At 70.7% G+C, this 56,208-nt stretch carries 54 protein-coding genes (1 of these 54 only partly in view); 22 read left to right on the forward strand and 32 right to left on the reverse strand.

Going from position 1 to position 56,208, the window contains the following annotated elements; all coding sequences use genetic code 11:
• A partial coding sequence (locus P0084_RS15645; RefSeq protein ID WP_308917812.1) for an ester cyclase occupies positions 1–416 on the forward strand: 416 nt, incomplete at its 5' end.
• Positions 417–572: 156 nt separating this feature from the next.
• On the opposite strand, the gene P0084_RS15650 is transcribed toward P0084_RS15645, so the two are convergent.
• From P0084_RS15650 to P0084_RS15680, 7 genes are read right to left on the reverse strand one after another with little or no spacing between them, the layout of a single operon-like run.
• Complete coding sequence (locus P0084_RS15650; RefSeq protein ID WP_308917813.1) at positions 573–1,328, reverse strand: SDR family NAD(P)-dependent oxidoreductase; 756 nt, start codon at positions 1,326–1,328, stop codon at positions 573–575.
• On the reverse strand, positions 1,325–2,221 hold the full coding sequence (locus tag P0084_RS15655; protein WP_308917814.1) for an aldose 1-epimerase: 897 nt from the start codon (positions 2,219–2,221) through the stop codon (positions 1,325–1,327). The genes P0084_RS15650 and P0084_RS15655 overlap by 4 nt, the downstream gene beginning before the upstream one ends.
• A complete protein-coding gene (locus P0084_RS15660; RefSeq protein ID WP_308917815.1) occupies positions 2,218–2,973 on the reverse strand; it encodes an ATP-binding cassette domain-containing protein in 756 nt (251 codons plus the stop codon). Before P0084_RS15660 ends, P0084_RS15655 begins: the two co-directional genes overlap by 4 nt.
• Positions 2,970–3,992 carry an ABC transporter permease gene (locus tag P0084_RS15665; protein ID WP_308917816.1) on the reverse strand — a complete coding sequence of 341 codons (1,023 nt, stop codon included), beginning with the start codon at positions 3,990–3,992 and terminating at the stop codon, positions 2,970–2,972. The genes P0084_RS15660 and P0084_RS15665 overlap by 4 nt, the downstream gene beginning before the upstream one ends.
• Positions 3,993–4,024: 32 nt before the next feature.
• Positions 4,025–4,999 carry a substrate-binding domain-containing protein gene (locus P0084_RS15670; RefSeq protein WP_308917817.1) on the reverse strand — a complete coding sequence of 325 codons (975 nt, stop codon included), beginning with the start codon at positions 4,997–4,999 and terminating at the stop codon, positions 4,025–4,027.
• 35 nt (positions 5,000–5,034) lie between these two features.
• On the reverse strand, positions 5,035–6,255 hold the full coding sequence (locus P0084_RS15675) for a mandelate racemase/muconate lactonizing enzyme family protein (protein ID WP_308917818.1): 1,221 nt from the start codon (positions 6,253–6,255) through the stop codon (positions 5,035–5,037).
• Positions 6,255–6,980 carry a FadR/GntR family transcriptional regulator gene (locus P0084_RS15680; RefSeq protein WP_308917868.1) on the reverse strand — a complete coding sequence of 242 codons (726 nt, stop codon included), beginning with the start codon at positions 6,978–6,980 and terminating at the stop codon, positions 6,255–6,257. The genes P0084_RS15675 and P0084_RS15680 overlap by 1 nt, the downstream gene beginning before the upstream one ends.
• Before the next feature lie 119 nt (positions 6,981–7,099).
• Here P0084_RS15680 and P0084_RS15685 point away from each other — a divergent pair, with 119 nt between their 5' ends.
• The 8 genes from P0084_RS15685 to P0084_RS15720 all read left to right on the forward strand — a co-directional run bounded on the left by P0084_RS15685 (position 7,100) and on the right by P0084_RS15720 (position 16,201).
• Positions 7,100–7,963 (forward strand): SMP-30/gluconolactonase/LRE family protein, encoded by an 864-nt coding sequence (locus P0084_RS15685; RefSeq protein WP_308917819.1) that lies wholly within the window; start codon positions 7,100–7,102, stop codon positions 7,961–7,963.
• A gap of 281 nt (positions 7,964–8,244) precedes the next feature.
• Positions 8,245–9,876 carry a mechanosensitive ion channel family protein gene (locus tag P0084_RS15690; RefSeq protein ID WP_308917820.1) on the forward strand — a complete coding sequence of 544 codons (1,632 nt, stop codon included), beginning with the start codon at positions 8,245–8,247 and terminating at the stop codon, positions 9,874–9,876.
• Positions 9,877–9,972: 96 nt separating this feature from the next.
• On the forward strand, positions 9,973–12,240 hold the full coding sequence (gene glgX, locus P0084_RS15695; protein WP_308917821.1) for a glycogen debranching protein GlgX: 2,268 nt from the start codon (positions 9,973–9,975) through the stop codon (positions 12,238–12,240).
• Positions 12,241–12,483: 243 nt separating this feature from the next.
• On the forward strand, positions 12,484–13,305 hold the full coding sequence (locus tag P0084_RS15700) for a DUF481 domain-containing protein (RefSeq protein WP_308917822.1): 822 nt from the start codon (positions 12,484–12,486) through the stop codon (positions 13,303–13,305).
• Between the two features lie 121 nt (positions 13,306–13,426).
• On the forward strand, positions 13,427–13,807 hold the full coding sequence (locus P0084_RS15705; protein ID WP_308917823.1) for a hypothetical protein: 381 nt from the start codon (positions 13,427–13,429) through the stop codon (positions 13,805–13,807).
• A complete protein-coding gene (locus P0084_RS15710) occupies positions 13,804–14,256 on the forward strand; it encodes an ATP-dependent zinc protease family protein (RefSeq protein WP_308917824.1) in 453 nt (150 codons plus the stop codon). The genes P0084_RS15705 and P0084_RS15710 overlap by 4 nt, the downstream gene beginning before the upstream one ends.
• Positions 14,253–15,158, forward strand: a complete 906-nt coding sequence (rimK, locus tag P0084_RS15715; RefSeq protein ID WP_308917825.1) for a 30S ribosomal protein S6--L-glutamate ligase — start codon at positions 14,253–14,255, stop codon at positions 15,156–15,158. Before P0084_RS15710 ends, rimK begins: the two co-directional genes overlap by 4 nt.
• The gene (locus P0084_RS15720) at positions 15,158–16,201 is read left to right on the forward strand and encodes a succinylglutamate desuccinylase/aspartoacylase family protein (protein WP_308917826.1); all 1,044 of its coding nucleotides are present in this window, start codon (positions 15,158–15,160) and stop codon (positions 16,199–16,201) included. The genes rimK and P0084_RS15720 overlap by 1 nt, the downstream gene beginning before the upstream one ends.
• A 13-nt stretch (positions 16,202–16,214) precedes the next feature.
• Here the strand turns inward: P0084_RS15720 and P0084_RS15725 are convergent, their stop codons facing one another.
• Positions 16,215–17,195, reverse strand: a complete 981-nt coding sequence (locus P0084_RS15725) for a GlxA family transcriptional regulator (RefSeq protein WP_308917827.1) — start codon at positions 17,193–17,195, stop codon at positions 16,215–16,217.
• Positions 17,192–18,730 carry a trimethylamine methyltransferase family protein gene (locus P0084_RS15730; RefSeq protein WP_308917828.1) on the reverse strand — a complete coding sequence of 513 codons (1,539 nt, stop codon included), beginning with the start codon at positions 18,728–18,730 and terminating at the stop codon, positions 17,192–17,194. Before P0084_RS15730 ends, P0084_RS15725 begins: the two co-directional genes overlap by 4 nt.
• A 149-nt stretch (positions 18,731–18,879) precedes the next feature.
• On the opposite strand from P0084_RS15730, the gene P0084_RS15735 reads away from it, so the two are divergent.
• Positions 18,880–19,752, forward strand: coding sequence for a LysR family transcriptional regulator (locus tag P0084_RS15735; RefSeq protein WP_308917829.1), 873 nt, complete (start codon positions 18,880–18,882; stop codon positions 19,750–19,752).
• Positions 19,753–19,783: 31 nt separating this feature from the next.
• On the opposite strand, the gene P0084_RS15740 is transcribed toward P0084_RS15735, so the two are convergent.
• The 5 genes from P0084_RS15740 to P0084_RS15760 all read right to left on the reverse strand — a co-directional run bounded on the left by P0084_RS15740 (position 19,784) and on the right by P0084_RS15760 (position 26,138).
• On the reverse strand, positions 19,784–22,201 hold the full coding sequence (locus P0084_RS15740) for a GcvT family protein (protein WP_308917830.1): 2,418 nt from the start codon (positions 22,199–22,201) through the stop codon (positions 19,784–19,786).
• A 435-nt stretch (positions 22,202–22,636) separates the two neighbouring features.
• Complete coding sequence (locus tag P0084_RS15745) at positions 22,637–23,494, reverse strand: ABC transporter permease (RefSeq protein ID WP_308917831.1); 858 nt, start codon at positions 23,492–23,494, stop codon at positions 22,637–22,639.
• 4 nt (positions 23,495–23,498) lie between these two features.
• Positions 23,499–24,617 carry an ABC transporter ATP-binding protein gene (locus tag P0084_RS15750; protein ID WP_308917832.1) on the reverse strand — a complete coding sequence of 373 codons (1,119 nt, stop codon included), beginning with the start codon at positions 24,615–24,617 and terminating at the stop codon, positions 23,499–23,501.
• Positions 24,618–24,630: 13 nt separating this feature from the next.
• Entirely contained in the window at positions 24,631–25,287 is a 657-nt protein-coding gene (locus tag P0084_RS15755; protein ID WP_308917833.1) for an ABC transporter permease, read from the reverse strand.
• Between the two features lie 254 nt (positions 25,288–25,541).
• Positions 25,542–26,138, reverse strand: coding sequence for a TetR/AcrR family transcriptional regulator (locus P0084_RS15760; protein ID WP_308917834.1), 597 nt, complete (start codon positions 26,136–26,138; stop codon positions 25,542–25,544).
• Between the two features lie 92 nt (positions 26,139–26,230).
• Between P0084_RS15760 and P0084_RS15765 the strand changes: the two genes are divergently transcribed.
• The gene (locus tag P0084_RS15765) at positions 26,231–26,815 is read left to right on the forward strand and encodes a hypothetical protein (RefSeq protein WP_308917835.1); all 585 of its coding nucleotides are present in this window, start codon (positions 26,231–26,233) and stop codon (positions 26,813–26,815) included.
• Between the two features lie 116 nt (positions 26,816–26,931).
• On the opposite strand, the gene P0084_RS15770 is transcribed toward P0084_RS15765, so the two are convergent.
• Both P0084_RS15770 and P0084_RS15775 read right to left on the reverse strand, forming a co-directional pair.
• Positions 26,932–27,837 (reverse strand): nitrilase-related carbon-nitrogen hydrolase, encoded by a 906-nt coding sequence (locus tag P0084_RS15770; protein WP_308917836.1) that lies wholly within the window; start codon positions 27,835–27,837, stop codon positions 26,932–26,934.
• A 79-nt stretch (positions 27,838–27,916) separates the two neighbouring features.
• Entirely contained in the window at positions 27,917–28,801 is an 885-nt protein-coding gene (locus P0084_RS15775) for a glycine betaine ABC transporter substrate-binding protein (RefSeq protein WP_308917837.1), read from the reverse strand.
• A 189-nt stretch (positions 28,802–28,990) separates the two neighbouring features.
• Here P0084_RS15775 and P0084_RS15780 point away from each other — a divergent pair, with 189 nt between their 5' ends.
• The gene (locus tag P0084_RS15780; protein WP_308917838.1) at positions 28,991–29,953 is read left to right on the forward strand and encodes a Gfo/Idh/MocA family protein; all 963 of its coding nucleotides are present in this window, start codon (positions 28,991–28,993) and stop codon (positions 29,951–29,953) included.
• Between the two features lie 6 nt (positions 29,954–29,959).
• Here the strand turns inward: P0084_RS15780 and P0084_RS15785 are convergent, their stop codons facing one another.
• The 8 genes from P0084_RS15785 to P0084_RS15820 all read right to left on the reverse strand — a co-directional run bounded on the left by P0084_RS15785 (position 29,960) and on the right by P0084_RS15820 (position 38,824).
• On the reverse strand, positions 29,960–31,123 hold the full coding sequence (locus P0084_RS15785; protein WP_308917839.1) for a mandelate racemase/muconate lactonizing enzyme family protein: 1,164 nt from the start codon (positions 31,121–31,123) through the stop codon (positions 29,960–29,962).
• Positions 31,120–32,136 carry a LacI family DNA-binding transcriptional regulator gene (locus P0084_RS15790; protein WP_308917840.1) on the reverse strand — a complete coding sequence of 339 codons (1,017 nt, stop codon included), beginning with the start codon at positions 32,134–32,136 and terminating at the stop codon, positions 31,120–31,122. The genes P0084_RS15785 and P0084_RS15790 overlap by 4 nt, the downstream gene beginning before the upstream one ends.
• The gene (locus P0084_RS15795; RefSeq protein WP_308917841.1) at positions 32,136–33,620 is read right to left on the reverse strand and encodes a tripartite tricarboxylate transporter permease; all 1,485 of its coding nucleotides are present in this window, start codon (positions 33,618–33,620) and stop codon (positions 32,136–32,138) included. Before P0084_RS15795 ends, P0084_RS15790 begins: the two co-directional genes overlap by 1 nt.
• Before the next feature lie 13 nt (positions 33,621–33,633).
• Complete coding sequence (locus tag P0084_RS15800) at positions 33,634–34,119, reverse strand: tripartite tricarboxylate transporter TctB family protein (protein ID WP_308917842.1); 486 nt, start codon at positions 34,117–34,119, stop codon at positions 33,634–33,636.
• Between the two features lie 6 nt (positions 34,120–34,125).
• Positions 34,126–35,082, reverse strand: coding sequence for a Bug family tripartite tricarboxylate transporter substrate binding protein (locus P0084_RS15805; protein WP_308917843.1), 957 nt, complete (start codon positions 35,080–35,082; stop codon positions 34,126–34,128).
• Between the two features lie 46 nt (positions 35,083–35,128).
• Positions 35,129–35,869, reverse strand: a complete 741-nt coding sequence (locus tag P0084_RS15810) for an HpcH/HpaI aldolase family protein (protein WP_308917844.1) — start codon at positions 35,867–35,869, stop codon at positions 35,129–35,131.
• A 50-nt stretch (positions 35,870–35,919) separates the two neighbouring features.
• A complete protein-coding gene (locus P0084_RS15815; RefSeq protein WP_308917845.1) occupies positions 35,920–37,641 on the reverse strand; it encodes a dihydroxy-acid dehydratase in 1,722 nt (573 codons plus the stop codon).
• Between the two features lie 148 nt (positions 37,642–37,789).
• Complete coding sequence (locus P0084_RS15820; protein WP_308917846.1) at positions 37,790–38,824, reverse strand: RepB family plasmid replication initiator protein; 1,035 nt, start codon at positions 38,822–38,824, stop codon at positions 37,790–37,792.
• A 575-nt stretch (positions 38,825–39,399) separates the two neighbouring features.
• On the opposite strand from P0084_RS15820, the gene P0084_RS15825 reads away from it, so the two are divergent.
• From P0084_RS15825 to P0084_RS15850, 6 genes are all read left to right on the forward strand, one after another.
• Positions 39,400–40,602, forward strand: a complete 1,203-nt coding sequence (locus P0084_RS15825) for an AAA family ATPase (protein ID WP_308917847.1) — start codon at positions 39,400–39,402, stop codon at positions 40,600–40,602.
• 25 nt (positions 40,603–40,627) lie between these two features.
• Complete coding sequence (locus P0084_RS15830) at positions 40,628–41,575, forward strand: ParB/RepB/Spo0J family partition protein (protein ID WP_308917848.1); 948 nt, start codon at positions 40,628–40,630, stop codon at positions 41,573–41,575.
• Positions 41,576–41,710: 135 nt separating this feature from the next.
• Positions 41,711–42,676: a sugar phosphate isomerase/epimerase family protein gene (locus P0084_RS15835; protein WP_308917849.1), complete on the forward strand. Its 966-nt coding sequence runs from the start codon at positions 41,711–41,713 to the stop codon at positions 42,674–42,676.
• Positions 42,669–43,490 carry a PfkB family carbohydrate kinase gene (locus P0084_RS15840; RefSeq protein WP_308917850.1) on the forward strand — a complete coding sequence of 274 codons (822 nt, stop codon included), beginning with the start codon at positions 42,669–42,671 and terminating at the stop codon, positions 43,488–43,490. The genes P0084_RS15835 and P0084_RS15840 overlap by 8 nt, the downstream gene beginning before the upstream one ends.
• Before the next feature lie 28 nt (positions 43,491–43,518).
• The gene (locus P0084_RS15845) at positions 43,519–43,761 is read left to right on the forward strand and encodes a type II toxin-antitoxin system Phd/YefM family antitoxin (protein ID WP_308917851.1); all 243 of its coding nucleotides are present in this window, start codon (positions 43,519–43,521) and stop codon (positions 43,759–43,761) included.
• Positions 43,758–44,150, forward strand: coding sequence for a type II toxin-antitoxin system VapC family toxin (locus P0084_RS15850; protein WP_308917852.1), 393 nt, complete (start codon positions 43,758–43,760; stop codon positions 44,148–44,150). The genes P0084_RS15845 and P0084_RS15850 overlap by 4 nt, the downstream gene beginning before the upstream one ends.
• 55 nt (positions 44,151–44,205) lie before the next feature.
• Here P0084_RS15850 and P0084_RS15855 read toward each other — a convergent pair whose 3' ends face one another.
• A complete protein-coding gene (locus P0084_RS15855) occupies positions 44,206–45,030 on the reverse strand; it encodes an amidohydrolase family protein (protein ID WP_308917853.1) in 825 nt (274 codons plus the stop codon).
• On the reverse strand, positions 45,027–46,052 hold the full coding sequence (locus P0084_RS15860; protein WP_308917854.1) for an aldo/keto reductase: 1,026 nt from the start codon (positions 46,050–46,052) through the stop codon (positions 45,027–45,029). Before P0084_RS15860 ends, P0084_RS15855 begins: the two co-directional genes overlap by 4 nt.
• 80 nt (positions 46,053–46,132) lie before the next feature.
• Between P0084_RS15860 and P0084_RS15865 the strand changes: the two genes are divergently transcribed.
• Positions 46,133–47,608, forward strand: a complete 1,476-nt coding sequence (locus tag P0084_RS15865; protein ID WP_308917855.1) for an FGGY-family carbohydrate kinase — start codon at positions 46,133–46,135, stop codon at positions 47,606–47,608.
• A 262-nt stretch (positions 47,609–47,870) separates the two neighbouring features.
• Entirely contained in the window at positions 47,871–48,842 is a 972-nt protein-coding gene (locus P0084_RS15870; RefSeq protein ID WP_308917856.1) for a glycine betaine ABC transporter substrate-binding protein, read from the forward strand.
• A 62-nt stretch (positions 48,843–48,904) separates the two neighbouring features.
• On the opposite strand, the gene P0084_RS15875 is transcribed toward P0084_RS15870, so the two are convergent.
• The 5 genes from P0084_RS15875 to P0084_RS15895 are packed head-to-tail and all read right to left on the reverse strand — an operon-like array spanning position 48,905 to position 52,579.
• Complete coding sequence (locus P0084_RS15875) at positions 48,905–49,231, reverse strand: hypothetical protein (RefSeq protein WP_308917857.1); 327 nt, start codon at positions 49,229–49,231, stop codon at positions 48,905–48,907.
• Positions 49,228–50,223, reverse strand: coding sequence for a S8 family serine peptidase (locus tag P0084_RS15880; protein WP_308917858.1), 996 nt, complete (start codon positions 50,221–50,223; stop codon positions 49,228–49,230). The genes P0084_RS15875 and P0084_RS15880 overlap by 4 nt, the downstream gene beginning before the upstream one ends.
• Positions 50,220–51,152, reverse strand: a complete 933-nt coding sequence (locus tag P0084_RS15885; protein ID WP_308917859.1) for a carbohydrate ABC transporter permease — start codon at positions 51,150–51,152, stop codon at positions 50,220–50,222. Before P0084_RS15885 ends, P0084_RS15880 begins: the two co-directional genes overlap by 4 nt.
• Positions 51,149–52,240: a carbohydrate ABC transporter permease gene (locus P0084_RS15890; protein ID WP_308917860.1), complete on the reverse strand. Its 1,092-nt coding sequence runs from the start codon at positions 52,238–52,240 to the stop codon at positions 51,149–51,151. The genes P0084_RS15885 and P0084_RS15890 overlap by 4 nt, the downstream gene beginning before the upstream one ends.
• Before the next feature lie 33 nt (positions 52,241–52,273).
• Positions 52,274–52,579, reverse strand: coding sequence for a Uma2 family endonuclease (locus P0084_RS15895; protein ID WP_308917861.1), 306 nt, complete (start codon positions 52,577–52,579; stop codon positions 52,274–52,276).
• A gap of 364 nt (positions 52,580–52,943) precedes the next feature.
• Between P0084_RS15895 and P0084_RS15900 the strand changes: the two genes are divergently transcribed.
• Positions 52,944–54,146, forward strand: coding sequence for an MFS transporter (locus P0084_RS15900; RefSeq protein ID WP_308917862.1), 1,203 nt, complete (start codon positions 52,944–52,946; stop codon positions 54,144–54,146).
• A 61-nt stretch (positions 54,147–54,207) separates the two neighbouring features.
• On the opposite strand, the gene P0084_RS15905 is transcribed toward P0084_RS15900, so the two are convergent.
• Positions 54,208–55,872: a type 2 periplasmic-binding domain-containing protein gene (locus P0084_RS15905; protein ID WP_308917863.1), complete on the reverse strand. Its 1,665-nt coding sequence runs from the start codon at positions 55,870–55,872 to the stop codon at positions 54,208–54,210.
• Positions 55,873–55,972: 100 nt separating this feature from the next.
• Here P0084_RS15905 and P0084_RS15910 point away from each other — a divergent pair, with 100 nt between their 5' ends.
• On the forward strand, positions 55,973–56,208 hold the 5' portion of the coding sequence (locus tag P0084_RS15910) for an OB-fold-containig protein (RefSeq protein ID WP_308917864.1). Its footprint extends 496 nt past the window's final position; 236 of the gene's 732 nt are visible here — the first part of the coding sequence; its start codon is at positions 55,973–55,975; the stop codon falls past the right edge of the window.

The following is a 56,208-nucleotide window of genomic DNA, read 5'->3' on the forward strand; positions in this document are numbered from 1 at the left end:
CCCCGCTGCTGGGCGAACGCCAAGCCTTCGACATGGTCGAGCGATACTACGACGCGCTCAACGCACGCGACGACGCCGGGATGTCGGACTTGCTGGCGGAGGAATGGGTCGGCTACGGCTTGGCGGCGGGCCCGGACGGTATGGATGCGGCGCAGCTGTTCGACGTGATCGACCGCAACCGTGCGGGCATGAGCGACCTGACCTTCGCGGTCGACGACGTCCACGTGTCGGACGACGTGGTCACCGTGATCGGGCGAGTGACCGGCACCCATACCGGCGAGCTTCTCGACGTTCCCGCCACGGGGCGGCAGGTCGCGTTCGAGTCCATCGCCGTGCACCGCATCGAAGACGGGCGGATCGCGGAATCATGGATAACGTCCGATCGGCTCGGTCTGCTCCAGCAGATCGAGGAGTGACGGAACCCCGCGGGCACGCGACCTGCGCATCGACGATGCGACAGGATCGGCACCGGCGCAGAAGCCGCGGAGCGCCCTGACCCGCCGCAGCGACCATGCCCGACGATCTGCGATCGGACCATGGGGGCATCTGGGCGCGCAGTCATGCGATGGGCTCTAATGCATCCACCAGCCCCCATCGATGGACAGGTTCTGTCCGGTCACGAACTTCGCGCGGTCGGACACCATGAACAGGATCGCCTCGGCGACGTCGTCCACGGACCCGCGGACCTTCAGGGCCTGACGGTCGAGCAGCATCGCCTCGTAGCTCTCGATCTGGTCGCCCCAGACCTCGGTCTCGAGCGCGGTGGGGATCGCGCCGGGCGAGATCGTGTTGACGCGGATGTTCCACCGTCCGAGTTCGCGCGCCATGGACCGGGTCAAGCCCAGGAGCGTACCCTTGCTGGCGACATAGGCGGTGAAGTCGCCCCACCCGCCGTTCAACGTGATCGAGGTCAAGTGCACGATCGCGCCGCGCCCGGCGGCCTTCATGCCCGGCAGCACCGCCTGACTCAGCGCGAAGGCCGCGGTGGCGTTGACCGTCTGTGTGCGCTCGTACTCGTCCACGTCGTAGGCATCCATCGCCTTGAGCGGGTTCACGGCGGCGTTGTTGACCAGGATGTCCACGGGCGCGTCGGCGGCGTGGTCCGCGACGGCGCGCTGCGCGGTGCGCACGTTCGACAGGTCCACGCCCAGCCAATCGATCCGCGCACCGGGCACGGCGGCGCGCGCGTCGGCCACGGCGGCGTCCTTGCCGGGCAGGTCCAGCATCGTCACGCGCGCGCCGGCGCGGGCCAGGGCGATGCTCTCGCCCAGGCCCAGACCGCCGGACGCGCCGGTCACGAGGGCATGGCGCCCTTCCAGTTCGCTCATGTCGGGTCCTCCTCGAACGGGTGGATGCGGCAGGCCAGCCGGGTGGTGTCGCCCGGCGCCAGCGCCACCATGCCGTTCGCCGCGGCGCCCCCCGGCAGGGCCGGGGCATCGATGGCGTGGGTGACGGGTTCGACGCAGACGAAGGCCGCATCCGCGGCGGGGGAATAGAGGACGTAGCGGTCGACCGGCGGGTCGGCCCCGGTGACGTCCATCCGCACGCCGCCCGCATCGGGCCAACGCAGGGTCGCGGCGCCGGTCCATCCCTCGAAGCCCGCATTGATCCAAGCGTCGGGCAGGGGCACGGGCTGCCCCGCGTCGAACGCGCGGGGATCGGTGACGGGGACGCATTCGGTCGGCAGGTGGCCACGCCCTTCCAGCCATTGCGACCGCGCGGGCGCTTGCAGCGTCGTGCCCGGCCGGCGCACGAACCAGGGATGCACGCCCAAACCCATGGGCAGCGCGGCCTCCCCGGTGTTCGTGGCCTCCAGAACGACCGTCAGCGCGCCCGCGGCGACCGTGTAGGCGAGCGTTGCATCGTAGCGCCACGGACCGATCGCGCCGCGATGCGACAACGACGCGCTATCCTCGCCCGCCGCGTCCACGTCCCAGGCCGACAGCCAGCCGTCGCCGTGGATCGGATAGGCCTCCCCCGCGACGTTGGGCGGCACGGGGTGGCCGTCCACGCCGGCCGACAGGCGGTTGGAGAACGGGACCAGCACGTTCAGCGCCATTGCGAAGGCGGCGTCGGGAAGGGTCTCGGGGCCGTCCAGGGGCCGCAGCACGGAGTCCCAGCCGTCCCCCCGCCGGCGGTCCAGGCGCGCCAGCCCGCCGCCCAGGTCGGGGCGGACCACGGCGCGCAGGCGCGCGTCGCCTATGGTCAGGGCGGCGGTCACAGGACGGCGTGCAGCTCGTCGATGCCCACGTCGGCCACGCGACGGTCGAGCACGATCTCGCCCCGGGCCATGGCGACGACGCGGTCGCAGGTCTCCAGCACGTGGTGCATGTTGTGGGAGATGAAGATCCCGGTCACCCCCTGCGCGGGCAGGCCGCGGGTGAAGCCGAGGACCTTCTCCGTTTCCTTGACGGACAGGTGGTTCGTGGGCTCGTCCAGGATCAGCAGGCGGGACCGGAAGTGCATCGCGCGCGCGATGGCGACGCCCTGGCGCTGGCCGCCCGACAATTCGCCCACCAGGGCGTCGGCGGATCGCAGGTGCAGGTCCACGTCGCGCAGCGCCGCCACCGCCTCGCGCCGCATGCGGCGCTGATCCATCAGGCCCACGCCCCCCAGGCCGAAGCGCACGGGCTCGCGCCCGATGAACAGGTTGCGGGCGATCGACATGGTGGGGACCATGGAGTTGTACTGGTGGATCGTCTCGATCCCCAGGCGCATGGCGCGCTTGGGCGTGCCGATGCGCACGGTCCGCCCCTCCACGGCGATCGTGCCGTCGTCGGGGGTCTCCACCCCCGACAGGCACTTGATCAGCGTCGACTTGCCCGCGCCGTTGTCGCCGACCAGGCCCAGCACCTCGCCCGCGCGGATGTCGAGGTCGATGCCCTTCAGCGCGTGGACGCCGGAATACCACTTGTGCAGGCCACGGCAGGCGATCAGCGCGTCCGCGGCGGCGGTCGGGGTGACGGCGTTCATGTCTCCACCTTGAGCCTGCGAGCGGTCTTGCGTAGCCAGGCGTTCGACACGACCGCCAGGATCAGGAGCGTGCCGACCGCGAACTTGAACCAGTTGGCGTCCACCCGCGTCAGCACCAGGCCGTTGTCGATGACCCGCAGCAGCACGGCCCCGATCACGCCGCCTAGGACGGTCCCGATGCCACCTGCCAGGGCCGTGCCTCCGATGACGGCCGCCGCGACAGCCTGCAACTCCAACCCTTCGCCCAAGGACGGCAGGGGGGAACCCAGGCGGAACACCTGGATCGTGCCCGCCAGCCCCGCCAGCATAGAGCACAGGACGAAGCAGAACAGCTTCACCCGCTGCACGGGGATGCCCATGGACTTCGCGGCCTCCAGGTTGCCGCCGGTGGCGCGGATCCAGTTGCCCAGGTTCGTGCGCGTCAGCATCAGCCCCAGCAGGACCGCGATGCCCACGAACCACAGCATCGACAGCCGGACGGGCCCGACGAACTGGGTGAACAGCCACGACGGAATGTCGAGCGGCAGGAGCGGCGGGAACCCGCCTGAGATCACGACCGTCAGCGAGCGCGCCACGAACAGCATCCCCAGGGTGGTTATGAAGGAGGGGATGGCGAAGCGCATCGTCACCACCCCGTTCACCACGCCCACGCAGGCGCAGACCCCCAGCCCCAGCAGCATCGCGCCCGCGAAGGGCACGCCCTCGTTCAGCAGCAGCGTCACCGACATCGGCATCAGGGCGAAGACCGAGCCCACCGAGAGGTCGAACTCGCCCGCGATCATCAGGATCGTGACGCCGACGGCGACGAGGCCGACCTCCGGCAGGATTCCCAGGATGCCGCGGAGGTTCGCCTCCGACAGGAACACCCCGTCCGAGCGCAGCTGGAAGAACGCGACCAGTGCCACGAGGAGCACGAGGCCCGCCAGCTCCGGCTTCTCGAGATAGACCTTCAGCAGGCGGCGCCCCCTGTCGGGGCGCCGCGTGGCCGGCGGGGCCGTGGTGTCGGTCGTGTCGCTCATCGCGGTCCTCCCCTCCCTTCCGTCCGCGGCGGTCAGCGGATCCCCTGGCGCGATCCGTCCATGATGGTCGCCACGTCGTCCGGCCCCATCACGCCCGTTCCGGTGTTCACGTCGGAGGGCGACAGGCCGATGGCGTCGGCCAGATAGACCTGCATCACGGGCAGGAAGCCCTGGGCGTAGGGCTGCTGGTCCACCAGGGCCTGGACGTACCCGCCCTCCATCTCGCGCAGCACCTCCGGCACGAGGTCGAAGGCGCCCATGAGGACGGCGCCCGGCTCGACGCCCCGGTCCCGCAGCACGCGCGCGACGCCCGCGGCCCAGAAGCCCGTATCGAAATAGGCGTTCGTTTCGGGATTGGCGGCGAGGTACGCGCCGACCCGGTCGGACGTCACGGCGAGGTCGGTGCCGCTGTCGATCCGCTCGACCTCGACGGTGCGGCCCGTCTCCTCCGCATAGGCCGCGAGCCCTTCCTCGATCCCCTGCGCGCGCTGCTCGGACCAGTTCTGGCCCGGCGCGGACACACCCAGAAGGACGCTCAGATCGCCCTCCGCCGGGAACTGTTCGGCCACGGCGGCGGCGAGCGCCTGGCCGGCGGCGACGAAGCCCTGGCCGATGAAGGCCTGGCGCGGGCTGCCCGCCGCCCCCTCGCTGTCGTCCACGTTCACGGCGATCACGATGGTGCCGGCGTCGCGCGCGTCCTGCAGGATGCCGTCCAGCGCCTGGTCGTCCACGATCGAGGTCAGGATGGCATCGGGCTGACGGGCCAGCGCGGCCTGCATGTTGGCAGCCTGCTGCTCCACCGAGCCTTCGGTCTGGGTAAAGATCATCTGGCACGACGCGCCGACCTTCTCGCAGGCATCGTCGAAGCCCTTCTGGACGGCCTGCCAGAACGTGTTCGACGACGAGGAATGGTGCGTGAACACGATCTCCAACGGGTCGTCCTGCGCGGTGGCGGGCCAGGCCAGCGTGGCGGCCAGGATCGCGGCGGTGGCTGTGGTGGTCTTCATGGCGTCTTCCTCCCTTTGGATGTCGTCGGGTCGGTTCACTCCGCGCGGCTGACGCGGCGCGTCACCGTGCGGCGTCGGTCGAGGTCGGGGTGCAGGTCCAGCCCCAGGCCGGGGCCCGGGGGCACGGTGATGCGGCCTTCGGTCACGGGGGGCAGTCGTGTGACCAGATCGCCGTACCAGGTCCGCAGATAGGCGCGGACGGATTCCTGGATCAGCGCGTTGGGCGCGTTCAGCGACAGATGCGTGCTGGCTGCCAGGACGACGGGTCCGGTGCAGTCGTGGGGAGCCACGGGCAGGTGCCAGGCCTCGGCCATCGCGGCGATCTTGCGGGCCTCCGACAGGCCACCGCACCAGGACAGGTCCAGCATGACGATGCCCGCGGCGTCGGTTTCCAGAAGATCCCGGAAGGCCCAGCGTGTTCCCAGCGTTTCGGACGCGCAGACCGGCGCCCGCGAGGCCGCGGCGTAGCGGCGCAGCGAGGACAGGCTGTCCATCCGGATCGGGTCCTCGTGCCAATAGGTGTCGAACGGCTCGAGCGCGCGGGCGATGCGGATGGCGGGGGTCAGCTGCCACATCGAGTGGAACTCGACCATCACGTCCATGCGGTCGCCGACGCGGGCGCGGATTTTCTCGAACGGCGCGAGCGCGGCGCGGAGGTCCGCGGCGGAGATGTCCCAGCCGCCTGACTTCTCGGCCGCGGCGTCGAAGGGCCATATCTTCATGGCGGTGATGCCCTCGGACAGGAGCTCCTCCGACAAGTCGTCGGCGCGGTGGAGGAACGCGTCGAGGTCGTCGAGGCCACCCCCCTGCCCCAGCCCGTAGTTCGCCGTCCGCTGGCCCCCGTCCTCGCGCATGTAGGACGTGCCCGCGCAGGTATTGTAGGTGCGGATGTCGGTCCGGGTGAAACCGCCGAGCAGTTGCGCCACGGGTTGGCCGAGGGCCTTCCCCCACAGGTCCCACAGCGCGATGTCCACCGCCGAGTTGGCGCGCGCCTCCACCCCGGTGGAGCGGTGGCCGAGATAGCCCACCAGGTTTCGCGCCGCCGCGTCCACCGCCAGGGGATCGCGTCCCGCCACTAGCGGCCACACGCGGTCGTGCAGGTCCGCCTCCACCGCGCCGGCGCCGAAGAACGTCTCGCCCAGGCCGACCGTGCCGTCGTCGGCGGTCACCCGGACCCAGATCAGGTTGGGATGCTCCGCCGCGCGCACCGTTTCCAGGGACGCGATCCGCAAGCCTGATGCGGTCGGATGCGCCATCAGCGGACCCCCGCGCGGTCCAGCGCCCGCACCGAATGATCGAAATGCAGGTCCATCGCCGCGCTGGCCGATCCCGGGTCGCCGTCGCGCACCGCGCGCGCGATGGCCTGGTGGACGCGGACGCTGTCTAATCGCTCCGCGTCGTCGGCGCGCGCGTCCCACGCGATCCGCCACGTCCGGCGCGTGACCTCCATGAACCCTTCCACGGACAGGGCGAACATCGGGTTGCGCGTGGCCCGGGCCAGCGTCGTGTGGAACGCGAGGTCGTGGTCGCGGACCGCGTCCGCGTCGCCCGCCCCGTTCGCCTGATCCATGGCGTCCGCATGCTCCACCAGGGCCGCGCGTTCGGCGGGATGCGCCAGGCGCGCGGCCAGTGCCGCGATGCGATGCTCCAACGTGCGGCGGACATCGTAGATCTGCGGCAAGGTGATCTGGTCGGTCGTCACCGCGTGTCCGATCAGCCGGGCCTGCACGGCCGAATCGATGGGTCCGACACGCGCCCGGCGACCGTTGCCGACGTCCAGGATGCCCAGGGCGGCCAGCGACCGGAACGCTTCGCGGGCGACGGGACGGGACACGCCGCACGCGACCGCGAACTCGGCCTCGCCCGCGACCTGGTCGCCGGGTCGCAGGCCGTCCGCCCGGATGCGTGCCTGGACGGCGTCGACCACACGTTCCACGCGGGACATGCCGTCGATCTGCGCGACCGGCTGCTTCGATGGCATCACCTATGCACCCTCCCATCTAACCTGTTTGACAGGTTATAGGCGATCGATAGGATAGCATCGGATCGATCGTCAAGGAGGTCGTGATGCCCCCACACGGGACACCGGATGTCGCAAGCGTGACGCGGTCGCGTTCCGGCGTGGGCGAGAGCCCCGTCTGGTCAGTGGAGGAGGCCGCCCTCTACTGGGTCGACATCACCGGGCATGCAGTCCGCCGGCTCCACCCCGCGACCGGGACCGAGGACGTCTGGTCGATGCCCGAGATGGTCACCTCCCTCGGCCTGCGTCGCAGCGGCGGCTTCGTCCTCGGCCTGCGCAAGCGCATCTGCCTGTGGACCCCGGACGGGGACCTGGACGACCTCGCCGTGATCGAGCCCGACCGCCCCGGCAACCGCCTGAACGAGGGGGCCGTGGCGCCCGACGGCTCGTTCTGGGTGGGGACGATGCAGGACAACATCCTGCCCGATGGCGGCGCGCGCGACGTGGACGAGGCGACGGGGGCGTTGTGGCGCGTCGCACCCGACGGATCGGTGGCCCGGCTGTGCGGCGACCTGTTCGGCATCACCAACATGATGATCTGGCGCGACGGGTCCTTCGTGACGGCCGACACCGTGGCGGGGGCGTTCTATGCCTATGCGTGGGACGGAAGCGCGCTCCGGGACCGCGAGCCCTTCGGGTCGGCCGCGCCGGGCGCCCCCGACGGCGGGGCCGCCGATGCCGACGGCACGATCTGGAACGCGCGCTTCGGCGGCGGGTGCCTGATCGGATTCGGCCCGGCGGGCGACGTCGTGACCCGGCTGGACGTCCCGTGCACCAACCCCACGAGCGCGGCCTTCGGCGGATCGGACCTGCGCGACCTGTACGTGACGTCGGCCACCTTCGGCCTGGCTGACGCGGCAATGGCGGACAACCCGGCGGAGGGGCGCGTCCACGTCGTCCGCATGGAGCGCCCCGGCCACCCGCCGAACCTGTTCGAGGGATAGCGTCGCCCGGAGCGTTCTGAGGTCGGGGGCGACGGAATGCGGACGGGCAGGTTCCGTCGGACCGATCGTCCGGCACACCATGCGAGGGTCCGTCCCCGCAAAATCGGTTCCTCGAAATTGCATGACGACTCCGTCGTGCGGGCGATCGTCGATGCTGGGAAGGGGCTCGGGCGACGCGCCGCGGGAAGCGCCCATCCACGCGTCGCCTCGCGGGGTTGCGGGCGTTCGGGCGGGGTCCCACCTCTGCCCCGTCGGTCGGGTGGATAAACGGGGGAACGACGATGCTTCGGGGAACGATCGTCCGGCTGCTGGCCTGCCTGGTGCTGCTGACGGCCTGGGCCCCGCCCGTCGCGGCACAGGACGATTCCGTGGAGGTGACGACCCCCGCCGATCCCTTCGGCCGGGACACCCCGCGCGGCACGGTCGATGGCCTGATCGCGGCCTTCGCGTCCGGCGACCGGGGCGATGTCATCCCCTATCTCGACCTGTCCGACCTGCCCCCCGAGCGTCATCGCTTCGAGGGGCGCCGCATCGGCGACCGCCTGCAGACGGTGCTGGACGCGACGGGGGGCATCCTGCCCGCCTTCCGGCTGTCGGACGAACCGCAGGGCACCACCGGCGACGGCCTGGCCCCCGATCTGGATCGGTTCGCGCTGCTCCGCGCGGAGGACGGACCGGTGGACCTGACCCTCATCCGGTCGGAGGTGGACGGCGTCCCGGTCTGGCGCGTGTCGCCCGCTGCCCTGGCGCTGGTGTCGGCGACCGAGTTCCGCATCCCCCTTTACCAGCGCTTGGCCCCAGACTGGCTGGACGGAACGCTGGGCGGGGTGCCGCAGGCGGCCTGGGTGGCCCTTGCGGCGACGGGCTTCGTGGCCCTCGCCGTGGCGTATGTGGTGGTCTGGTTGGCGATGACGGTCCTGCGTCTGACGTTCCGGCGGCTGGGATGGTCCGGCGCATGGAAGGTGATCCGCCCCCTCCGCGTGCCGCTGACGCTGGCGATGGGGGCGCCGATGTTCACGGCGCTGAACCTCGTGACGGGGGTGCCGATCGTCGCGCGCGCCGCCGTCGGCCCGGTGGTCGAGACCGGCTCCTGGCTGGCCCTGGCCTGGACGGGCCTGCGCCTGGTCCACGCCATCGGGGACGAGGTGCTGGCCAGCATGACGCGCCGGTCGCGGGTCGGCGCCATATCGGTCGTATCGATGGCCCGGCGCATCGCCTATGCGGTGGTGGCCGTGGTCGCGGCCCTGATGATCGCCAGTTCGTTCGGCCTGGACCTGACGGGCTGGTTCGCGGCCCTGGGCATCGGCGGCATCGCGGTCGCCCTGGGCGCGCAGAAGACCATCGAACACATCGTCGGCGGCCTCAGCCTGATCGCGGACCAGCCGGTGCGGGTGGGCGACTTCTGCTCCGTCGGCGGACTGATGGGCACGGTGGAGGACATCGGCCTGCGCTCGACCCGGCTGCGGACGCTCGACAACACGTTGCTGACCATCCCCAACGGCGACATGGCCGCCGCCCGGATCGAGAACTTCGCCGGGCGCCGGCGCTTCAACTGGACCACGATCCTGGGCCTGCGCTACGAGACGACGCCGGACCAGATGCGCGCGGTGCTGTGGCGGCTGGAGCAGCTGCTCGCGGGCGACGAGCGGGTGGACGAGGGCTTCCGCGCCCGCTTCGTGGGGTTCGGTCCGTCGTCGCTCGACATCGAGATCTTCGCCTATCTGCTGGCGGACAGCCAGCCCGCGCAGCTGGCGGTGCGCCAGGACCTGAACCTCGCCATCATGGACATCGTGGGCGAATGCGGGACCGGGTTCGCCTTTCCGTCGCAGACGGTCTACCTGGCACGCGACGACAAGCCCGCGGCGGGGGACGAGGCCGGCTTCGGGGCGCCCGTGCGTGATGCTGCGGAATAGCGTCCGGGGAAGGGTCCGGGTGGAACCGCCCGACCCGGCCCGCGTTCGACTGCGAAAGGGTCGCGTGGGGCGGCCTATCCATACATCGAGAGTACAATGAACGACCAATCGTTCCCGTCCGGGGCCGCGGCCGCCGTCGTCCAATCAGACCGCGCGCGCCGCCCCGGGGGGCTGCGCGAAGGGCGGCCCTTCCCGCTCGGCGCGACCTGGGACGGCCGGGGCGTGAACTTCGCGCTGTTCTCCGCGAATGCCACGCGCGTCGAACTGTGCCTGTTCGACGCGACCGGCGAAACGGAGCTGGAGCGGATCGCCCTGCCGGAATACACCGACGAGGTGTTCCACGGCTATCTGCCCGACGCGCAGCCGGGCACCGTCTATGGCTATCGCGTCCACGGGCGGTACGCGCCCGAGGAAGGGCATCGCTTCAACCCCAACAAGCTGCTGCTGGATCCGTATGCCAAGCAGTATGTCGGCGCCCTGACCTGGGACGAGGCACTGTTCGGATACGAGGTCGGGCACCCGGACGGGGACCTGTCCTTCGACGCGCGCGACAGCGCGCCCTTCGTGCCGAAATGCGTCGTGGTGGACCCAGCCTTCACCTGGGGCGTGGACGTGCGTCCGATGACGCCGTGGGACCGCACGGTGATCTACGAGACACACGTGAAGGGCTTCACCAAGCTGCATCCCGGCGTGGCGGAGCATCTGCGCGGCACCTATGCCGGGTTGGCGTCGCCCGTCGCGCGGGACCACATCCGCGGCCTCGGCGTCACCGCGGTCGAGCTTCTGCCCGTGCACGCCATGGTGGACGGCGACTTCCTGACTCAGAAGGGGCTGGTCAACTACTGGGGCTACGACTCGATCGGCTTCTTCGCGCCCGACCCCCGCTACGCCGCCGCGCGGGAAAGCGCGGTGCAGGAGTTCAAGTCCATGGTCGCCCACCTGCACGCCGACGGGCTGGAGGTGCTGATGGACGTCGTGTACAACCACACGCCCGAAGGCAACGAGATGGGTCCGACCCTGTCGTTCAAGGGCATCGACAACGCGTCCTACTACCGCCTGATGCCGGACCGGCCGCGCTACTACGTCAACGACACGGGCACCGGGAATACGGTGAACCTGAGCCATCCGCGGGTTATGCAGATGGTTACCGATTCCCTGCGCTATTGGGTGGAGGAATGCCATGTCGACGGGTTCCGCTTCGATCTGGCCACCATCCTGGCGCGCGAGCCCTGGGGCTTCGCGGAGAACGGCGGCTTCCTGCAGGCCTGCCGTCAGGACCCCGTGCTGTCGTCGGTCAAACTGATCGCCGAGCCGTGGGACATCGGGCCCGGCGGATACCAGGTGGGTCAGTTCCCGCCGGGCTGGTCGGAATGGAACGACAAGTACCGCGACACGGTCCGCGCCTTCTGGAAGGGCGACGGCGGCCAGGTCCCGGAGCTCGCCAAGCGCCTGACCGGGTCGGGCGACCTGTTCGACCATCGGGGCCGCAAGCCCTTCGCGTCGGTGAACTTCATCACCGCGCATGACGGGTTCTGCCTGCGCGACCTCGTCAGCTACGACCGCAAGCACAACGACGCCAACGGGGAAGGCAACCGCGACGGCCATTCCCACAACCTGTCGTGGAACCACGGGGCGGAAGGGCCGACCGACGACCCGGACATCCGCGAACTGCGCATGCGGTCGATGCGCAACATGATGGCCACCCTGATCTTCAGCCAGGGCACGCCGATGATCCTGGCGGGTGACGAGTTGGGCCGCAGCCAGAACGGCAACAACAACGCGTATTGCCAGGACAACGAGATCTCGTGGCTCGATTGGGACGGGCTGGGGGACGAGGCCGCCGGCCTCGCCCGCTTCGCGCGCCGCTGCATCGCGTTGCGTCAGGCGTTCCCGATGATGCGGCGCGCGCGGTTCCTGACCGGTGCCTACAACGAGGATCTGGACGTCCGGGACGTGACATGGCTGCGCTGCTGCGGCGCGGAGATGGACGAAGGGGCGTGGAACGACCCGGAAACGCTCTGTCTGGGACTGGTCCTGGACGGACGCGCGCAACCGACGGGCATTCCGAAGCGCGGCGAGGACGCGACCTTGCTGATGATGCTGAACGCCCATCACGACGACGTCGACTTCACGCTGCCCACCGTGCCCGGCGGATCCGCCTGGTCGCTGTTGGTGGACACGACGGAAGCGGAGACGGAGCCGGCGTCCCATCCCGCGGGGTTGGCGACCGCCCTGCCGGGACGGAGCCTGCGCCTCTATGTCCTCGAACCCGATGGGCCGTCGAACCGTGCGACGCGCGTGGGCGAGGGCCGCGTCCGCGACACGCTGGAGGAAAGCTGGCCGTCCCTGCCCTTGGGGGCCTGATACAGGCTTCGGTCCCCCGGGATCGGACCACCCCGCGCCCGGCCGTTCGGCCGGGCGCGTTTCGTTCCGTCACAACATGTGACAGCAGACGTACCCTCCGTGATCCATATGCGCGGAACTCAGCGCAACGGCGATTATTTTGAATTTCACTTGTGGCTGTGTGTTCCCTACATGCCCCTCAACGGAGACGGCGCGTGAGATCGTTCAACGGCCTTCCCCTCCGAACCATGAGGATTGCCTCCGATGAAGAAGTACTTCGTAACGACCGCCCTGGCCCTCCTGCTTGCCGGTCAGGCGCATGCGCAAGCTACTGGACTGACGGGCGTCGAGCGCCTCGACGACCGCATCGACGACATCACCGATGACGTGAACGACGAGTTCGACCGCGGCGTCGACGACGAGCGGTTCAGCACCAATGGCGTGCCGCAGGGCTTCCGCGGCTCCGCCGCGCTGCAGTTCTCGGGCGTCGACGGCAACACGGACACGTCCGACCTGTCCGCCGCCGCGCGCATCACCTACGGCATCGGCGAATGGTCGCACAGCTTCGGCTTGGCCGCCGAGTTCGGCGAAGGCAACGGCGTCCGCAACGAGGAGAAGTTCTTCGGCATCTACGAAGGCTCCCGCTCGTTCACCCCGCAGCTCTATGCCTTCGGCACGGGCCGGTTCGAGTACGACGACTTCGCCACGGTCGAGCGCGACGCGTTCCTCGGTGCGGGTCTGGGCTACCGGATCGTCAACACGCCCGACGTGGCGTGGCGCGTGCAGGCCGGTCCCGGCGTCCGCTACACCGACCTCCAGAACGGTGACGACGAGACCGAATTCGCGGGCATCCTGTCGTCGCGCTTCTTCTATGGGTTCAGCGACACGGTCAGCCTGACCAACGACACCGACGTCCTGTCGTCGGACGAGAACACGCTGGTGACGAACGATTTCGGCGTCAACTTCAAGGTGTCCGACACGCTGTCCACGCGCCTGTCCTACCGGACGGACTACAACAGCGACCCGCTTGACGGGTTCGAGAGCACGGACAACCGGCTGGGCGTGGCCCTGGTCGTGGGCTTCTGAAGCCCGTTCCGAAGGACCGCACCGGGGGCCGCGGCCCCCGGTGACCGCGCGACGCCGCCCGGCCCCGCCCTTCGGGGACCGGGTGGATCGCCGCTCCGGCCACGTTACGGAAGACCACCCGATGAACGCCGATCACCGCGTCCCCGGCCCCTTCGTCGAGGTGCTGACCGTCGCCGCCCCGGGCCTTGTCGCGGGCTATCGCTTTCCCGGCGGCCGACCGGGTCCGACCTTGCTGGTGGCACTGTCCGACGCGCTGCTCGACCCCGTCAGCGATCGCATGGCCGCTCTGCCGACCCTTCCGTGGATGCGCGGCGTGCTCGACCTCGTGCGGCTGGACGCCGTGGGGTGGGGCGACTGGACGCCGCCCGGCCCCACCGACGCGACCCTGTCCCTGCCCGTTCACGACGCCACCGCGGCCGCCGTTCGCGAAGGGTACTGGTCGATCCTGCGGATGTGCACCAGGATGGGCATGATCGACGGCAGGGGGGTCGCGCTGAGATGACGGAGGACGGGCCGGCGGTGATCGGCTGGATCGAGACGGTCGACCTGCCCGACCTGGGGCTGCGGGACTTGAAGGCGAAGATCGACACCGGCGCCCGCACCTCGGCGCTGCACGCCCACGACATCCGCCGCTTCCGGCGGGGCGACGCGTCCTGGGTCGCCTTTCGCGCCGATACCGGGCACGGCCTGTCCGACGACCCGATCGAGGCCCGGCTGATCGGCCGCCGCGCGATCAAGAACACCTCCGGCGTGCCGGAGACGCGGCTGATCGTGCGCACGCGGCTGCGGCTGGGCGATCGGCTCTGGCGGATCGACCTGTCGCTGAGCGACCGGACCAACATGACGTTTCCCATAATCGTGGGGCGTGCCGCATTGAAGCGGCACGACATCGCGGTCCACACGCGGCGCGCCTACGTGGCGACGCCAAACCCGGAAAGGACCGCCCCATGAAGATCGTGATGCTGGCCCGCAACGCCACCCTCTACAGCCACAAGCGCCTGAAGGAGGCGGCGGAGGCGCGCGGTCACACGCTCGACGTCGTGGACACGCTGCGCTGCTACATGAACATCGCCTCGCGGCGGCCCGAGATCTACTACAACGGCGAGAAGCTGGAAGGCTACGACGCCGTGATCCCCCGCATCGGCGCGTCCGTCACGTTCTACGGCACGGCGGTCCTGCGGCAGTTCGAGATGATGGGCGTCTATCCGCTGAACGAGAGCGTGGGCATCGGCCGGTCCCGCGACAAGCTGCGCTCCATGCAGCTGCTCGCGCGCGACGGCATCGGGCTGCCGGTGACCACCTTCGCCCACGATCCGAAGGTCGCCGACGAGGTGGTGGAGCTGGCCGGCGGCACGCCCGTCGTCATCAAGCTGCTGGAGGGGACGCAAGGTTTGGGCGTCGTGCTGGCCGACACCAAGCGGTCCGCGAAGTCCGTGATCGAGGCGTTCCGCGCGTCAAACACGAACATCCTGATCCAGGAGTTCATCAAGGAGGCGGGCGGCACGGACATTCGCGCGTTGGTCGTCGGCGGCCGCGTGATCGCCGCCATGAAGCGGTCGGGCGCGGAGGGCGAGTTCCGCTCGAACCTGCACCGCGGCGGATCGGCCCAGGTCGTCAAGCTGTCGCCGGAGGAACGCTCGACCGCGGTGCGCGCTGCCAAGGCGATGGGCCTGAACGCCTGCGGCGTGGACATGCTGCGCGCCAATCACGGCCCCGTGGTGATGGAGGTCAACTCCTCCCCCGGGCTCGAGGGGATCGAGAAGGCCACCGGCCTCGACATCGCGGGCACGATGATCGAGTACCTCGAGAAGAACGTGAAGTCCGGCAAGACGAAGACCAAGGGCAAGGGCTGATGGCGAAGCGCCCCGGCTTCGCCCTGGGGGGCGAGGTCGTGGCCCCCGGCGACCGGCGGACGGTCGCCCTGCCGGTCAGCGTCCTGTCGGACCACACCGCGGTGGCGATGTCCGTGCACGTCGTCCACGGACGCAGGCCCGGCCCCACCTTGTTCGTGTCGGGCTGCATCCACGGCGACGAGGTCATCGGAACCGAGATCGTGCGCCGGATCCTCGCGTCGAAGGTCCTCGGCCGCCTGCGCGGCACGCTGCTGGCTGTGCCCGTGGTCAACGCCTACGGGCTGATCAACCAGTCCCGGTACCTGCCCGACCGGCGCGACCTGAACCGCTGCTTCCCGGGTTCGGAAGGGGGGTCGCTGGCCGCGCGGCTGGCGCATCGCTTCCTGCATGAGATCGTGGCGCGCTCCGATCTGGGCATCGACCTCCATTCGGCGGCGATCCACCGCATCAACTATCCCCAGATCCGCGTGTCGCCCGACGATCCCGCGATGGCGGATCTGGCTACGAGCTTCGGCGCGCCCGTCGTGATCCATTCCCCCCTGCGTCCCGGATCCCTGCGCGAAGCCGCGCGCCGGGTCGGCACGCCGGTCCTGCTGTACGAGGCGGGCGAGGGCCTGCGCTTCGACGAGACCTGCGTGCGGGCGGGCGTGGCGGGCGTCCTGCGGGTGATGCAGGCCCAGGGAATGCTGCCCGCGCGCACCGTGTCGGTTCCGCGCGCCGCGCCGCAGACCTGCCTGTCCAGCAAGTGGCTGCGCGCGCCGATGGGGGGTCTGCTGCGAACATACGCGGCGGACGGGACGGCGGTCGAACGCGGTCAATTACTAGCCGTCGTGGCCGACCCGTTCGGCGAAACCGAAGCCGAGATCCGCGCCCCGGCCGACGGCCTGATCGTGGGCCGCGCGGTCATGCCCATCGTCAACGAGGGCGACGCGATCTTCCATCTGGGGCGCATGGCCGCGCCCGCCGGCACCGAGGGCGCAGTCGAACGGTTCGAGGCGCAGATGGAATCAGACCCCCTGTTCGACGAGGACGAGATCCTCTGAGACCCGCGCCCGTCTAGCGCCGATAGGCCGAAGGCGTGCGCCCGAAGCGGGGGCCGAACTTGCGCCCCAGCCCGCTGGGCGATGCGAAGCCGGTCGCCAGGGCGATGTCGCCGAGGGGCAGATCGGTCTGGATCAGGAGGCGGCGGGCCCGGTCGAGGCGCAGGTTCATGTAGTACTGCATCGGGGTCGCCCCCAGATGCTTGCGGAACAGCCGTTCCAGCTGCCGGGGCGACACCCCGCCCAAACCCGCGAAGTAGCTGATGGGCCGCACGTCCTCGACCATCGCCTCCATCCGCGTGGCGACCTTGGCGACGATCGGATTGCGCACCGGCAGGCGCGAGGACAGGCCGATATCCGCGTCCTCCTGCAGGTGATGGATGTCGACGTACATCAGTTGCGCGGCCACGTCGTCCGCCAACCGCCCCCGACCCCGCCGGCGCAACAGCGCCAGGATCAGGTCGATCCCCGCGATCCCCCCGGCGGAGGTCAGCACGTCGCCGTCCAGCGCGAAGGGCGCATCGCTCAGCGGGATGTCGGGGAACTCCTCCGCGAAGGCCTCCCGCTGCTCCCAGTGGATGGTGACCGCCGTGTCGCGCAGCACCCCCGCCCGCCCCAGCGCATAGGCGCCGGTGCACAGCCCGCCCAGATGCGCGCCGTGCGACGCGCAACGCCGCAGCCAGGCCAGGAGCTTGGCATCCACCGCCGCATGGATGTCGACGCCGCCGCAGACTAGCAGATAGGTTCCCGACCGCACGGGTCGCCATGGCCCGTCCACCGGCAGCGCCACCCCGAGCGAGGACGCGACCGCCTCGCCGCCTTCGGATTGCAGCGACCAGGCGAAGACCGGCGCGTCGTTCAGACGGTTGGCGATCCGCATCGCCTCCAGCACGGTGACGGCCGACAGCATCGAGAAGCCGGGCACCAGGAGGATCGCGACCTCCATCTCCGCGGCGCGGTGGGGGGTCGGGGCGGCGCGGCCGTCGCGGACGGTCACGGCTCCGCGCTCCCGATCGCCTCCTTGCGACGGGCGACATAGGCTTCGAGCGCCTCGCGCACGGCCGGGTCCATGCTCGGCGCCTCGTAATCCTGCAGCGCTTGCTTCCACAATGCCGTGGCGCGGGTCAGCGCGTCCTTCGCGCCCGCCGCCTCCCAGGCGCCGTGGTTGGTCCAGTCCGACAGCATCGGCCTGTAGAACGCGCTCTCGTAGCGTTCCATCGTGTGGGGGCTGTCGAAGAAGTGTCCCCCCGTCGGCACGGCCTTGATGGCCTCCAGGCCCAACTCGGCGTCGTCCACCTTCATCGGCTCAAGGAACTGCTTCATGTTCTGGATGATCTCGACGTCGAGGATGAACTTCTCGTAGCTCGCCGTCAAACCCCCTTCCAGCCAGCCCGCCGCGTGATAGATCAGGTTGGCCCCGCCCAGGACCGCGCCCCAGGTCGACATCATCGTCTCGTAGGTGGCCTGCAGGTCCACCGCGTTCGACGCGTTCGCGTTCGACGTGCGGTAGGGCAGCCGGTAGCGGCGGGCCAGTTGACCCGCGACGATGTTGGCCTTCGTGTTCTCCGGCGTGCCGAAGGCGGGCGCGCCGGAGCGCAGATCGACGTTCGAGGTGAACGCGCCGTACATCACGGGCGCGCCGGGCTTGACCAACTGCGTCAGGGCGACGCCGAACAGCGCCTCCGCGTTCTGCTGCGCCAGGGCCGCGGCCAGCGTCACGGGCGTCATCGCGCCCATCAAGGTGAAGGGCGTGATCGTCACGGGCTGGCCGTGCTCCGCCATCGCGATCAGGCCATCGGTCATCGCCTCGTCCAGCAGGCGGGGCGAGTTGACCGAGATGATCGTGATGACGCCCGGCACCTCGGCCATGTCGGCGGGGTCGATGCCGCGGCTGATGGCCATCATCTCGATTCCATCCATCGCGCGGCCCCGGCCGATGGCGGTGCAATGGAACGTCAGGTCGCTGTGGACCAGGTTCGACAGGTACGTGTCCAGATGCCGGTTGTTGGCCGGCTTCTCCATCGGGGCGCAGACCTGGTTGCCGATCATCGAGACCGCGTTGAAGTGGTGCGCCAGCTTGATGAAGTCGTCGTAGTCGGACTGGTTGCCGACGCGCCGCCCGCGTTCCGCGTCGTGGACGTTGGGCGGCCCCGCGACCAGGCCGAAGTTGATCGCGTCGCCCCCCATCGTGATCCGCTTGGCCGGGTTGCGGGCGACCATGTCGAAGGTGGCCGGCGCGGTCGCCAGCGCGGCGTCGACGATGGCGGCATCGATCCGGATCGTCATCGTGTCGTCGTCCACGATCCCGCCCGCGTCGCGGAACAGGTCGGCGACCCGCCGGCTCATGACGCGGATGCCCGATTCCGACAGGATGCGGAGCGACGTGTCGTGGATCGCCTGCAACCGCTCCTCGTCCAACAGGGGGAACGGGCCATGGGGGTTGCGGGTCTGCGTCCAGGGCAGCTGGGGAATGCCGCCCGCGCTGCGCGCCGTGCCACCGCGCCTGCCCCCCCGTCGTCCGTCCCGTCCCATCGCGCAACACCCCCCCGCGCTCGGTCATACCCTTCCGCGTCGGGCTGCACGGTAGGGGGTGGGGGGCGGGGGGGCACGTGATGGTTTCCGGCCCTATGGCACGGATTTTCCGGGACATGGCGGCGGGGAGGGTGTCTATGGGATGGGCCATGACCACCCTGCCCCACCTGAACCACCTTCGCTCGTTCGAGGTGTCGGCCCGGACGCTGTCCTTCACCCGGGCCGCGGCGGAGCTGAACTATACCCAGTCGGCCGTCAGCGGCCACGTCCGGGCGCTGGAGGACTTCATCGGGCGCCCGCTCTTCGTGCGGCATCCACGCTCGCTGTCGCTGACCTCGCTGGGCGAGGCGTACCTGCCCACCGTCCAGCACATGCTGACGCAGATCGACGCCGCGACGGAGGCGATCATGGCGCCCCGCCACGGACGCCGCGTCGTCGTGTCGGCGCCCGTGTCGCTTGCGACCAACTGGCTGCCGTCCCGGCTGGCCGCCTTCCGCGCGACCGAGCCCGGCATCGACGTGACGGTCCATGCCCGGATCTGGACGGACGAGGATCCGGAGGTGGCGGACATCCGCGTCTCCGCCGCGCGCCGGGCGGAGGTGCCCGCGACCGCCCGCGTGCTGTGGGCCGATCGCCTGGTCGTCCTGGCCCCGCCGGACGCCGCGCCGCGCACGCCGCCCGCGATGATGGAGGCCGCGCTGATACACAACCTCGGGCGGCCCGACTACTGGTTCGCGGTGGGCGAGCGCTTCGGCCTGCCGGGGCTGCACGCCTTGGGCGGCCTGCGCACCTCGTCGCTGAACACCGCGATGGAGCTGGCCGTGGCCGGGGCGGGCCTGGCCGTCGTGCCCCTGGCCGTCGCCGCGCTGCATCTGGAGCGCGGCCTGCTGGTCGCGCCGTTCGAGCCGGTGGACAGCGACTGGGTCAACGTCCTGTCCGACGAATCCCTTCTGAAGTCGCGCGAAGCGCGGCTGCTGCATGCGTTCCTGGCGCAGGGAGGCGAAGGCGCTCCCCACGCCTGATCCGCCGGTAGGCGCGCTCGCCGGGGGGGCGTTAGGCGCGCAGCCGCGCGCCCTCGGGGTCGAAGGGGGGTCGGGCCAGCACCGTGGCACGATGCGGCCTGCCCAGGATGAACACGTCGACCGCGTCGCCCGCCGCGGCGGTGCCCGCCTTCACGAAGCCCAGGGCCAGCGACTTGCCGACCGATGCGCCATAGGCCCCCGACGTGACCCGGCCCGCGGGCGTTCCGTCGGGCAGGAACACGGGCTCGCCCCCGCTGGCATCCGCGTCGTCCGCGGCCTCCACCTCGAAGGTCACCAGCGTCTCGCGCGCGGGCTCGTCGCGCACCTTCAGCCAAGCGTCCTTGTTCAGGAAGTCCTTGTCCGCCTTGACCAAGCGGTCCAGCCCGACCTCCTGCGGCCAGTATTCGGGAGAATATTCCCGCCCCCAGGACCCGTAGCCCTTCTCGATCCGCAGGACCCCGAGGGCCCGGCTGCCCACGGGACCGCCGCCCAGGTCGGCCGCCGCATCCAGAAGCGTGCGCATCAAGGCGGGCTGATCGGCGGCGTCGCAGTGCAGCTCCCACCCGAGGTCGCCGGTGAAGCTAACGCGCAGGGCCAGGCATCGCACGCCGCCGACCTCGATCGTGCGGGACCGCATGAAGGGGAAGGCGTCGTTCGACAGGTCGTCGTTCGTCAGGCGCTGCAACAGGTCGCGGGCCCTGGGCCCTGCCACGTTGTAGCCGCAGGTGGCATCGGTCCGGTTCTCCAGCACCGTCCCTTCGGGCAGGGGCACGGCGTCGAAGAAGCGGCGGTGATAGCGCTCCGCCATGCCCGACCCGATGACCATGTATTCCTCGTCGCCCGTCATCGTGACGGTGAAGTCCCCCGCGATGCCGCCCCGCACGCCGATCAGCGGCGTCAGGCAGGACCGTCCGACCCGGGTGGGGATCCGGTTGGCCATCAACGCGTCCAGCCAGGCATGCGCACCGGAGCCGCGGACGACGTAGTTGGCGAAGTTCGAGATGTCGATGACGCCCACGCTCTCGCGCAGCATCCGCGCTTCCCGGCTGACGGGGCCGAACCAGTTCTGCCGGGCGAAGCCCGTCGTCTCCTGGATGCCGGGGGTGTCGGCGTACCACAGCGGATGCTCCCATCCGCAGTTCAGGCCGAAGACCGCGCCCCGTTCCTTCATCGCCTCGTAGGTCGGGCGGACGCGGGCGGGGCGGCCGGCGGCGCGTTCCTCGTTCGGGAAGTGGATGGAGAAGCGGTTGGCATAGGCGTCGCCCACCCGGGCCTTCGTGAACCGCTTGTCGGCCCAGTCGCCGAACCGCGCCAAGTCCCAGGCGAACATGTCGTATTGGGGCTCGCCGTCCACGATCCATTGCGCGGACAGCAGGCCCAGGCCGCCCGACTGGCTGAAACCCGGGATGATGCCGTTGCAGCAGAAGTAGTTGCGCCGTTCCGGCACGGGGCCGAACAGGGCGTTGCCGTCGGGCGACCAGATCATCGGGCCGTTGATGACGCGCTTCACGCCCGCCTCCGCCGCCGCCGGCACGCGATCCATCGCGCGCATCACGTTCTCCATGATGCGTTCCAGATCGTCGGCGAACAACTCGTGGCCGAAGCCCTGCGGCGTGCCGTCCTCCGCCCAGAAGCGCACGTCGCGCTCGTAGGCGCCGATCAGCAGGCCCTGCCCTTCCTGGCGCAGGTAGTACTCGCCGTCGCGGTCCGCGACCGTGGGCAGGCGGCGGCCGGCGGCGACGATCTCGGGCATCGTCTCGGTCACGAAGTACTGGTGCTCCGTCGGCAGCAGCGGCAGGTCGATCCCGGCCATCGCCGCGACCTCGCGGCCCCACAGGCCGGCGGCGTTGACGATCCACCCCGCGTGGATGTCGCCGCGCGGGGTGCGGACGATCCAGGTGCCGTCGGGCTGCTGCTCGGTGGCGGTGACGGGGGTGTGCCGTTCGATCGTGGCGCCGAGCGCGCGCGCGCCGGCGGCGTAGGCCATCGTCACGCCGGAGGGATCGACGTTGCCGCCATCGTCCTCGTACATGATGCAGCGGATGCCGTCGTAGTTCACCAGAGGATGCAACTCCTCCGCCCGCTCGCGCGACACCTCGCGGAAGTTCAGGCCGTAAAGCCTTGCTTTCGCTTCCTGAAGGCGAAGCTGATGCTCTCGCGCCTCGGTCTGCGCGAGGTAGAGCGAACCGGGCTGGAAGACGCCGCAGCCCTGCCCCGTCTCAGCCTCCAACTCCTTGTAGAGGTTCATGGTATAGTGTTGGATGCGGCTGATGTTGGTGTTGTCGTGCAGGCCGTGGATGTTGGCCGCGGCGTGCCAGGTGGACCCGGACGTCAGCTCGTCGCGCTCCAACAGGACGCTGTCGGTCCAGCCCAGCTTCGCCAGGTGGTAGAGGATCGAGCAGCCGACGAGGCCGCCCCCGATGACGACGGCTGGAGCATGGGTCTTCACGGCGGATCCTCCCTGACGGACGGGGCGCAGGATGCGTCCGGATGACGGGGAAGTCCCGTGCCGTCATCGGGGTCGATGACCCCTGCGGATCGGGGTCATATCCCGGTCATGGACGAATCCCGAGGCATGCACCCCCCATACACCCCCTGTACACCCCCCGTACATACGCGAGGCACCGTCCGGGGTCGGCGTTGGGGTATGCAGAACCGTTCCGACACAGGGGGCGGTGTCCGGCGGTCCACTATGGTGGACCGCGCTGCGGACCTCAGCTATCCCCCGGATCGACCCGTCCCTGCGGGACCGGTCCTTCGCCCCCCCGTCCACCCCCCGCACATACGTGGAGGCGCCGTCTGGAATTGGCGTAGCAGTATGCGAGGCCGTTGCGATCGGGTGGTGGTGTCCAGCGGTCCGCTCGGGCGAACCGGGCTCAGGCCCCTACCGGAGCGGGTTCACGCCGCGGGGGATCAGCCAGAACTGCGATTGGGCCAGGAGGAAGTCGACCAGGATCGCGAGGAGCGCGGTGGGAATGGCGCCGGCGAGCATCATGGCGAAATCGTTCAGCGCGATGCCCTGGAAGATCAGCTCGCCCAGCCCGCCGCCGCCGATCAGGAAGGCCAGGGGCACGGTGCCCACGTTGATCGCCAGCGCGGTGCGCACGCCCGCGAAGATCACGAACAGCGCGTTGGGGATCTCGACCCGCATGAGGATCTGCATGGGCGTCATGCCCATGCCGGTCGCCGATTCGATCAGGTGGGGCGGCACCGACTGGCATCCGGCATAGGCGTTGCGCACGATGGGCAGCAGGGTCGCCACGAACAGGCCGAAGATCGCGGGCAGCGTGCCGATGCCCAGGATCGACATGGACAGCGCCAGGATCGCCAGCGTGGGGATCGTGGTCCCGATGTTGAGGACCTGGATCAGGTACTCGGCGTAGCGGCGCATCGACGGGCGCGACAACCAGACCCCCAGGGGGATTCCCACGAGGATCGCCAGCCCGCCCGAGATCAGGACGAGGCGAACGTGCTGGTCGAGCAGATAGACGATGTCCTCGCGCAGGTCGTACATCGAGGGCAGCAGGCCCGACGCCCAGGCCCAGGCGCCCGCGGCGAAGACCAGCGCCAGAAGGACCCAGCGCCAGGCGGTCGCGGCCTTGCCCTCGGCCAGGGCGGCCAAGGTGCGCGTGGCGCCCGCCATGCGGTTCACGCCCGCCTTCAGGGTCCCCACGGGCGGGCCGTCGGCGACGTTGTCGGCTTCCAGGTCGTCCAGCGCGGCGGTGTGGGGGTTGCGGGCCATCGGATCAGGCGTCCCTGTAGGTCGCGCCGAGCAGGTGGGTGATGCCCCGCTGCGTGACGTAGCCCTTGTAGAAGCCGTCGTCGTCCACCACCGCGAGCGACGTCTCGTCGTGGGTGAACATCATGGACACGGCGGTGCGCAGATCCTCGCGCGCGTTGATGGAGGCGGGCAGCTTCTTGTGGTTCTCGCCCACCCGGCCCTTCGCGCCGCGCGCGTCCGACAGGTACACGATGCCCCGCGCGCGCCCCTTGGGCCCGACCATGACGATGGAGATGTGGCCGTGCTCCTCCATCTTGGCGGCGGCATCGGCCAGCGTGTCCTCCGCCCGCACGGTGGGGGGATCGGACATCATCGCGTCGCCCACGGTGATGAGGCGCAGGCGCTTGAGCGTGCGGTCCCCGCCCACGAAGTCGGCGATGAAGCTGTTCTTCGGGTGGGCCAGCAGGTCGTCGGGCGCGTCGTACTGGATCAGCTTTCCCGCGTCGAAGATCGCGATGCGGTTCGCCATCTTCACCGCCTCGTCGATGTCGTGGCTGACGAACATGATCGTCTTCTTGAAGTCGCCCTGCATGCGCAGGAACTCGTCCTGGATGACCTCGCGGTTGATGGGGTCGATGGCCCCGAAGGGCTCGTCCATCAGCATCACGGGCGGGTCGGCGGCGAGCGCGCGGATCACGCCCACGCGCTGCTGCTGGCCGCCCGACAGCTCCTTGGGATAGCGCTTGAGGAACGTGCCGGGATCCAGGGCGACCATCTCCAGCAGCTCGGCGGCGCGGGCGCGGGACTTCTTGCGGTCCCAGCCCAGGAGGTCGGGCACGGCGCAGATGTTGTCCTCGATCGTCTTGTTGGGGAACAGGCCGATCTGCTGGATGACGTAGCCGATGGTGCGCCGCAACTCGATCGGGTTCTGCTTCGTGACGTCGGTGTCGCCGATGAAGATCTTGCCCGAGGTCGGCTCGATCAGGCGGTTCACCATCTTCATCGTGGTGGTCTTGCCGCAGCCCGACGGGCCCAGCAGCACGCAGATCTCGCCTTCCGGCACCTCCATGTCGACGCGGTCGGAGGCGACGACCTGGCCCGATGGGGTGTCGAAGATCTTCGTCAGCTCGTCCAGGCGGATCATGGGCGGGTGTCCTTCAGCGGGGGATCGAGACGCCGCGCGGCGTCAGGCGGCGCTGCAGCCACAGCAGCGCGAAGTCGGCGGCCACGGCCAGCACGGATACGGCCAGGGCGCCGGTGATCAGCTGGCGCGGATCGGTCTGGCTGATGCCGCGGCTGATGAACGTCCCCAGCCCCCCCGCGCCGATATAGGCGGCGATGGCGGCGACGCCGATGTTCATGACGACCGCGGTGCGCACGCCCGCCATGATGACGGGCACGGCGAGCGGGATCTCGACCTGGCGCAGGCGCTGCGCCGCGGTCATGCCGATGCCCTTGGCGGCCTCGCGCAGCGCGGGGTCCACGTTCGAGATCGCGGTGTAGGTGTTCCGGATGATCGGCAGCTGCGAATAGAGCAGCACCGCGATCACGGCGGGCAGATAGCCGATGCCCTGGCCGATCACGGACAGGACGGGGATCATCACCCCGAAGAGCGCGATGGACGGGACGGTGATGATGATGGCCGCGACGTAGAGGACGATGTCCGCGGCGCGCTGGTTCTGGGTGATGGCGATGCCGATGGGCACGCCCGTCAGGATCGCGAGCCCCACCGCTACGACCACGATGGCCACGTGCTCGAGCGTCCGCTCGCCGATCAGGCCCAGGTTGTCGAAGATGTATCCGACGATCTCCATGCGTCCCCCGACGTCGTCCGCTGCGGCGATGGTCGCCGGAAAGCGTGTGACGGACGCGCGACATGCGACACGGACGGGACGGGAGGCGACACAGGCGGTGGTTCGGGCGGGGGTGGGGCGGATGGGTGGGGGCGGACGGGACGGGCCGGCTGACGCCCTGTCGCGCAGGTTCGGACGGGTCGGCGGGGTGTTTCCGGCCGTCCCCCCCCGCGACGTCCGCCGAAAGCCAGTTCCCGATGGAGGCGTCGCGCGGCTCAGCCTTCGATCAACCGACGGACACTGCGTTCCAGGAATGCCGCGGTCGCGGTCGTTTCCCCGGAGGACCGGCAGATCTGCTCTTCGAGCTCCAGCACGCTGATCCCATGGATCAGGCCCCAGACCGTGTTGATGAGCGTGTCGAACCTCTCGTCGGACATCTCCGGGTCGAGGTCGCGGACCGCCCGTCGCAGGAGGGCGTAGGCCGCCCCGCTCTCGGCCAGGAACTCGTCGGTGCGCTCGGTCAGGGCGCTGCGGTTGAACATCAGGCGGAACACCACCGGGTTGCGCTGCGCGAAGGCCAGGTAGGCCGCGGCCATCCTTCCCAGGCGTTCGCCCGGGGCGCCGTCGGGCGCGGAGGTTTCTGCGAGGTCGCGCGACAGCTCGCGGAAACCGTCCGCCGCGCAGGCGGCCATCAAATGCGCCCATGTGGGAAAGTGATGCACCGGCGCGCCGTGCGAGACATCCGCCTGCCGGGCGATCCCCCGAAGCGACGGGGCGTCCTCCGACTCGAGCTGCATGCGGCCGATCCGCACAAGTTCGGCGCGGAGATCCCCGTGGTGGTAGCGCTTCGTCGTCGCACGTCCGGCAGTCATCGACGCGATCCTATGCCGTCATCCTGTCGTTGACAAGTTCCTGGCGCACGACATATCCTGTCATTGACTAGATACCGAGATGGGAGATCGGGATGCGCACCAACAGACTCGTCGCCGCGGCCATCACGCTTGCGGCCACCACCGGCCCTTCCCTGTCGGACACGACCGTGAGCGACCTCGTGGGAACCTGGACGACCCCCCTGTCCGAACAGCAGGCGCTCGGCGGCGGGGCGAGCGCCTTCCTGCGCCAGGTCGTCGTCTTCACCCCCGTCCGGCAGGACCTGCGCGCGGAGGTGTTCGCCGACCCGGACGGGGAGGTGCCGCTCTTCACCTACGCCTCCTCCGGCCCCTACGAGCCGGTCGGGCCGTCCGAGGTCGTCGACGGCGCGCTGAACCTGGAACTGGTGAACGACCGGTCCGAGGTCACGATCTTCGTGGAGGCGCCGGATCTGATGGCGGCGGTCGGGATGGCGGAGTGCGACCTCGTCTTGGGCGAGGCGGTCGACGTATCGAGCTGCATCTCCGGTCCACCGTTCCTCGTGACCGACTGCGTCGATCTCGACCTCGTATTGGTGGACGAAGGTGGCAGCCGTCTGCGCTTCGGGGACCAGTCCGTGGACAGGTGCGAGACGCGGCCGACCGCGCTCGACGCGACCGAGTTCCGCAAGGCGGAGTGAGGGAGGCTATCCTCCGGGGGGCCGTTTCAAGCGGCGATCTGGGCAAGGTCGGTTCGCGTGGTCCCGGGCGTCTGCTCGGCGCGCGCGACCGGGACGGCGGCGACGGGTGCGCGCGCTCACGCCCCCGGGTCCCAAGACCAGTCGCGGCGCACGGCGTCGGGCACGCCGAGGATCCGCTGGAGGCGCGTGGTTTCGCGCACGAGGAGGTCGAGGTTCGAGTCGCGCACGGTGGGCAGTTGCAACCGGGCGCGGCGCACGGCACCGAAGTCGAGGCGCGCGAGGGTCAGCCCCTCGGCCTCGCCGGCCCCTTCGATCGTGTGGCCGAACGGATCGACGATGCGGCTGCCGCCCCAGAAGCGCAGGTCGCCTTCGCGGCCGACGCGGTTCGCGAACAGGATCGGCATGCCATAGACCATCGCCGAATAGCGGCATGCCGTTTCCCAGCCGCCGGGATTGTCGAAGTCAGCGCCCACCGCCTCGCGCGCCGACGACACGGGCGCCAGGAGGATCGTGGCGCCGTGCAGCGCGGCCAGGCCCACCAGCATGGGGTTCCACAGGTCGTTGCAGATCAGCGTGGCGGCGCGCCAGTGTCGCCCGATGGGGAACGTCTCGACGTAGCGGCCCGGGGCGAAGTGCTTGCCGTCGTCGAGCAGGCCATAGGTCGCCAGGTTGACCTTGCGGTGGACGTGGACGACGCGCCCGTCCGCGACCGTGACGGCGGAGTTGTAGAACTGCGCCGCGGGCCCTTCCTCGATCAGGCCGACGGTGGTGCGCATCGGTCCCGACGCCCGCACCAGGCGGTCGATGCGGGGGTCGTCGCGCGCGAGCGCCAGGTCGAGCGCGCGGCCCCCGGCGCTGTGGCCGGTCAGCGACATCTCCGGGAACAGCAGGCAGTCGCAGCCCGCTCCGCGCGCCTGGTCGACCAGCCGGAGGTGGTCGTCCAGGTTGGCGTCGAGGTCGCCCAGCACGGTGTTCGTCTGGGCCACGCCCGCGATCAGGGTCCGCTCGTCGTCGTCCGCCATCGTCCCCACCCCGGCACGGGAAGGCCGCCGCCCCCGCACCGGGGGGCGACGGCCCGTGCCTTACGGCGATTCGGTCGCCTTACAGAAGGCCCTGCTCGGTCAGGAAGTCGGTGGCGACCTGTTCGATCGACACCTTCTCGACGTCGACGCGGGCGTTGAGCGCCTGCATCGTGGCATCGTCCAGCGCCGCGGACACGGCCTCCAACGGCTCGCGCACGCCGGGGTTGGCGTCGAGCGTTTCCGTGCGGATCACGGGGCAGATCGAATAGGCGGGGAAGAAGCCCTGGTCGTCCTCCAACACGCGGAAGCCGAAGCCCGCGATGCGGCCGTCGGTGGCGAAGACCAGCGCGGCATCGACCTGATCCTCGTTCAGCGCCTGATAGGTCAGGCCCGAATCCATGGATTTCAGGTTCGCGCGGCCAACGTCGAAGCCATACGTCTCCTCGACGCCGGGCAGGCCGTCGGGGCGGCGCGGGAACTCGGCGTTCACGGCCAGATCCAACGGGTCGCCGTCGTTAAAGGCGGCGGCCATGTCCGACAGGGTCGCGATGCCGTCGGTCCTGTCGTCCTCGCCGCGCACGGCGAAGGCATAGGTGTTGTTGGCGTCCGAGCAGGCCAGCCAGGTCAGCCCCTTCTCGCCGTCGAGCTGCGACACCCGTTCGATCGTGGCGTCGCGATCCAGCTTCTCCTCCACCCCGTTGTAGGTCACGAGCGAAGTGCCGGTGTATTCCCAATAGACGTCGACCTGCCCGTTCTCCTGCGCCTGTCGCAGGACGGTGGAGCCCAGCCCGTCGTTCTTGTCGACGTCGAAGCCGTTGGCGGCCAACAGCTGCGCCGTCATCTCGGACAGGAGCAGTTGTTCGGTGAAGTTCTTCCCGCCGACGACGATCTCCTGCGCGGAGGCGGTCGTGCCCAAAAGGGCCAGGGCCAGCGCGGCGGCGGCGGTCTTCGTGTGGTGCATCATGATGTGCCCTCCCAAGGGGGCGGTCGTGCGCCGCCCGCATCGCGTCGCAGGCTAGCGCCCGCGATGCCCCCTCTCCCCCACGGGAGCCGACATCGCAATGACGGGATCCGTCATGCGCGACCCCGGCCCTGGTGCCGCGGGAGGCGCGACGGTACGGATGGGCGACACCGGCAGGGAAGGGAACGCGGCATGAGCGAGGAGCAGGTCGTCTGGGGGATCCTGGGCTGCGGCGACGTCACGGAGGTCAAGAGCGGTCCGGCCCTGCGCGGGGCGTCGCGGTCCACGGTCGCGTCGTGCATGCGCCGCGACGGGGCGAAGGCGGCCGATTATGCCGCCCGGCACGGGATCCCGCGCTGGACCGACGATGCGGAGGCGATGCTGTCGGACCCCGCCCTGACCGCGATCTACGTCGCGACCCCGCCCGACACGCACCGCGACTACGCCGTCCGCGCGCTGGAGGCGGGCAAGGACGTGCTGGTCGAGAAGCCGATGGCCCTAACCGTCGCGGAATGCGACGCCATGGCGGAGGCCGCGGCGCGCACGGGGCGGTCGCTGTCGGTGGCGTATTACCGTCGCGCCCTGCCCCGGTTCGAGGCGCTGCGCGCGATCGTGGGCGACGGTACGATCGGCGAGCCGCGCCTGGTGGAGGTGCGGCACTTCCTGCCGGGCGACTTCCGCCCCGACCAGCCCTGGAAGATCGACCCCGCGGTGGGCGGCGGGGGCCTGTTCGCCGACATGCAGTCCCACGCGCTGGACTGGCTCGGCTATGCGTTCGGGGAGGGCACCGCGCGCGGGTTGGCGCGGCGCCAGGCGGGCGGCTACGCGGCGGAGGATCTGGTCGCCTACGTGGCCGAGTTCGGCGGGGTGCCCGCGGTGGGGCTGTGCAGCTATGCGGCGTCCGAGAAGGACGAATCCGTCACGGTGCACGGGTCGGAGGGGTCGGCGTCGATGGGGTTCTTCCGCCCCTCCCCCGTCACGGTCACGACGCGGAGCGGCACGCGGGAGGTCGACCGGCCCGATCCGCCGCATGTCCACGAACCGTTCGTCGAGCGCGTCGTGGCGCATCTGCTGGACGGGGCGCCGAACCCCTGCCCGCCGGAGGACGCGCGGCGGGTGAACGCGCTGCTCGACGCGATCTACGCGGGGCTGTGAGGGGCGCTAGGCCCGCGCCTCCGCCGAAAGGGTGCGGTGACGTTCGATCCCCTCCGGCAGGCGGTCGATCCCGAGGCCCGGGGCGTCGCCGGCGGCGATCCGGCCGCCCCTGACCGGCAGGGGGCCGAAGGCGTCGCGCAGGGGGTTGGGGTTGACGTCGACCTCCAGGGGGCCGGGGCGGTCGTGGCGCCCGGGGCCGGCGGCCAGCAGGTGCAGGGATGCGCGCAGGCCGATGCCGCCGCCCAGGAAGTGCGGGGCATAGGTCGCGCCCGCGGCGTGCGCCAAGCGCGCCACCGCCCGGCAGCCCGTCACGCCGCCCCACTTGGCGACGTCGGGCTGGATCACGGCGACCGCCCCCGTGGCGAGCAGGCGTTCGAACGAGGGGAGGCCCAGGCCGTTCTCGCCCGCGGCCAGGGGGTGGGGCGATCCGTCGGCCACGCGGCGCCAATGGGCGTCCGGCGCATCGGCGGCGATGGGTTCCTCGAACCACCGCAGGGGAACGTCCGCCAGGGCGCGGGCCAGGGCCAGGGCCCCGTCCGGGTCGTAGGCCTGGTTGGCGTCGATCATCACTTGCTGCCCCGCCCCCAGCGCGGCCGCCACCTCTCGCACCCGGTCCGCGTCGTGCGCGTCGAAGCCCACCTTCAGCTTGAACGCCGCGTGGCCCGCGGCGCGCGCGGCGTCCACCAACGGCCCGGCGCGGCGCACGTCGATCCCGCTGGCATAGGCCGCGACGTCCCCGGCCGCGTCCGCGTCGAGCAGCCGGCGCAGCGGCAGGCCCCCCCGGCGCGCGGCCAGGTCCCAGATCGCGGTGTCGAGGCCGGCGATCGCTTGGGCGAAGGGCCCGGGCTCGGCGCATTGCAGGGCGCGGGTCCGGCAGCGGGCGGTCAAGTGCTCGAAGGCCGCGGGCGGATCGGCAAAGGGCACGCCCAGGAGGACGTCGGCCACGTCGTGCCGCAGGAGGTTCACGCGATGCTCCGCCCCGGCGGCGGGCCAGTTGGCGAACACCTCGCCCCAGCCGAAGGCGCCGTCCGCGTCCTCCACCCGCACGAACACGGCCGGGCGATCGCGCATGGTCCCGAACGCGGTCGCCACCGGGGGGTCCACGGGCACGCGGAAGGCGTGGGCCTGGAGGCGCGTCACGACGATGGGCCGGTCGGCGGCGGCGGTCACGTGGTGCCCCTGGGCACGACGTGGCAGGGGATGTGGCGCACCGGGGCGACGGGGCGCGCGGCGCCCCCGGCCAGGTCCAGGAGCAGCGCCGCCGTTTCCCGCCCGATGGCGCGGCGGGGCGAATGGACGGTGGTCAGGCCGCCCCCGATCTCGGCGGCGATGGGCAGGTCGTTGAATCCGCATACCGCCAGCGCGCCCGGCACCGCGACGCCCGCGTCCTGGCAATGAAGGACCGCGCCCACCGCCAGCAGGTCGTTGGCGGCGAACACGCAATCGACGGCGGGCGCCCGCGCGCGCAGGCGGGCGCAGAGCGCGCGGCCCAGGCCGAAGGACGGCTCGGCGGGATCGAACAGGTCCACGGGCGGGGCCAGGCCCAGGCCCGTGGCGCGGGCGCGGAAGCCTTCGATCCGGCGCGCGGCGCGGGTGTCGGCCGCGTTGCACGACAAGGTGGCGGGCCGGCGGTAGCCCCGCGCGTGCAGATGCTCCGCCGCCAGGGCGCCGGCCTCGGCATGGGGGAAGCCGACCGCCATGTCGATCGGGTCGGGGGGCAGGTCCATCACCTCCACGGTTGGGATGCCCAGGTCGCGCACGAGCGCGCGCACGGCGTCCGTGCGCGACGGCCCCGCGAGCACGAAGGCGTCGGGGTTCCAGCCCGACAGGTGGCGGACGGTGTCGCATTCGGCGGCTGGGTCGAAGCCCGTGCGCGCGACGATGGTTTCGCGCCCCGTGTCCTTCAGCCCGGCCTGGATGCCGGCGATGATCTCGGCGAAGACCGCGTTGCCCAGATCGGGCACGACGATGGCGACGATGCCCGACCGCCGCGCGGTCAGGGAGCGCGCCGCGAGGTTGGGCCGATAGCCAAGCGACCCGGCGGCGGCGCGCACGCGGGCCAGGGTGTCGGGTTGCAGCGCGGCGCTGCGGTCGGGCGACAGGGCGCGGCTGACGGTCATCTTCGACACGCCCGCCGCGCGGGCCACGTCGGCCAGGGTCACGGCGCCCGCGCGCGACGCCATCAGGCGGCCCCCCCCGACCGCCGCGCCGCCCACAGCCGCCGGACGAGGGGCGCCAGCAGCAAAAGCGCGGTGAGGGCGAAGATCCCGGTGGCGATCGGCGAATGGGTGAAGAACGCGCCGAAGTCGTCGCCCTTGAGCAGCAGGCCCCGTCGGAACGTCTTTTCCAGCTGCGGGCCCAGCACCAGCCCGATCACCAGGGGGGCCAGCGGATAGCCGCCCCGCCGCAGGGCGAAGCCCAGCAGGCCGAACAGCACCGCGACCAGCACGTCGAACGGGTTGCCCCGCACGGCCGCCGCGCCCAGGAGCGACAGGACGATCACCGCGGCCAGGATGAACCGCTCGGGGATCCGCAGGAGCCAGCCGAACAGGCGCACCACCGGAAAGGCCATCAGCAGCATCACCAGGTTGACGACGATCAGCGCGGCGAAGATCGCATAGACCAGCGGCGCGTCGTCGGCCATCAGGCGCACGCCCGGCGTGACCCCGTGGATGATGAGCGCATTGAGCAGGATCGCGGTCACGACGTCGCCGGGGATCCCCAAAGCCAGCGTGGGGATCATGGCGCTGCCCGTGACCGCGTTGTTTGACGATTCGGCAGCGACGATGCCGTCGGGCTCGCCGGTGCCGAAGGCCCCGCCCCGGGGCGAGGTCTGCCGCGCCAGCGCATAGGCGATGAACGCCGCCGTGGCGGCCCCCGTGCCCGGCAGGGCCCCCACCCCGCAGCCGATCCCCGACGAGCGCAGGAGCCCGCCCAGCCTGCCGCGCCATTGCCCGAGCCCCGGCAGGCGGATGCGGACCGACCGCACGGCCGCGACCGTTCCTTCGCCCAGGCGCGCGCGCTCCAGCGCCTCCGACAGGGCGAAGAGGCCGATCACCGCGGCGATCAGGTCCAGCCCAGCGGACAGGTCGAACACCCCGAAGTCGAAGCGCGGCATGCCCACGACGGGGTCCGTGCCGATCAGCGCCAGGAACAGGCCGAACGCCCCCATGGTCAGGCCCTTGAGCATGGAGCCCTGCGACACGGCGGCGATGCAGGTCAGGGCCATGACGATCAGGGCGAAGACCTCGATCGAGCCGAAGCGCACCGCCACGCGGGCCAGCTGCGGAGCCGCGAGGATCAGCACGAGGCAGGACAGCAGGCCCCCCGCCACGGAGGCCGCCGTGGCCCAGCCGAGGGCGGCCCCCCCCTCGCCCCGTTCGGCCATGGGATATCCGTCGAGCGTGGTCGCCGCCGCCTGTGGCGTGCCCGGCGTGTTGATGAGGATGGCCGAGATCGAGCCGCCATAGACCGACCCGCAATACACGGCCAGGAGCAGGAAGATGGCGGGCCCCGTCTCTATGGTGAAGGTGAAGGGCAGGCAGATCGTCAGGCCGACGACCGATCCCAGACCCGGCAGGCCGCCGACCACGATGCCCAGAAGCGTCCCGATCAGGATCGCCAGCGCCGCGCCGAGGGTGACGTGGGTCAGCACCGCCTCGATCATCGCGCGGGCCCCGTCACAGCAGGCCGCCCGGCAGGATCGAGGGCAGGCGGATCAGCAGGACGTGGTGGAACAGCGCCCAGAGCCCGGGGCCCAGCACGGCGGTGGCGACCAACAGGACCAGCGGGCGGCGTTCGCCCATCGCCAGGAGCGATGCGAAGACGACGGGTGTCACGGTCAGGGCGAAGCCCGCGACCGGCAGCAGCAGCGCCGCGCCCACGAGGATCGCGCCCAGCCACAGGACCGTGGCCCATCGGCCGGCGGCCACGGGCCCCGTGCCGCGCCATTCCACCGCCACCAGCGCCAGCGCCATGCCCCCCCACAGCGCCAGGAGGACCTTCGGCAGGACCATGGCGTTGGGGGCGGTGGCGAAGATGCCCGTGGCATAGCGCGGCGCGAAGGCGTGCGCCAGAAGCGCCAGGGCCGCCGCCGCCAGGAGCAGCGCCAGCCCCAGCCGGAACGGGGAGCGGGCCGCCGTTCCGGTGTCGTCCGCGGATGTCACCCCGTCCTACTGCGCCAGCCCCGCGTCCTGCAGGATGGCGCGGTTCGTTTCGGTGTTGCGGCGTACGAAGTCGGCGAAGGCCGGGCCGTTGCGGTACTTCAGCGCGATGTTCGCCTGCTCGGCGGCCTGGGTGAAGCCCTCGCTCGTCAGCGCGGCCTCGCAGGCGGCGGACAGGGCCTCGACCGCCTGGCCGGGCGTGCCCGCGGGCACGACCATGCCCTGCCAGACCGAGAACTCCAGCCCCTCGTGGCCCAGCTCGGCCGCGGTGGGGACGTCCGGGAACTCCGGGTGGCGCTCGGCGGCCAGGATGGCCAGCGGGGTGACGTCGTTGGAGCGCACGACCTGCGGCTGGTCCACGAAGGCCGTGATCTCGCCGCCCGCGAGGGCGTTCATCGCGGGCCCCGTCCCGTCATAGGGGACGTGCGTGGATTCGACCCCGAGCGCCTTGGACACAGCGGCCATCGCCAGGTGCGGGATCGTGCCCGGCCCCGACGAGCCGTAGACGAGGGGGCCGCCCTCGGCCAGGGCGTCGAGCGTATCGATCCCGCTGCCCGCCGACACCATCACGAAGGTCGGGTTGTCCGTGGTCTGGCAGACGTATTCCCACGACTCGGCGTCGTATTGGAGGGGCCGCAGGATCGGCTGGATCGCCAGGGGCCCGATGGGGATGTAGCCCACCGTGTAGCCGTCGGGATCGGCCTGCGCCGCCGTGCCGGTGCCGACCGTTCCGCTGGCGCCCGACACGTTGCGCACGACCACGTCCGTGCCCAGGGCTTCGGCGAAGTGCGGCTGGAACACGCGGACCACGCCGTCCGTGCCGCCGCCGGCGTTGAAGGGCACGATCAGCTCGACCGTGCCGTCGGGATAGTCGTCCTGCGCGAGCGCGGGGCCCGCGAATGCCGCCAGGGCCAGGCCCAGGACGGTGCGGCCCCAGGTGGTCCGCGCGTTGTTCGTCGTGATCATCGTCATTCCTCCCATGGATGGTTCGGCCTCGGACGGGGTCCGTCGTTCAGGCCGGTGCCGCTCGCACCGCCCGCAGCGCCGCGGCGGCGCCCGCCGCGGCGAATCCCATGTCGCTGGCCACGGCCGCGAAGCCGCAGCCCGCCCCCAGCATCGCCGCCGCGAGGTCGGGCCGCGGCATCACCGTGCCGATCGGCACGCCCGCCCGTCCAGCCCGTTCGACCGCCGCCCGGATGCGGGCCAGCGTCGCGTCGCCGGTGGGGTTCCCGATCTCGCCCGTGGTGGCCGAGATGTCGCCCGGGCCCACGAACAGCGCGTCCACGCCGTCCACCGCGGCCACGTCCTCCAGGGCGGTCAGGGCGCTCGGCGTTTCGAGCTGGGCGATCAGGCAGGCGCGGGCGCGGGCCTGCGCGACGTAGTCCGGGTCCGCGCCGTAGCCGTTCGCCCGCAGCATCGCCGCGAAGCCACGCACGCCGCCGGGCGGATAGTCCATGACCGCCGCCACTGCGCGCGCCTGGTCGGGCGTGTCGATCATCGGCACCATCAGCGCGTCGAGCCCCGCATCCATCATCCAGCGGATGCGCGCGGGGTCGTGGTCGGGCAGGCGGACGACGGGGGCCACGCCGCGGCTCTGTACGGCTCGGGCCATGTGGAGCACCGTTTCCACGGTGATGGGCACGTGCTCCATGTCGATCACGAGGAAGTCGAACCCCCGGCAGGCCATCGCCTCCGCCAGGTCGGGCGAGCCGGACATCAGCCACGTGCCCAGGGGCGCGTCGGGGCCTGACATTCGGTCGCGGAAGGACGGGGGGCGGTGAGGCATCGTCGGGGGGTCCGGTGTCAGAAGATAGCGGGTTCGGGCGCGCCGGCGCCCAGGAGGAAGTCGAAGTCGCAGCCCGTGTCCGCCTGCCCCACATGCGCGGCATAGAGCCGGGCGAAGCCGCGCGCGGGCGGCGCGGGCGGACGGTGGCCTTCCAGGCGTTCGGCGATCTGGGCGTCGGACAGGGCCACGTCGAGGCGGCGGGCCGACAGCGACAGGGTCACGCGGTCGCCGTCGCGCAGGGCGGCCAGCGGTCCGCCGGCGGCCGATTCGGGGACCACGTGGAGGACGCAGGTGCCGCCATGCGTCCCGCTCATGCGGGCGTCGGACAGGCGCAGCATGTCGCGCACGCCCCGCTTCAGGAGCTTCCGGGGAATGGGGAGGTTGCCCCATTCCGGCATCCCCGGCCCGCCCAGCGGCCCGCCGCCCCTCAACACCAGGACGCTGTCGGGCGTCACGTCGAGGTCGGGGTCGTCGATCCGCGCGCGCATGTCGGCGGGGCCGTCGAAGACGATCGCGGGCCCCGAATGCTCGAGCAGGGCGGGGGTCGCGGCGGTGGGCTTCATGATCGCGCCGCCGGGGGCCAGGTTGCCGCGCAGCTGCGCCAGGGGGGGCGCGTCCGAGACCGGATTCGACAGGGGCCGGATCACGTCGTCGTCCCAACATTCCGCGTCCCGGTAGCCGTCGGCCAGCGTGCCGCCGGCCACGGTGGGCGCGTCGCCGTCCAGCCGATCGTCCAGGCGCCGCATGAGGGCGGGCAGCCCGCCCGCGCGGAAGAAGTCGGCCATCAGGTGCGTGCCGGCGGGGAACAGGTTGGCCAGGAGCGGCGTCCGCCGGGCGGCCGCGTCGATCAGGTCGCCGGGCAGGTCCACCCCCGCCCGGCCCGCGAGCGCGGCCAGGTGGACGGCCGCGTTGGTGGAGCCCCCGATCGCCGCCAGCACATGCGCGGCGTTTCCGAACGCCCGTTCGGTCGCTATCGCGCCGGGCGCGATGCCCCCATCCGCCAGCGCCACCGCGCGCGCGCCCGCCCGGTACGCCATCCGGCGGTGGGCCGAATCCATGGCCGGGATCGACGCGGCGCCCGGCAGGGTGAAGCCCATCGCCTCCGCCAGCAGGGTCATGGTCGACGCGGTGCCCATCGTCTGGCAGGTCCCCGGAGAGCGGGTCATCACGCCTTCGAGCTCGACCCAGTCGTCGTCGCCCACGTTGCCGGCCTGCTTCTCGTCCCAATACATCCGGGTGTGGGTGCCCGCCCCGAGCGTGCGGCCGCGCCAGTGGCCCGACAGCATCGGCCCCGCGGGCACGACGATCGCGGGCAGGCCCATGCTGATCGCCCCCATCAGGAGGCCCGGCACCGTCTTGTCGCACCCGCCCAGGAGGACGGCCGCGTCGATCGGGTGGGAGCGGAGCAACTCCTCCGCCTCCATGGCCAGCATGTTGCGGTAGAGCATGGTGGTGGGCTTCACCATCACCTCCCCCAGCGACAGGGCGGGCAGCTCGACCGCAAAGCCGCCTGCCCGGGTGATGCCGCGGGCGACGTCGGCGGCGCGTTCGCGCAGATGCGCGTGGCAGGGGGACAGGTCGGACCAGGTGTTCAGGATGGCGACGACGGGGCGGCCCAGGAACTCGGACCGATCGAAGCCCATCTGCTGCGCGCGCTGACGGTGCGCGAACTGGCGCATGCCGCCGTCCCTGAACCAGCGATCGCTGCGGCGAGCCGTCATGTTCGGTTCGTCGGCCATGTGTTACCGGTAACAAGGAATTGACAAGTTGGATAGGCACCCGCGTGCAATGACGGGTTCGGTTGCCACGTCTGCGACGCAGATCACCAGGTTAAGATACTGACGATGTTCGATATTACCGAAGGTTGCCAACTGGCAATTGGGATCGTCAGATCGGGTTCTTCTCGGCGAACGTGCGGAAGAAGGCCAAAAAGGCGCGGTCGGGATCGCGGGGGGCGTCACGATCCCGGGACCAGTCCCGCCATACCCCTTCCACGTAATAGATGTCATAGCCCGGAAAGCGCATGCGCGCCGTCTCGTAGGTTTCCGTCCGCAGAGCCGCCCCGCGGGCGTCGAGCCAGCTCGGACGGGCCGGGGCGGGGGATGGGGAATGAGCCGGGGCTTCCGCGGGCGGTCCGTCCCGCCGTTCGCGGCGCCCGACCTTCGAGAAGGCCAGTTCCCGTTCCGCCGCGCCCTGCCCCGCCCCGTCCTTGCGCCACCATCGCAGTTCCACATGGGTCACGCGGCGGCCCGTCTTGATCGGCGCCACCTCCACCACGTAGTCGGAAAGCTGGTTCACCTCCGCGCAGGCCGGATCGATGGAGCGCAGCTTGAGGTTGGACCAGGATGTCAGCTTGCCCTTCGGCACGCCGAGGATGCCGCGCAGCTCGTCCAAGCTGAAACGGTCCGAAGATCGCCAACGCAGGTTCCCGCGCTTCTGCACCATCTCATAGAGTGTCAGCGCATATTTCGACGTCAGCGCGAACATCACCTCGCGCTGGAGGCGGGCGAAGACGGTGGAGTTGCCGATGATCTGCCGCAGCCGCGCGGGGATCTCATATTCCAGAAGCCCATCGGCGCGAAGCGTTTCGATGTTGCCGCCCAGGAGTTGCACGCGCTCCACGGCAGGCTCGCCGTCCCACACGACCTGGACCTTGACGATGGCCGACATCAGTCGTTCCACCGACGCGCCGATCCGGTCGTTGCTGTTATGCGTGCCGCGCAGGTCGGCCTTCGCGATCACGTGGGTAACGGGCCGGTCGATCGCGTCCCATGCGTTCTCGAGCAGGAGGTTGTAGAGACGTCGGTCAGCCAGGGTCAGGGGCGTGACCTCGACCACGTCGACTAGTTCCCCGGGCTTTACGAGCGAACCATCGTTGGGTCGGGCGTCCAGCGTGCGGTATCGGTCCGGAGGCTTCGCCATGCCCATCCCTTACGTCGAGTGCGATGCGCAGGTATGGTATGGGCGTGATCCCGGCCGGTCCAGGGGGTAAGTGGAAACCCAAAACGTAAGGGTTCACGTATCTGGCACGGAGCCGGCGATTCGGCCCGTGCCCCGGAACAGCCCACAAAGGAAGTCGAATCGTCCATCCACGCAACGAATCGGTACCTGTGGATAAGGCCGCACCCCAAACGTACCGATACCCCACCCCGCACGTAAGCCACCCCATCCCGATCCGTAAGTCCCCGCACCCCGGATGTAAGTAATACGGTGAAATGGGGCATATTTCATTGGCTTTAATGCACGGCGAACAAGTGAACCCGTGAATCGGAAGCAGCGGTGATTTCATCCGATTTAGGGTGGATGGGGACGGCGCTCGCGGTCATCGTTGAGTTTCGATGCGATTCTGAGTGCGGAGACCGACCGGGGTTCGCCCGTAGAGGCAGGATCAGCAAAGGTTCGTATTTGATGGCGATGCCGACCAAAAACCGCACTTGCTGCGACCTACCCCGTTTGCGATGAAGCGACGAACCCCTTCCGCATGTAGGACCATCGCCATGGACGGACCCGCCCTGCCCGGCGTTGGACTGGACGAACTGGAAGGCCTGTCCGAGCGGGCCGCCACCGTGATCGAACGGCTGCGGGACCGGATCTATGCCCCCGGAACAGAGAAGCGGCTGGACCTGCGGTTCAACGTCCGCACCGCCGCCGACATGGTCGGACGGACGGAGAAGGCCATCCGTGACGCCGAAGGCGACGGGCGCCTTCCCGTGCCCGACAAGGACCCGGATACGAACCGGCGCACGGGCTATTCCCTGGCGCAGGTCAACGCGATGCGGCAGGTGTTCGGCACCCTGCCCCACCGCGCCCCGGAGGATCCGGCCTGCGTTCTGGCCGTGCAGAACTTCAAGGGCGGCGTCGCCAAGTCCACGATGGTCACGCATCTGGCGCAGAACTTCGCGATGAAGGGCTATCGCGTCTGCGTGGTCGATTGCGACAGTCAGGCTTCGACGACCGCGATCTTCGGGCTGAACCCCGACGTGGACGTCGACGAGGGGGAGGACACGCTCTATCCGTTCTTCCGCCACGGTGGGCCGCGGGACCTGCGCTATGCCCTGCGCGCGACGTACTGGCCCGGCATCGCGTTGATCCCCGCGAACCTGGGTCTGTACGACGCGGAATACGAGTTCGCGGCCCGCATGGCGCGCGAGCAGACCCTCGTGCTCGACCGTCTGCGCGAAGGGATCGAATCGATCGCGGACGAATTCGACGTGATCCTGCTGGACCCGCCGCCCGCGCTGGGGATGATATCCCTGTCGGTCCTGCGGGCCGCCAACGCCCTGCTTATCCCCGCGCCGCCCAACAACATCGACTTCGGCTCGACCGCGCATTTCCTCAAGATGATGGGCGCGACCCTGTCGGAGATCGCCCGGCACGGGGGCGCGCGCGACTATAGCTTCGTGAAGATCCTGGCGACGAAGATGAACGATCAGAAGTCCGCGCACGTGGCCATCAAGCGGATGATGGATGCGGTCTTCCCTTCGGACATGCTCCAGGCCACGCTGAAGGACAGCGCCGAGATCGACAACGCCACCGCGAACCTGTCCACCGTCTACGAGCTGACGGGGCCGCAGACCCGCACCGACACCCACAAGCGGTGCCGCGCCTATCTCGACGCCATCGGGCGCGAGGTGGAGACGTTGATTCGCAAGACCTGGCCCAGCCACCACGCCGCGCTGCGCAAGGAGGGGGTGCTTTGAGACACACAAAGGGAAGGGACGTCCGATGAGCAGCAAGCATTCCGCGATCCTGGACGCGGTGAACGGGTTGAACGACGGCCTCGTGCCGGAATCGAAGCGCCCGGCGCGGTTCCTGACCCGGTCCAACCGCATGGCCGAACGCCTGTCCGGCGAGATCGAGGAGAAGACATGGCGACGCGTCGATCCCGCCTCGTGCCGGATGTGGGCGCGCCACAACCGGGCCTATGACCTGCTGACGCCGGAGAATTGCGCCGACCTGATCGAGGGGATCCGGTCGCAGGGCCAGCAGGAGTTTCCGGCGATCGTGCGGGCCACGGGCGACGCGGCCCAACCCTACGAGGTCATCTGCGGGGCACGGCGGCACTTCGCGGTGACGTGGCTTCGGGCCAACAACTATCCGCAGTTCAAGTACCTGATCGAGGTGCGCGACCTGACGGACGAGGCCGCGTTCCGGCTGGCCGACATCGAGAACCGCGACCGCGAGGACATCAGCGATTACGAGCGGGCGGTCGACTACCTGGACGCGTTGGAGCGATATTACGACGGGTCGCAGAAGGACATGGCCGCTCGGCTGGAGATGTCGCCCGGCTATCTGTCGCGGTTCCTGCAGATGGCGCGTCTGCCGCGCGAGATCGTGGCCGCGTTTCCGTCCGTCCGCGACATCCGCGAACCACATGCCCGGACGTTGAAGAAGCACTTGGACGACCGCGCGTCGCGGGAGGCGCTGCTGGCCCGCGCGACGGATCTGGCGGGGCAGGGGCTGGATTCGGGCGCGGTGATGAAGGCGTTGACCGCATCAGTGGCTGCGCCCAAGCCGAAGGCGGGGGCGAAGACCTATGCGGGGGAGGCGGGAGAGCCGCCGATCAGGGTGAGGCGGACGGGCCGCAAGGTCACGGTGGAATTTCCCGCCTCGCTGTCGGATGCGTCGATCCGCACGGCGATGGAGCGGTACCTCGCAGACCGTCGGAGGTGAGTTGCCAGCTGGCAATCGTGCGGATTATCGTTTGAACGTAGGGTGTTACGGGATCATCCGGCATGAACGCGGCCGCGATTGTCGGGGGCGTGCCGCCCCCCTAGGCTGGCGGAGCAACAGCCACAGGACGCCCCCGTGACCAGACCGAACCGCCCCCGCTATGCCGCCCGCCTGAACGCGTTCAAGCCGATGGGGGGTGGGATCGGGGGCATGATCGCCGCAGCCGGATCCGTGGGTGGGCTGACGGCGGCGGACCTGAACTATCCCGACCATTTCGATGGGCAGTCCCCGGACGCGTTGTCGGAGATGCTGGGGGATGCGGGGCTGGCGTTGAACGGCTTGGCGATGCGCTACTATACCGAGCCGGGGTTCAAGATCGGGGCCTTCACCAACCCCGACCCGTCCGTGCAGCAGGCGGCGGTGGATCTGACCAAGCGGGGCATGGATGCCTGCCGGGCCATGGGCGGCACGGTGATGACGCTGTGGATGGGGCAGGACGGGTTCGACTACGCCTTGCAGGGCGAGTACGGGCGGATGTGGGACGACACGGTCGCCGCCCTGCGGGCGGTGGCCGACCACGACCCGGACCTGGACGTCGCCGTCGAATACAAACCCAACGAGCCGCGCGCCTATGCCTTGATGCCCGACGTCGGCACCACAATCCTGGGCGTGCGGGAGGCGGGGTGCGCGAACCTGGGCGTGACGTTGGACTTCGCCCATGTGCTGTATGCCGACGAGATGCCGGCCCACGCGGCGCATCTGATCCATCGCTGGTCGCGGCTGCTGGGGGTCCATCTGAACGACGGCTATGGCAAGCGCGACGACGGGCTGATGGTGGGCACCGTCCATCCTGTCGCCACGGTGGAGCTGTTCGTCGAGCTGGACCGGATCGGCTACGACGGGGCGATCTATTTCGACACGTTCCCCGACCATGGCGGCCTGGACCCGGTGGAGGAGGCGCGCACCAACCTGGCGCTGGTCGAACGCCTGCGCGACCTGGCGGCGGAGGTGGGGGCGATGCCGGACCTGCGCGACGCCATCGCGCGGCAGGACGGGGCGGCGTCGCAGCGGATCGTGGCGCGGGCCCTGTACGGTGCCTGACGTCCTGGTGATGGGGTCGCTGCATTGGGACGTGGTGGTCCGGGCCGATCGGCTGCCCGCGCTCGACGAAACGCTGATGGGACGGGGGGTCGCGTACCGCTTCGGGGGCAAGGGCGGCAACCAGGCGCTAGCCGCCGCACGGGCGGGTGTGGCGGTGACCTTTGCGGGGGCCGTGGGCGACGACGATGCGGGGCGGCGGATGCTTCGGGTGCTGGACGATGCGGGAATTGAACGTTCCGCCATTGATGTTCGGGACGGCGCGTCCGGCATGTCGGTCGCGATCGAGACGGCGGGCGGGGAGTACGGTGCCGTCGTGGTGACGGGTGCCAACGCCGCCGTCGCGGGGGCCGCGATGCCCCGTGGCTGCCGGGTCGCGCTGATCCAGAACGAGGTGCCGGAGGCGGCGAACCTGTCGCTCGCCGCGTCGCTGCCCGCGGACGTGGCGCTGGTCTGGAACGCCGCGCCGGCCCGTGGCGGGCCGGACGCTCTGCTGGACCGTGCGGACGTGCTGGTCGTCAACCGGGTGGAGGCGGCGCAGATGGGCGGGATCGACGCCCTGCGGCGACGCGTTACGGTGATCGAGACGTTGGGTGCCGATGGGTGTCGTCTGGGCGATGCGGGCGGAGTGCGGACGTTCCCCGCCGCGCCGGTGGAGGTGGTGTCCACCCACGGGGCTGGGGACGCGTTCTGCGGGACGTTGGCCGCGGCGCTGGCGCGGGGGGCATCGCTGGACGACGCCGTCGCGGCGGGGCAGGCGGCGGCGGCGCGGCTGGTGTCCGGGGCGGATCTTGCCGCACGCGATGCGGTGGACTAACTTGGTCGGACTAACCGGAGGCGAAGACATGCGGACCGTCAACATGCACGAAGCGAAGACGCATCTGTCGCGGCTGGTCGATGCGGCGTCCAAGGGCGAGGACTTCGTCATCGCGCGGGCCGGGAAGCCCTTGGTCAAGGTGACGGCCATCGCGGAAGCCGAAACGGCGACGCCCCGGATGGGATTCATGAAAGGGTCGGTCCCCGACGATTTCGACACGATGTTCGCCGATGAGATCGCGGAGATGTTCGGGACCGCCATTCCGAAGTGAGTCGCGCGCTTCTCGACACGCATCTTTTGCTTTGGGCAGCGATCGCGCCGCACCGTCTTCCCCGTGACGTCGCGGCGGCCTTGTCCGACGGACCCCTGACTCCCGTATACTCGGTCGCGTCCCTGTGGGAGGTGACGATCAAGGCGGGTCAAGGCCGCGCCGACTTCGAGGTCGATCCGAACGAATTGCGCCGCGGGTTGCTCGCCGCGGGCTACCGGGAGCTTGCGATCGAAGCACGGCATGCCTTGGCGGTCGCCGACCTGCCCGCACTCCACGGCGACCCGTTCGATCGTCTGATGCTGGCGCAGGCGCGGATCGAACGGTTGCCGTTCTGGACGGTGGACCGGGCGGTCCTGCGTTATGGCAGCCCGGCGGAGGATGTCGGCTAGGGTCCGTCCGGGAACGCCGTGCGCGTCCCTGCGATGCGCGGTTCCCCGACGGGGCCTACTCCAGCCGATAGAACCGCGCGGCGGTGCCGCCGAAGACGCGGGCCTGGTCGGCGGGGGAGAGATCCGCGCAGAGGTCGCGGGCGGTGTCGTGCCAATCCCCGTACTCGGCGCGCAAACGGCAGACGGGCCAGTCGCTGCCCCACATGACGCGGTCGGGACCGAAGGCGGACAGGGCGTGCTCCGCGTAGGGGCGCAGGTCGTCCGGGGTCCAGTCCTCCGTCGCCTCCGTCACCAGGCCGGACAGCTTCACGCAGGCCTCCGTGTCCTGCGCCAGGCGGGTCATGCCCCCGGCCCAGGCGTCGAAGGCGCCGCCCGCCACGTCGGGCTTCATGCAATGGTCGATGACCGCGCGCATGGGGTGGCGCGTCAGGACCGTGTGGAAGTTGGGCAGGTGATGGGGGAAGCCCAGGGCGTCGAAGCACAAATCCAGGTCGGCCACCGCGTCGAAGGCCCAGGCCACGTCCGCGCGCAGCATCCAGTCGTCGTCCGCGATGTCCTGGATCATCGGGCGGACGCCTTTGAACTTCGGGTGCCGGGCCAGGCGTTCCAACTGTTGGCGCTGGTCGGCATCCTCGAAGTCGATCCAGCCCACGACGCCGCCGATCCAGTCGGTCGCGTCGGCCAGGCCCAGCATGTACTCGGTCTCGTGCAGCGTGGCGGCGGCCTGGACCAGCACGGTCCGGTCGATGCCGTGGGCCGCCAGGTGGGGCGCCATGTCGGCGGGGCGGTATTGGCGGTCCAGGATCGGATGCCCGTCCGGCATCCAGTCGTGGTCGCCGCGCAGGGGCTGCCACAGGTGGTGGTGGGCATCGACCTTCATGTCGGCGCGTCCCCGCGCAGGAGGCCTTGATCCTTCAGGTCGGCCCACAGGGCTTCGGGGATCTCGGCGCGGGCCGCCTGCAGGTTGCCTTCCATCTCACTCGTGCCTTGGCCGCCGGGGATGACGCTGACGGTGGCGGGATGCAGCAGCGGGAATTGGAAGGCCGCATCGACCAGACGCACGCCGTGGGCGTCGCAGACCCGTTCGATCGCCGCCACGCGGTCGAGCACGTCCTGCGGCGCGGGGTCGTAGTCGTAGAACGCGCCGGGCTTGGGGCCCGTGGCCAGGATGCCCGAATTGTACGGCCCGCCCGTCACGATGCCGATGCCGCGCGCCTCGCACAATGGCAGGAACGTATCCAGGGCGTGCTGCTCCAACAGGGTGTAGCGGCCCGCCAGCAGGAACAGGTCGTAGTCGCCGCGCTCGGCCAGTTGCTGGCACACCTGCCATTCGTTGACGCCGGCGCCGAAGGCCTTGATCGCGCCCTCGCCGCGCAGGCGTTCCAGCGCGTGGTAGCCGCCCGCTTGCAACTGGTCGACCTTGGCGTGGACGTTGGCGCGGCTGCCCTGGTTGGGGACGTCGATGTCGTGGGCGAACAGGATGTCGAACCGGTCCACCCCCAGCCGCGCGAAGCTGTGCTCGATGGACCGCATCACCCCGTCGTAGGAGTAGTCGTAGACCTCGCGCCGGTTGGGCACGTCGAACCACTTGCCGTGACCGTCTCGCGACTCCGCCGTGGCGGGCACGAGATAGCGGCCGACCTTCGTGCTGAGCACGTACTCGTCGCGGGGCTTGTCGCGCAGGAAGCGGTTCAGCCGCGTTTCCGACAGGCCGAGGCCATAGAGCGGCGCTGTGTCGTAGTAGCGCACGCCCGCGTCCCAGGCCGCCTGCAGGATCGCGTCGGCCTCGTCGTCCGTGATCGCGCGGTACAGGTTGCCCAAGGGCGCCGTGCCGAAGCCCAGTTCGGTGAAGGTGAGGCCGCCGTCGCCCCTGCGGTCCCAGTGTCGCGTCTTCAATGCCATGTGTGTCCTCCCCGATACGACCGCCATGCTAGAAGGGCCGGGGCCGCTGCGCTAGCGTCCGCGGACGGGGAGGAGCGGGCATGACGTATCTGCTGGGCATCGACATCGGCACGTATCAGGGGAAGGCCGTGCTGGCACGGCCCGACGGGACGGTCGTGGCGCAGGCCGTGCGCGACCATCGGATGGACGTGCCCCGGCCCGGCTGGGCGGAGCACGACGCGGACGCCGTGTGGTGGGACGGTCTGGTGGCCTTGTGCCGGGACGTGCTGGCGGGGGTGGATGCGGGGGCGGTGGCGGCCCTCGCGGTCAGCGGGATCGGGCCCTGCGTGCTGCCCGTGGACGGGGACGGAGCGCCGCTGTGTCCCGCGATCCTGTACGGGGTGGACGCGCGGGCGGGCGCGCAGATCGCGGCGATGACGGAACGGCTGGGCGCGGACGCGATGCTGGACGTGTCCGGCAACGTCCTGACCACGCAGTCGGTCGGCCCCAAGGTCCAGTGGCTGCGCGACGAGCGCCCCGCGCTGTGGGACCGCACGGCGGCGATCGAGACCTGCACCACCTTCCTCGTGCGTCGTCTGACGGGCGAACGCGTGCTGGACCACCATTCGGCCGGGCAGTGGACGCCGTTCTACGACGCGCGGGCGGGGACGTGGTCGGAGGCGATGTGCCAGGGCGTGGTGGAGGTGGACCGGTTGCCCCGGCTGGTCTGGACGACGGACGTGGCGGGAACGGTGACGGACGCGGCGGCGGCGGCCACGGGGCTGGCGCCGGGCACGCCCGTCACCGCGGGCACCATCGACGCCGCCGCGGAGGCCGTCAGCGTGGGCGTGCGCGACGCGGGCGACCTGATGGTGATGTACGGGTCCAGCATGTTCCTGATCCAGGTCACGCCCGACCGGCTGGTGGACGCTGCGCTGTGGTCCGCGCCGTGGCTGTGGCCCGGCACGTGGTGTTCCATGGCGGGGCAGGGGACGTCGGGCACCCTGACGCGCTGGTTCCGCGACGTCCTGGCCCGCGAGCTGGGCGACGACGCCTTCGCCGCGCTGTGCGCGGAGGCCGCGGCGACGCCTCCGGGGGCGGAGGGGCTGCTGTGCCTGCCCTACTTCTCGGGCGAACGCACGCCGATCCAGGACCCGCAGGCGCGGGGCGCGTTCTTCGGGCTGAACCTGACCCACGGACGCGGCCACCTGTTCCGCGCCGCCTGCGAGGGGGTCGCCATGGGCACGGCCCACGTGGTCGAGACGTTCCGCGCGGGCGGGGCGGCGCCGTCGCGCGTGCTGGCTGTGGGGGGCGGGGTGCGCAACGCCGTATGGCTCCAGGCCACGGGCGACCTGACGGGTGTAGCGCAGCACCTGTGCCGGTCGAGCGTGGGCGCGTCCCTGGGCGACGCCTTCCTGGCGGGCTGCGCCGTGGGGGCGGTGGACCCCGGCGCGATCGCGGACTGGAACCCGGTGGAGCGGGTGGTGGAGCCGGTGGCACGTGACGTCTATGCCCGCCAATACGCCCTGTGGCGCGAGCTGTACGAGGGGACGAAGGGGATCGCGCACCGGCTGTGACGCGGGGCGCGGCCCGACGGGGATGGTGGCCGTGCCGCGCCCCGCGATCACGTTTCCGCGACACGGTGCCGCCGATGCGCCTTCCTTCGCGGCGGAACGGTGGACAGGGGTTGGGGAGATGTGCTTGCTGGGACGCATCTGGCGGGACCGGCCCCGCCTTCGCCGCCGAAGGCCCGCATCCCGCGGCCCAAGCCTCGGTCGGCCTTCGATCCCGCGGCGCCGGTTCCGGCCCGGGATCCCATACGTCGAGGGAGACGTTTCCATGAAGATCACCGCATCCTTGCCCGTCCTCGGGGCCGTTCTGCTGCTTCCCGCCGCCGCGCAGGCGCAGGACGCCTGCGGCGACGTCGTCATCACCGAGATGGACTGGGCGTCCGCCGCGATCGTGACCCAGGTGTCCACCTTCCTGATGACGCAGGGCTATGGCTGCGACGTCCAGGTCGTGCCGTCCTCGACCACGCCCGCGATGGTATCGGTGGCCGAGACCGGCAAGCCCGACATCGTCACGGAGGTCTGGACCAACGGCAACCCCGGCTACGACGAGCTGGCCGCGGCGGGCACCATCGTCACGCTGGCCGACGTCCTGTCGGACGGCGGCGTGCAGGGCTTCTATATCCCCACCGTCCTCGCGGAGGCGCATCCCGAGCTGACCACCATCGACGGCGTGCTGGCCAACCCCGACCTGGTCGGCGGGCGCCTGCACAGCTGCCCTGAAGGCTGGGCCTGCCAGAACACCGCCACCGCGTATGCCCGCGCCGCCGGGTTCGAGGAGGCGGGGATCGAGGTGTTCCAGCACGGCTCCGGCGAGACGCTGGCGACCTCGATGGCGGCCGCGGTCGAGAACGGCGATCCCTGGTTCGGCTACTACTGGGAGCCGACGAGCATCCTGGGCAAGTACGACATGACGCGGGTCGATCTGGGCGAGTACGACCAGGAGACCTTCACCTGCAACTCCGACCCCGCCTGCGAGGACATCGGCGTGACCGCCTATCCGGTGGTGCCCGTCAAGACGGTCGTGACGACGACCTTCGAGGCGGAGAACCCGACCATCACCGCGCTGATGAACAACGTCCGGTTCACCAACGCCCAGATGGGCGAGGTCCTGGCCTGGCAGGAGGACAACGGCGCGTCCAACTCGGAGGCGGCGGTGTACTTCCTGACGACCTATCCGGAGGTCTGGGGCGGCTGGGTGGACGACGCCGCGCGCGAACGTCTTTCGGCGCTGCTGCAGTAAGGGTCGGGCGCGGTCGGGTCCGTCCGGGCCCCCGCGCCCGCCCGGGGCGGCCGGGGCCGGGGTCAGTCGACGGACTTCACCCCGTCCTCGCCCAGGGCGCCCTTCGCGGCCTTCACCACCTCGGCCGCCGTGCCGAACGCGCCGTCGAGGATGGCGTGGAGCACCTGCTGCATCGGGTCCTTCGCGGCGTCCTTCACCTCGATCCGCGCGGGGCCGCCATCGGCGGGAAAGACGGTGACGTGGCCGTAGGGCATGGCCGCGTCGCGGGCGATCGGATGCGCGGCCCCCGGACGCTGATCGATCACCAGCCCGCCCTTGCGACGGTCGATCCAGGTGGCCACGAACGTCGATACCGCCGCCAGGCCGCCGGCGACCAGGATGCACGTCACGATCGCCGACTGGGCCTCGATCGTGCCTTCGGGCCCCGCCCGGACCGGAGGTCCCCCATCAGGCTGTCGGCCATCGCGGCGAACCATCCCATCCGCGCATAGGCGGACAGGTCGGCGGGCCGGTCCATCAGCGCGGCGAAGCCCGCGAAGAGAGGCGCGGCGAAGCTGGTCCCCACGCCGGGGATCGCGCGGGGCAGCGACAGGTCCACGCAGAGTGACTGGCGCGACGTGCCGGGCGTGGACGACGCGATCTCGACCCCGTCGGGCGTGGTGCGGCGCCCCGTGCCGAAGAAGCCCGCCGCGAAGACCGCCGGGCTGGCGGTGGGGGTGAAGATGCGCCTTCGATGGTTGCCCGCCGCCGCCACGACCGTCGCGCCCGATGCGGCCAGCGCCTCCGCCGGGGCGGTCAGGTCGGATCGGGGCAGGCGGTCCAGGAGGTTGCGCCAGTTGCCCCGCCGGGCCGCGCGCGACAGGGCCCAGAAGGAATGGGTATCGTCGTCGGGTCCGGGCCGCCAATCGGCCGTCGCCCGTTCCGCCCGCTGCCAGGCGAGGGGGTCGAACACGTCCGCGAGCGGGCTGCCGATGCCGAAGCTGAGGTTGACGATCGCGCCCCGTTCGTTCGCGGCCCGGGCGAAGGCGTCCGCCATCCGGTCCGGCGCGTAGGCGGTGGGGACCAGAACCAGGCGCGCCGCGGGCGCCACCGCGCCGACGAGCAGGGCGACCGCCGTGCCGTGGGTGGTGCGTGCGGGGTCCGGGTTTGGCCAGGCGAGGGCGCCGGGCGGGAAGGCGTCCGGATCGAAGCCATCGTCTATGATCGCGACCGTGCGCCCCTCGCCCGTCTCGCCCCGCCACCACGCCAGGCGGACGGCGTCCCAGAACGGACCGGTCCGGTCGAGCGTCAGGCGGCGCGTGCCGGGGTCGTAGCGGCGCAGGACGCGGGCGGCGATGTCCGCCCCGCCCAGGGGCACGATGCGCCCGGCGTCGCCGTTCACTTCACCGCGCCGGCCGCCATGCCCTTGATGATGAACCGCTCCAGAAGGATGCCGATGGCGATCAGGGGCAGGATCGCAGCGAAGGACAGGGCGGCCATGGACCACCACGATATGCCCTGGCTGCCGGTCTGGGACGCCACCATGACGGGCAGGGTGTTGGCGTGCGTGGACGTCAGCAGGGCCGCGAAGAAGTACTCGTTCCAGGTCAGGACCAGGGACAGGATGAAGGCCGCAACCATGCCGGGCAGGGCGATGGGCAGGATGATCGTCAGGAACGCGCCCCACACGCCAAGGCCGTCGACCATGGCGGCCTCCTCCAGCTCGGTGGGGATGGCGGCGAACTGGTCGCGCATGATCCAGATCACGATGGGCAGGACCGTCAGCGTGTAGAGCAGGATCAGCCCGATCCGGCTGTCGAGCATGTCGAGCTCGCGGTAGAGGATGAGGAAGGGCAGGGCCAGCACCACGGGCGGCAGGATCAGCTGGCTGAGGAAGAAGAAGCTGATGTCGCCGTTGCGCATCGGCCCGAACCGGTACTGGAACCGCGACAGGCCGTAGGCGGCGCAGGCCCCCAGCACCACCGCCAGGAGGGACGCGGACACGGAGATGATCGTCGAGTTCCAGAACCGGCGCAGGAACTCCTGCCGGGGGGTGGAGACCTGGCCTATCGTGTCGGGCGACAGGCCGAGCGCGCGCCAGCCCAGGCGCTTCGGCTCGAAGTCGACGTAGGGGATCAGGTTGCCCTGCATCACGTCGGGGGCCGCCTTGAACGAGGTCGTGACCGTCCAGTAGATCGGGAACAGGCAGACCACCGCCCAGGCGATCAGCAGGGCGTAGATCCCGACCTTGCCCAGCACGAAGCCCGGTCGGAACGCACGGTCGGCGGGCGCGTCGTGGAAGATCTGGCTGTCGTCGGATGCGGTGGTCATGCGTGCGGCTTCGTCCAGCGTTCGGTGGCCTTCATCAGCACGGTCATCGCGACGACGATCAGCACGAGGTAGATGAAGGCCAGCATCGTCCCGTAGCCCACGTTCGACCGGTCGCGGTATTCGCGGAAGATGAAGCTGGTCACGGTGTCGGTGGCGCCCCCCGGCCCGCCCGACGTGATGTTGATGACGATGTCGGCCAGCTTCAGCTTGAAGATGATGCGGATCAGGATGGCGGTGATGCTGACGGGCAGCATCAGGGGGAACGTGATCTCCCAGAAGCGGCGCCAGGGGGACGCGCCGTCGACCTCCGCGGCCTCGCGCAGCTCGGACGGGATGGCCTGCAGGCCGGCCAGCAGCATGATCATCATGAAGGGGATGAAGGTCCACGCATCCATCGCCATGATCATCAGCCGTGCGATCGTGGGGTCGCCGAAGAAGGACGGCGTGTCCCACCCGAGCTCTCGCGCCAGGCGGGCCATGGGGCCGAAGCGCGGCTCGAACATGGACTTACCGATCATCCACGACACGGCGACCGGCGACAGCATCAGCGGCAGCAGGAACGCCACGCGGAAGAACTTGCGCGCCCGGATGTCCGCGTTCAGCAGCAGCGCCAGCCCGAAGGCGATGACGTACTCGACCCCGATGGCCGCGGTGTAGAGGACCATGTTCCACAGCGCGTTCAGATAGAACGGGTCCGCGAACGCCTGGCGCAGGTTGTCGAGCCCGTTGAACTGCCGCCCGTCGGGCGAGGCGAGGTTCCAGTCGGACAGCGCGATGCCCACCCCGAAGATCAGCGGGAACACCACCAGCGCGCCGACGAACAGGGCCGCGGGCAGCACGAACAGGACGCGCTTGCCTTGCTCGCCCTTCGCGACGACCTGCGCCCAGCACAGCATCGTCGCGAAGAACAGGAACGCATAAAGGGTCGGGCGCCACGACGTCAGGCCCAGATCCAGCGCGCCGGATCGGTCCAGCCACTGGACCAGGGCCACGACGACCAGCAGCGCCAGGCTGCCCCAGATCATCAGGCGGCCCCGGCGCGCGCGTCCGTCCGAGATGTCGTCGTCGGTGACGATGTGCAGGCTCATGCGCGGGACGTTAGCGGGGGCGGGGCCCCCTGCCTAGCCGTCGCGCGCGGGCAGGGGCGGCCACAGCGCGGCCAGTCCGAACGGCGCGGCGGCGAAGGGTTCGAGCGCCACGGTGTCGTCGCCCTCGAACGTGCCGGTCAGGGTCCAGCCCTCAGCGGTCAGGCGGAAGCCTTCGAGGATCTCGGCCGCCGGATCGACGATCCAGAAATGGCCCACGCCCCATTCGCGGTAGACGCGGCGCTCGTCGACGAGATCGCGCCGCCGGGTCGAGGGGGACAGGACCTCGCACACCCAGTCGGGGACGGTGGTGCGATGGGGGACCACCTCGAACGTCGGCATCGTTTCGCGTCGTCAACCGGCGATGTCGGGGGCGAGGACGTCCGGGCCCAGGTGGAGTTCGGGTCCCTCGATGATCGTCCATCCGCCGGGCTCGCCGGGGCCATACTGGAAACGGTAACCGATGAGGCTGGTCGATCCGCTGTTGGCAAGGCCATGCGGCGAAGCGGGGCGGGGTGCAGGTTCAGGGCGCCGTGGATCGGCTCGGCCACCATGCCCGCGGGCGCGGCAAAGACGTCGTCGTAGGTCGCGGGACGCTTGGCGATGCGGTCCAGGCGGGTCATGGTGCAACGATAGTTCGCCCGCCGGCCCGACTCAGCCCTCAGGTGGCCGGGGCGTTCCAGGGCGACGGCAGGGAGGGGTCCCCATGACGGCCATCGAACGGGTCCCGCCCGCGGGCCCGGGCAACTTCGCGCTTCTCCTGGGGGCGAACGCGGTGCTGGGGACGGCGTTGCCGATGATGATCGTGCTGGGCGGCCTGGCCGGCCTCGCGCTGGCACCGACGCCGGGCCTGGCGACGTTGCCGACATCCGTTTCGACGCTGGCGGGGCTGGCGACGGCGCCGCCGTTCTCGCTGCTGATGGGGCGGTTCGGGCGGCAGGCGGGCTTCGTGCTGGGCGCGGCCTGCGCCGCCGCCGGCGGGGCATTGGGGCTGGCGGGCATGATGCAGTCCAGCTTCGCGCTGCTGCTGGTCGGGCACGCGCTCCTCGGGGCGGCGCTGGCCTGCTTCCAGTTCTTCCGCTTCGCCGCGGCGGAGGTCGTGCCCGACCGATGGCGGTCGGTCGCCATCTCGCTGATGCTGACCTCCGGCCTTGTTGCGGCGCTCGCGGGGCCGGAGGTGTTCGCGGCAACCCAAGGCCTGGTCCCGGCGCTGCCCCTGGCGGGGGCGTATGGCGCGATCGTGGGCTTGGCGGTGCTGGGGACCGTGCCGCTGCTGTTCCTGCGCGGGCTGGGGCGGGCGCCCGCGGCGGCGGGCATCGCCGCGCCGCGGGTGGACGTGCGGGCCGTCCTGCGGCGGCGGCCGGTGGCGCTGGCGGTGTTCGCGGGCGCGGTCAGCCAGGGCGTCATGGTGCTGTTGATGGTGCCCACGCCCATCGTCATGGTCGGCTGCGGGTTCGACGCGGCGACGGGGGCCGCCGTGGTCGGCTGGCACGTGGTGGCGATGTTCGCGCCGTCCTTCGCGACCGGGTTCCTGATCAAGCGGTTCGGCGCCACCTCGATCGTGCTGGCCGGGCTGGCGCTGCTCGCCGTGGCCGCGTCGATCGCGGCGGCGGGCCTGACGCTGACGCATTTCTACCTGGCCCTGATCGTCCTGGGGGTGGGGTGGAACTTCGGCTTCATCGGCGCGACCAGCCTGCTGGCCGACGCCCTGGCGCCGGAGGAACGCGCCGCGGCACAGGGGGTCAACGACACGGCCATCGCGTTGGCGTCGACCCTGTGCGCCTTCGCATCGGGCGCGCTGGTGGCGGGGTTCGGCTGGACGGTGCTGACGCTGGCGGCCCTGCCCGTCGTGGCGGCCACGGCGGCGACGCTGTTGTGGTTCGGCCGGGCCGCGCGGGCGGGGGCCTGACCGCCGGAACGGCCGGGGTTGCGGACGGACGGACCGGGGGGTCCGCCCGTCCGCGTGTCGGTCACAGCCCCAAGGACGCCCGATACAGCGCGATCTGGCTGTCGCGGCCTATCTGGTCGGTGATCTCCTCCCAGGCCGCGGCGATGGCGTCCGCCGTTTCCTGCGCGGATCCGTACTGGCCGGCATAGCCCTTCGCCAGCTCGTCCTCTGCCACGGAATAGTACTGGAAGATGCCGGGGATGCGCGGTTCGATGGCGCCGTTGGGGTGGTTGTAGCTGTCCGCGTTGGCGCCGAGGAAGTCCTCGACATAGGCGCGGTCGTAGCCCGCCTCCTCCCATTCCTCGTACTGGAAGTGGCTGTTGCGATAGGGCTGGAACCCCGACGGATAGGCCGACGCCCAGAGCGACAGGTCCTTGCCGCCCAGATGCGCCGCGGCCGACCACGCCGCCTTGTTCCGGCGCGCGTCCTCCTCCGTGCGGGCCATGACGTACACGCCCCAGCCGATATAGGCCAGGTTGGGGGACTCGTTGCGCCCGTCCTCCCATTCGCCGGTCCGGCTGTTCCAGACGCGGTTCGCCGCCGGGTTCGTGCTGAACGCCGCGACCTCGCCCACGACGGAGGTGTCGGAGGTGCGCGCGCCGGCCCCGACGTCGCCCCACCAGGTCAGCCCCATACCCGTTCCGGCCAGGTACTGCTGGAAGGCGGTGGTGCCGGGATCGGCGTTGATCTGGTCGGTGGGATAGGCGCCCTCGGTGGCGATCAGGTCCATCACGTCCTGGATGGCCTGCACGAAGGCGGGGTTGTTGACCCGCGGCGCCATCGTGTCGGGGTCGAACAGCCAGGCCGGGTCGTCGGGATGCTTGGCCATGGGCGTCGCGCGGTCTTCGAGGAAGTAGAAGCCGAAGCCGCCCCAGCCCTTCAGGGGATCGAGGAAGCCGTGCGCGGGCAGGCCCGTCAGCGGGTCGGTCTTGCCGGCCAGGAACTTGGAATGGGCGTTGACCTGGTCCCACGTCTCGGGCGGGCCCCAGGGGCCTTCGCCGCCCGATGCCGCCCAGGCATCCGCGAACTCCGCGTTGTCGTAGTAGTCCTGGCGATAGGCGAAGGTGTGGCAATCGCCGTCGATCGACACGCGGTAGGTCTTGCCGTCCCAGGTGCCCACGGGCGCCTTCAGGTAGTCGACGTAGTCGTCCATGTCGATGATGTCGGCGACCCACCCGGGCATCTCGGACGCCATGCCCCGGCCCAGGACGTCGCCTTCGAACGGCGCGCCCATCTCCAGGATGTCGAAGTCCACCGTGCCCGTCGCGATGCTCTGCTGCAGGCGGGCGTTGTAGTCGGCCTGTGCCAGGTCGATCCAGTTGATCCGCGCGCCGGTGTAATCCTCCCACGCGCGCAGGAAGCCGCGGAACAGGAAGTTGTGGGTGTTCTGGTTGTTGAGCCCCATGAAGGTCAGCTCGACGCCCTCGAATTCGCCTTCCTCCACGGTGTCGCGGGTCGATTGGAGGCACATCTCGCCCACGCGCTGCCAGTCGGCGTCGGTCGGGCTGCCCATGCCCACGCCGGGGATCTTCAGGATCTCGGCGCGCAGGTTGGAATGGCCGTCGGCCATCGCCACGCCCGGCAGGCCGGTGGCGGCCAGGCCGGCGGAGGCGGCGGCGCCCTTCAGCATGGCCCGGCGGTTCAGCTTTCCAGTGCGCAGGAAATGCTCGTAGATGCGATGCTTCATGTGACCCTCCCAGATCGTCGCGCGGCTGTTGGGCGCGGCATGGCCGAACCCTTGCCGGGGGGTCGGGACGTGTCAAGCGGGCCCGTAACCATCCGCACGCATGACCCTTCCGCCGGAGGCGGGGATGTGGGATCCCGCATCAGACATGTACGACCTGCTGACGTCCCCGCCCTATGTGCCGTTCTCCGCCGCCGTGGCGATCCTGCTGGGATTGCTAGCACTGGAGGTGCTGCTCCTGGTGACCGGCGTCTCCCTCCTGGGGGACGCCGACGGCCCCGACGCGGTGGCCGAGGTGCCCGATCTCGGCGCGGCCGAACTGGACGCGCTCGACGCCGG

Origin of the sequence: Jannaschia maritima (assembly GCF_030973515.1) — a bacterium.
GTDB lineage: Bacteria > Pseudomonadota > Alphaproteobacteria > Rhodobacterales > Rhodobacteraceae > Jannaschia > Jannaschia maritima.

Excerpts from the sequence above, each read along its gene's own strand:
- P0084_RS15670 (WP_308917817.1), bottom strand. The coding sequence starts at position 4,999 with ATGAAGACCACCACAGCCACCGCCGCGATCCTGGCCGCCACGCTGGCC.
- P0084_RS15890 (WP_308917860.1), bottom strand. The coding sequence starts at position 52,240 with ATGAGCCTGCACATCGTCACCGACGACGACATCTCGGACGGACGCGCG.
- P0084_RS15675 (WP_308917818.1), bottom strand. The coding sequence starts at position 6,255 with ATGGCGCATCCGACCGCATCAGGCTTGCGGATCGCGTCCCTGGAAACG.
- P0084_RS15665 (WP_308917816.1), bottom strand. The coding sequence starts at position 3,992 with ATGAGCGACACGACCGACACCACGGCCCCGCCGGCCACGCGGCGCCCC.
- P0084_RS15730 (WP_308917828.1), bottom strand. The coding sequence starts at position 18,730 with ATGGGACGGGACGGACGACGGGGGGGCAGGCGCGGTGGCACGGCGCGC.
- P0084_RS15680 (WP_308917868.1), bottom strand. The coding sequence starts at position 6,980 with ATGCCATCGAAGCAGCCGGTCGCGCAGATCGACGGCATGTCCCGCGTG.
- P0084_RS15855 (WP_308917853.1), bottom strand. The coding sequence starts at position 45,030 with ATGAAGGTCGATGCCCACCACCACCTGTGGCAGCCCCTGCGCGGCGAC.
- P0084_RS15815 (WP_308917845.1), bottom strand. The coding sequence starts at position 37,641 with ATGGCCGACGAACCGAACATGACGGCTCGCCGCAGCGATCGCTGGTTC.
- P0084_RS15690 (WP_308917820.1), top strand. The coding sequence starts at position 8,245 with ATGCTTCGGGGAACGATCGTCCGGCTGCTGGCCTGCCTGGTGCTGCTG.
- P0084_RS15765 (WP_308917835.1), top strand. The coding sequence starts at position 26,231 with ATGCGCACCAACAGACTCGTCGCCGCGGCCATCACGCTTGCGGCCACC.
- P0084_RS15745 (WP_308917831.1), bottom strand. The coding sequence starts at position 23,494 with ATGGCCCGCAACCCCCACACCGCCGCGCTGGACGACCTGGAAGCCGAC.
- P0084_RS15775 (WP_308917837.1), bottom strand. The coding sequence starts at position 28,801 with ATGATGCACCACACGAAGACCGCCGCCGCCGCGCTGGCCCTGGCCCTT.
- P0084_RS15650 (WP_308917813.1), bottom strand. The coding sequence starts at position 1,328 with ATGAGCGAACTGGAAGGGCGCCATGCCCTCGTGACCGGCGCGTCCGGC.
- P0084_RS15755 (WP_308917833.1), bottom strand. The coding sequence starts at position 25,287 with ATGGAGATCGTCGGATACATCTTCGACAACCTGGGCCTGATCGGCGAG.
- rimK (WP_308917825.1), top strand. The coding sequence starts at position 14,253 with ATGAAGATCGTGATGCTGGCCCGCAACGCCACCCTCTACAGCCACAAG.
- P0084_RS15720 (WP_308917826.1), top strand. The coding sequence starts at position 15,158 with ATGGCGAAGCGCCCCGGCTTCGCCCTGGGGGGCGAGGTCGTGGCCCCC.
- P0084_RS15885 (WP_308917859.1), bottom strand. The coding sequence starts at position 51,152 with ATGACCACCGCATCCGACGACAGCCAGATCTTCCACGACGCGCCCGCC.
- P0084_RS15660 (WP_308917815.1), bottom strand. The coding sequence starts at position 2,973 with ATGAACGCCGTCACCCCGACCGCCGCCGCGGACGCGCTGATCGCCTGC.
- P0084_RS15825 (WP_308917847.1), top strand. The coding sequence starts at position 39,400 with ATGGACGGACCCGCCCTGCCCGGCGTTGGACTGGACGAACTGGAAGGC.
- P0084_RS15700 (WP_308917822.1), top strand. The coding sequence starts at position 12,484 with ATGAAGAAGTACTTCGTAACGACCGCCCTGGCCCTCCTGCTTGCCGGT.
- P0084_RS15865 (WP_308917855.1), top strand. The coding sequence starts at position 46,133 with ATGACGTATCTGCTGGGCATCGACATCGGCACGTATCAGGGGAAGGCC.
- P0084_RS15830 (WP_308917848.1), top strand. The coding sequence starts at position 40,628 with ATGAGCAGCAAGCATTCCGCGATCCTGGACGCGGTGAACGGGTTGAAC.
- glgX (WP_308917821.1), top strand. The coding sequence starts at position 9,973 with ATGAACGACCAATCGTTCCCGTCCGGGGCCGCGGCCGCCGTCGTCCAA.
- P0084_RS15820 (WP_308917846.1), bottom strand. The coding sequence starts at position 38,824 with ATGGCGAAGCCTCCGGACCGATACCGCACGCTGGACGCCCGACCCAAC.
- P0084_RS15860 (WP_308917854.1), bottom strand. The coding sequence starts at position 46,052 with ATGGCATTGAAGACGCGACACTGGGACCGCAGGGGCGACGGCGGCCTC.
- P0084_RS15790 (WP_308917840.1), bottom strand. The coding sequence starts at position 32,136 with ATGGCGTCGCGCGCGGGCGCCGTGACCCTGGCCGACGTGGCCCGCGCG.
- P0084_RS15795 (WP_308917841.1), bottom strand. The coding sequence starts at position 33,620 with ATGATCGAGGCGGTGCTGACCCACGTCACCCTCGGCGCGGCGCTGGCG.
- P0084_RS15900 (WP_308917862.1), top strand. The coding sequence starts at position 52,944 with ATGACGGCCATCGAACGGGTCCCGCCCGCGGGCCCGGGCAACTTCGCG.
- P0084_RS15760 (WP_308917834.1), bottom strand. The coding sequence starts at position 26,138 with ATGACTGCCGGACGTGCGACGACGAAGCGCTACCACCACGGGGATCTC.
- P0084_RS15895 (WP_308917861.1), bottom strand. The coding sequence starts at position 52,579 with ATGCCGACGTTCGAGGTGGTCCCCCATCGCACCACCGTCCCCGACTGG.
- P0084_RS15770 (WP_308917836.1), bottom strand. The coding sequence starts at position 27,837 with ATGGCGGACGACGACGAGCGGACCCTGATCGCGGGCGTGGCCCAGACG.
- P0084_RS15705 (WP_308917823.1), top strand. The coding sequence starts at position 13,427 with ATGAACGCCGATCACCGCGTCCCCGGCCCCTTCGTCGAGGTGCTGACC.
- P0084_RS15810 (WP_308917844.1), bottom strand. The coding sequence starts at position 35,869 with ATGTCAGGCCCCGACGCGCCCCTGGGCACGTGGCTGATGTCCGGCTCG.
- P0084_RS15780 (WP_308917838.1), top strand. The coding sequence starts at position 28,991 with ATGAGCGAGGAGCAGGTCGTCTGGGGGATCCTGGGCTGCGGCGACGTC.
- P0084_RS15735 (WP_308917829.1), top strand. The coding sequence starts at position 18,880 with ATGACCACCCTGCCCCACCTGAACCACCTTCGCTCGTTCGAGGTGTCG.
- P0084_RS15805 (WP_308917843.1), bottom strand. The coding sequence starts at position 35,082 with ATGATCACGACGAACAACGCGCGGACCACCTGGGGCCGCACCGTCCTG.
- P0084_RS15870 (WP_308917856.1), top strand. The coding sequence starts at position 47,871 with ATGAAGATCACCGCATCCTTGCCCGTCCTCGGGGCCGTTCTGCTGCTT.
- P0084_RS15750 (WP_308917832.1), bottom strand. The coding sequence starts at position 24,617 with ATGATCCGCCTGGACGAGCTGACGAAGATCTTCGACACCCCATCGGGC.
- P0084_RS15845 (WP_308917851.1), top strand. The coding sequence starts at position 43,519 with ATGCGGACCGTCAACATGCACGAAGCGAAGACGCATCTGTCGCGGCTG.
- P0084_RS15710 (WP_308917824.1), top strand. The coding sequence starts at position 13,804 with ATGACGGAGGACGGGCCGGCGGTGATCGGCTGGATCGAGACGGTCGAC.
- P0084_RS15905 (WP_308917863.1), bottom strand. The coding sequence starts at position 55,872 with ATGAAGCATCGCATCTACGAGCATTTCCTGCGCACTGGAAAGCTGAAC.